The 57,671-nt window shown below is 65.1% G+C and carries 46 protein-coding genes and 1 CRISPR repeat array (1 of these 47 cut by a window edge); of the genes, 25 read left to right on the top strand and 21 right to left on the bottom strand.

The features are described 5' to 3' along the window. A protein-coding gene (locus tag A39O_RS36170) for a S24 family peptidase (RefSeq protein ID WP_020503422.1) crosses the window boundary here: on the bottom strand, positions 1 to 566 show its 5' portion. It extends 184 nt beyond the left edge of the window; only the first 566 of its 750 coding nucleotides appear in the window; its start codon is at positions 564 to 566; the stop codon falls past the left edge of the window. 200 nt (positions 567 to 766) lie between these two features. Here A39O_RS36170 and A39O_RS0104020 point away from each other — a divergent pair, with 200 nt between their 5' ends. Then, positions 767 to 2,308 (top strand): hypothetical protein, encoded by a 1,542-nt coding sequence (locus A39O_RS0104020; protein ID WP_020503421.1) that lies wholly within the window; start codon positions 767 to 769, stop codon positions 2,306 to 2,308. A 425-nt stretch (positions 2,309 to 2,733) separates the two neighbouring features. Here A39O_RS0104020 and A39O_RS31880 read toward each other — a convergent pair whose 3' ends face one another. From A39O_RS31880 to A39O_RS0103995, 5 genes are all read right to left on the bottom strand, one after another. Next, positions 2,734 to 2,934, bottom strand: a complete 201-nt coding sequence (locus A39O_RS31880; RefSeq protein ID WP_020503420.1) for a tRNA(His) guanylyltransferase Thg1 family protein — start codon at positions 2,932 to 2,934, stop codon at positions 2,734 to 2,736. A gap of 16 nt (positions 2,935 to 2,950) precedes the next feature. Continuing rightward, entirely contained in the window at positions 2,951 to 3,397 is a 447-nt protein-coding gene (locus A39O_RS0104010) for an AAA family ATPase (protein WP_040527073.1), read from the bottom strand. A 93-nt stretch (positions 3,398 to 3,490) separates the two neighbouring features. Then, positions 3,491 to 3,796 (bottom strand): hypothetical protein, encoded by a 306-nt coding sequence (locus A39O_RS0104005; RefSeq protein WP_020503418.1) that lies wholly within the window; start codon positions 3,794 to 3,796, stop codon positions 3,491 to 3,493. A gap of 55 nt (positions 3,797 to 3,851) precedes the next feature. Continuing rightward, complete coding sequence (locus A39O_RS0104000; protein WP_020503417.1) at positions 3,852 to 5,048, bottom strand: RtcB family protein; 1,197 nt, start codon at positions 5,046 to 5,048, stop codon at positions 3,852 to 3,854. Positions 5,049 to 5,721: 673 nt separating this feature from the next. Next, positions 5,722 to 7,299 (bottom strand): vWA domain-containing protein, encoded by a 1,578-nt coding sequence (locus A39O_RS0103995; protein WP_020503416.1) that lies wholly within the window; start codon positions 7,297 to 7,299, stop codon positions 5,722 to 5,724. A gap of 592 nt (positions 7,300 to 7,891) precedes the next feature. Here A39O_RS0103995 and A39O_RS0103990 point away from each other — a divergent pair. The 11 genes from A39O_RS0103990 to hisC all read left to right on the top strand — a co-directional run bounded on the left by A39O_RS0103990 (position 7,892) and on the right by hisC (position 19,331). Then, on the top strand, positions 7,892 to 8,350 hold the full coding sequence (locus A39O_RS0103990; protein ID WP_020503415.1) for a MerR family transcriptional regulator: 459 nt from the start codon (positions 7,892 to 7,894) through the stop codon (positions 8,348 to 8,350). A 15-nt stretch (positions 8,351 to 8,365) separates the two neighbouring features. Then, positions 8,366 to 10,831: a VIT domain-containing protein gene (locus A39O_RS31875; RefSeq protein WP_020503414.1), complete on the top strand. Its 2,466-nt coding sequence runs from the start codon at positions 8,366 to 8,368 to the stop codon at positions 10,829 to 10,831. 142 nt (positions 10,832 to 10,973) lie between these two features. Beyond that, positions 10,974 to 11,870 carry an ABC transporter ATP-binding protein gene (locus tag A39O_RS0103980; protein WP_020503413.1) on the top strand — a complete coding sequence of 299 codons (897 nt, stop codon included), beginning with the start codon at positions 10,974 to 10,976 and terminating at the stop codon, positions 11,868 to 11,870. Then, a complete protein-coding gene (mlaE, locus tag A39O_RS0103975; RefSeq protein WP_020503412.1) occupies positions 11,871 to 12,698 on the top strand; it encodes a lipid asymmetry maintenance ABC transporter permease subunit MlaE in 828 nt (275 codons plus the stop codon). An 18-nt stretch (positions 12,699 to 12,716) separates the two neighbouring features. Next, positions 12,717 to 13,187 (top strand): outer membrane lipid asymmetry maintenance protein MlaD, encoded by a 471-nt coding sequence (gene mlaD / locus A39O_RS0103970; RefSeq protein ID WP_020503411.1) that lies wholly within the window; start codon positions 12,717 to 12,719, stop codon positions 13,185 to 13,187. Further along, positions 13,184 to 13,798 (top strand): MlaC/ttg2D family ABC transporter substrate-binding protein, encoded by a 615-nt coding sequence (locus A39O_RS0103965; protein WP_026199148.1) that lies wholly within the window; start codon positions 13,184 to 13,186, stop codon positions 13,796 to 13,798. Before mlaD ends, A39O_RS0103965 begins: the two co-directional genes overlap by 4 nt. Continuing rightward, positions 13,795 to 14,136, top strand: a complete 342-nt coding sequence (locus tag A39O_RS0103960; protein WP_020503409.1) for an STAS domain-containing protein — start codon at positions 13,795 to 13,797, stop codon at positions 14,134 to 14,136. The genes A39O_RS0103965 and A39O_RS0103960 overlap by 4 nt, the downstream gene beginning before the upstream one ends. 87 nt (positions 14,137 to 14,223) lie before the next feature. Continuing rightward, entirely contained in the window at positions 14,224 to 15,492 is a 1,269-nt protein-coding gene (murA, locus tag A39O_RS0103955; protein WP_020503408.1) for a UDP-N-acetylglucosamine 1-carboxyvinyltransferase, read from the top strand. A gap of 14 nt (positions 15,493 to 15,506) precedes the next feature. Continuing rightward, the gene (gene hisG, locus A39O_RS0103950) at positions 15,507 to 16,214 is read left to right on the top strand and encodes an ATP phosphoribosyltransferase (protein ID WP_020503407.1); all 708 of its coding nucleotides are present in this window, start codon (positions 15,507 to 15,509) and stop codon (positions 16,212 to 16,214) included. Between the two features lie 392 nt (positions 16,215 to 16,606). Continuing rightward, positions 16,607 to 17,926, top strand: coding sequence for a histidinol dehydrogenase (gene hisD, locus A39O_RS0103945; RefSeq protein ID WP_020503406.1), 1,320 nt, complete (start codon positions 16,607 to 16,609; stop codon positions 17,924 to 17,926). A 313-nt stretch (positions 17,927 to 18,239) separates the two neighbouring features. Beyond that, on the top strand, positions 18,240 to 19,331 hold the full coding sequence (gene hisC, locus A39O_RS0103940) for a histidinol-phosphate transaminase (RefSeq protein ID WP_020503405.1): 1,092 nt from the start codon (positions 18,240 to 18,242) through the stop codon (positions 19,329 to 19,331). Positions 19,332 to 19,699: 368 nt separating this feature from the next. On the opposite strand, the gene A39O_RS0103935 is transcribed toward hisC, so the two are convergent. The 3 genes from A39O_RS0103935 to epmB form a co-directional block, all read right to left on the bottom strand. After that, positions 19,700 to 20,245, bottom strand: coding sequence for a DUF2934 domain-containing protein (locus A39O_RS0103935; protein ID WP_020503404.1), 546 nt, complete (start codon positions 20,243 to 20,245; stop codon positions 19,700 to 19,702). 227 nt (positions 20,246 to 20,472) lie between these two features. Continuing rightward, positions 20,473 to 22,545, bottom strand: coding sequence for an EAL domain-containing response regulator (locus A39O_RS0103930; RefSeq protein ID WP_020503403.1), 2,073 nt, complete (start codon positions 22,543 to 22,545; stop codon positions 20,473 to 20,475). Between the two features lie 39 nt (positions 22,546 to 22,584). Next, positions 22,585 to 23,661, bottom strand: coding sequence for an EF-P beta-lysylation protein EpmB (gene epmB, locus A39O_RS0103925; RefSeq protein WP_020503402.1), 1,077 nt, complete (start codon positions 23,659 to 23,661; stop codon positions 22,585 to 22,587). A 34-nt stretch (positions 23,662 to 23,695) separates the two neighbouring features. Here epmB and efp point away from each other — a divergent pair, with 34 nt between their 5' ends. The 3 genes from efp (at position 23,696) to A39O_RS0103910 (ending at position 29,068) form a co-directional block, all read left to right on the top strand. Next, positions 23,696 to 24,265 carry an elongation factor P gene (efp, locus tag A39O_RS0103920; protein ID WP_020503401.1) on the top strand — a complete coding sequence of 190 codons (570 nt, stop codon included), beginning with the start codon at positions 23,696 to 23,698 and terminating at the stop codon, positions 24,263 to 24,265. Beyond that, positions 24,262 to 25,239, top strand: a complete 978-nt coding sequence (gene epmA / locus A39O_RS0103915; RefSeq protein WP_020503400.1) for an EF-P lysine aminoacylase EpmA — start codon at positions 24,262 to 24,264, stop codon at positions 25,237 to 25,239. Before efp ends, epmA begins: the two co-directional genes overlap by 4 nt. Before the next feature lie 460 nt (positions 25,240 to 25,699). After that, positions 25,700 to 29,068, top strand: coding sequence for a DUF7948 domain-containing protein (locus A39O_RS0103910; RefSeq protein WP_020503399.1), 3,369 nt, complete (start codon positions 25,700 to 25,702; stop codon positions 29,066 to 29,068). Positions 29,069 to 29,307: 239 nt separating this feature from the next. On the opposite strand, the gene A39O_RS0103905 is transcribed toward A39O_RS0103910, so the two are convergent. Next, complete coding sequence (locus A39O_RS0103905) at positions 29,308 to 29,916, bottom strand: hypothetical protein (RefSeq protein WP_020503398.1); 609 nt, start codon at positions 29,914 to 29,916, stop codon at positions 29,308 to 29,310. Between the two features lie 206 nt (positions 29,917 to 30,122). Between A39O_RS0103905 and A39O_RS0103900 the strand changes: the two genes are divergently transcribed. The 4 genes from A39O_RS0103900 (at position 30,123) to A39O_RS0103885 (ending at position 34,692) form a co-directional block, all read left to right on the top strand. After that, positions 30,123 to 32,192, top strand: coding sequence for an EAL domain-containing protein (locus A39O_RS0103900; protein WP_085954681.1), 2,070 nt, complete (start codon positions 30,123 to 30,125; stop codon positions 32,190 to 32,192). A gap of 76 nt (positions 32,193 to 32,268) precedes the next feature. Continuing rightward, positions 32,269 to 33,015, top strand: coding sequence for a tRNA (adenosine(37)-N6)-threonylcarbamoyltransferase complex dimerization subunit type 1 TsaB (gene tsaB / locus A39O_RS0103895; RefSeq protein WP_020503396.1), 747 nt, complete (start codon positions 32,269 to 32,271; stop codon positions 33,013 to 33,015). A gap of 4 nt (positions 33,016 to 33,019) precedes the next feature. Beyond that, positions 33,020 to 33,883 carry a ferritin-like domain-containing protein gene (locus tag A39O_RS0103890; protein ID WP_020503395.1) on the top strand — a complete coding sequence of 288 codons (864 nt, stop codon included), beginning with the start codon at positions 33,020 to 33,022 and terminating at the stop codon, positions 33,881 to 33,883. 278 nt (positions 33,884 to 34,161) lie between these two features. After that, a complete protein-coding gene (locus A39O_RS0103885; RefSeq protein ID WP_157639601.1) occupies positions 34,162 to 34,692 on the top strand; it encodes a DUF4124 domain-containing protein in 531 nt (176 codons plus the stop codon). A gap of 122 nt (positions 34,693 to 34,814) precedes the next feature. On the opposite strand, the gene A39O_RS0103880 is transcribed toward A39O_RS0103885, so the two are convergent. The 4 genes from A39O_RS0103880 to A39O_RS0103865 all read right to left on the bottom strand — a co-directional run bounded on the left by A39O_RS0103880 (position 34,815) and on the right by A39O_RS0103865 (position 39,024). Further along, positions 34,815 to 35,252, bottom strand: a complete 438-nt coding sequence (locus tag A39O_RS0103880) for a phosphate-starvation-inducible PsiE family protein (RefSeq protein WP_020503393.1) — start codon at positions 35,250 to 35,252, stop codon at positions 34,815 to 34,817. A gap of 74 nt (positions 35,253 to 35,326) precedes the next feature. Continuing rightward, positions 35,327 to 35,845, bottom strand: a complete 519-nt coding sequence (locus A39O_RS31870; protein WP_020503392.1) for an acyl-CoA thioesterase — start codon at positions 35,843 to 35,845, stop codon at positions 35,327 to 35,329. Between the two features lie 168 nt (positions 35,846 to 36,013). Continuing rightward, on the bottom strand, positions 36,014 to 38,194 hold the full coding sequence (gene uvrD, locus A39O_RS0103870; protein ID WP_020503391.1) for a DNA helicase II: 2,181 nt from the start codon (positions 38,192 to 38,194) through the stop codon (positions 36,014 to 36,016). Between the two features lie 275 nt (positions 38,195 to 38,469). Continuing rightward, positions 38,470 to 39,024: a hypothetical protein gene (locus A39O_RS0103865; RefSeq protein WP_020503390.1), complete on the bottom strand. Its 555-nt coding sequence runs from the start codon at positions 39,022 to 39,024 to the stop codon at positions 38,470 to 38,472. Between the two features lie 176 nt (positions 39,025 to 39,200). On the opposite strand from A39O_RS0103865, the gene hemE reads away from it, so the two are divergent. Together hemE and A39O_RS0103855 are read left to right on the top strand one after the other, a co-directional pair. Further along, entirely contained in the window at positions 39,201 to 40,271 is a 1,071-nt protein-coding gene (gene hemE / locus A39O_RS0103860; protein ID WP_020503389.1) for a uroporphyrinogen decarboxylase, read from the top strand. A gap of 53 nt (positions 40,272 to 40,324) precedes the next feature. Further along, positions 40,325 to 42,376, top strand: coding sequence for a GumC family protein (locus A39O_RS0103855; protein ID WP_083924503.1), 2,052 nt, complete (start codon positions 40,325 to 40,327; stop codon positions 42,374 to 42,376). 348 nt (positions 42,377 to 42,724) lie between these two features. Here the strand turns inward: A39O_RS0103855 and queA are convergent, their stop codons facing one another. From queA to A39O_RS0103835, 4 genes are all read right to left on the bottom strand, one after another. Beyond that, complete coding sequence (gene queA / locus A39O_RS0103850; RefSeq protein WP_020503387.1) at positions 42,725 to 43,765, bottom strand: tRNA preQ1(34) S-adenosylmethionine ribosyltransferase-isomerase QueA; 1,041 nt, start codon at positions 43,763 to 43,765, stop codon at positions 42,725 to 42,727. Between the two features lie 17 nt (positions 43,766 to 43,782). After that, positions 43,783 to 45,237 carry a DUF945 family protein gene (locus tag A39O_RS0103845; protein WP_020503386.1) on the bottom strand — a complete coding sequence of 485 codons (1,455 nt, stop codon included), beginning with the start codon at positions 45,235 to 45,237 and terminating at the stop codon, positions 43,783 to 43,785. Positions 45,238 to 45,255: 18 nt separating this feature from the next. After that, entirely contained in the window at positions 45,256 to 47,154 is a 1,899-nt protein-coding gene (gene dxs, locus A39O_RS0103840; protein ID WP_020503385.1) for a 1-deoxy-D-xylulose-5-phosphate synthase, read from the bottom strand. Between the two features lie 330 nt (positions 47,155 to 47,484). Next, a complete protein-coding gene (locus A39O_RS0103835; protein ID WP_020503384.1) occupies positions 47,485 to 48,420 on the bottom strand; it encodes a LysR family transcriptional regulator in 936 nt (311 codons plus the stop codon). 210 nt (positions 48,421 to 48,630) lie between these two features. On the opposite strand from A39O_RS0103835, the gene A39O_RS0103830 reads away from it, so the two are divergent. From A39O_RS0103830 to A39O_RS0103820, 3 genes are all read left to right on the top strand, one after another. Then, positions 48,631 to 50,025, top strand: a complete 1,395-nt coding sequence (locus A39O_RS0103830) for a ribulose-bisphosphate carboxylase (protein WP_020503383.1) — start codon at positions 48,631 to 48,633, stop codon at positions 50,023 to 50,025. Between the two features lie 197 nt (positions 50,026 to 50,222). Next, complete coding sequence (locus A39O_RS0103825) at positions 50,223 to 51,029, top strand: CbbQ/NirQ/NorQ/GpvN family protein (RefSeq protein WP_020503382.1); 807 nt, start codon at positions 50,223 to 50,225, stop codon at positions 51,027 to 51,029. A gap of 521 nt (positions 51,030 to 51,550) precedes the next feature. Next, entirely contained in the window at positions 51,551 to 52,786 is a 1,236-nt protein-coding gene (locus A39O_RS0103820; protein WP_020503381.1) for a nucleoside recognition domain-containing protein, read from the top strand. 278 nt (positions 52,787 to 53,064) lie between these two features. Here the strand turns inward: A39O_RS0103820 and A39O_RS31865 are convergent, their stop codons facing one another. From A39O_RS31865 to A39O_RS0103795, 3 genes are all read right to left on the bottom strand, one after another. Continuing rightward, positions 53,065 to 53,670: a DUF4276 family protein gene (locus tag A39O_RS31865; RefSeq protein ID WP_211211532.1), complete on the bottom strand. Its 606-nt coding sequence runs from the start codon at positions 53,668 to 53,670 to the stop codon at positions 53,065 to 53,067. A gap of 32 nt (positions 53,671 to 53,702) precedes the next feature. Beyond that, positions 53,703 to 54,878, bottom strand: coding sequence for an AAA family ATPase (locus A39O_RS0103800; protein ID WP_026199146.1), 1,176 nt, complete (start codon positions 54,876 to 54,878; stop codon positions 53,703 to 53,705). 544 nt (positions 54,879 to 55,422) lie between these two features. After that, positions 55,423 to 55,653 (bottom strand): ribbon-helix-helix protein, CopG family, encoded by a 231-nt coding sequence (locus A39O_RS0103795; RefSeq protein ID WP_020503377.1) that lies wholly within the window; start codon positions 55,651 to 55,653, stop codon positions 55,423 to 55,425. A gap of 116 nt (positions 55,654 to 55,769) precedes the next feature. Here A39O_RS0103795 and A39O_RS0103790 point away from each other — a divergent pair, with 116 nt between their 5' ends. Continuing rightward, positions 55,770 to 56,699, top strand: coding sequence for an IS1595 family transposase (locus A39O_RS0103790; RefSeq protein ID WP_020503376.1), 930 nt, complete (start codon positions 55,770 to 55,772; stop codon positions 56,697 to 56,699). Positions 56,700 to 56,750: 51 nt separating this feature from the next. Further along, a CRISPR array of direct repeats spans positions 56,751 to 57,658; the repeat unit is 35 nt; unit sequence CTTCAATGAGGCCGCGGCGAATTCGCCGCGGAAAG. Positions 57,659 to 57,671 lie beyond the last annotated feature (13 nt).

Below are 57,671 nucleotides of genomic sequence, written 5' to 3'. Positions count from 1 at the left end.
CCACCATCTTGAATCTTTTGCTCGCCAAGATCGACGAGCAGCACATCGCCCTGACGAATCGACGGCTCCATGCTGTCTTCCTGCATGTAGAGGACCGCGGCATGCTCAGCGCGGAGTCCTGATCGGCGCAGCCACTCGGTGTCAAGCACCAACGGCGGTGTCTCCGCTTCGAGCACAAGCGCTCCGCTCTCCTGCGACAGGCCGATTTTCCGTCTGGGAATCAGCGTGTACCGATCGGTTGGCAGGTCGAACGGGTGCTGGACGCGGGCGGTCGTCGAGGGGGGCGTGGAAGGCGCCGGATAGCCGATCATCGGCTCGGCGATCGCCAATTGACTCATGTTTTTAGGCGCGCTGGGCGGTGTGATCGAGTGCGTATCGTCGTCGGCAAGCAGGTGGTCCAGCGTCCAGCCGAGCGCGTCGGCAACCAGCTTCTGTCGGCTTCTTGGAATGCCTCGTTTCTTCCAGTTGTTGAGGTCCTGGCTGCGGACGCCAATGCGGGCCGCAAACGCGGTCAGCGATTCACCACGCGCGCGGATTTCAGTCTCGACTTTGACCATGGCCGTCATGGCTGTGAAGTCTCAGGGACGACGGCTGTGCCGACAACAAACAAAAAGTTGAAAAAATAAACAAGACGAGCAATTATGGGCTTTCCGAGATGGGTCAGCCATGGTCCGAGCGCCACCGGTCGGGTGGGTGTGGATCGTCGCAACCCAGCTTTCTGAGCGGGAAAGCCGCACATTCCAACCGCACCGCAGGAGATGCCGCAATGGGGGTCTATGTTCACCTGAGTATCTGTCCCGAAGGGATCGAACCGACTGCCTGGAAAGACTTTTATCGCCAGGCACGGGAGTTTTTCACCGGCCATCCGTATGGTTTGTGCGGGTTGCGTCGAGAGCGCATCAAGGGGACGTCGCGGCTGGTCTATTCACGCCAGCTCGAGCACGAGCCCGACGATCCGGCTCAACGTCATCTGCGGATCAGCGGAGACCTGGCATCGATGACGAATGCCGAGAGTTTCTGTTTGTACGAGGATATCGGCCACTACCGTACCTCCTCTCAGCCTGATGACTGCACCGATTTTTTGCACAGTGTGATCGAAGGAGACCACGGGGTTGCCGTATTCTCCGAAAAAACTCAAGGCCGTCCTTATCACTTTGCGGTGCTGGCTGTGGCGATCCTCGCCGAGGGGCTCTTTCCCGGCCGCGCACTGGTCAGTGGTGACATCAACCTGGACCAATGCCGAGAAGCGATGGCGGCGCTTGAGGAGCAATGCGGAATCTGTGTCCCGCTCCCTTTATTGGTCGACGTTGACCGCCTCTATGCGGCACTGGTTGCTCCGGCGCCTTCCCTGGAGGCAATCGTTGGCTATGTTTATGCGGCCGGTGCCAATCCGGAGGATCGCATCAGGGTGCTGCAGCGGCACCTGCCGCGGGAGACACTGTTGGATTGGCTGGCCTCGCAGCTTGGCGAGTACGATGGCGCCGTGACGCTTGGCGTCATCCGCACCTTCAGGGATTGGCTCAACGCGGTTGGTGATCTCGAGGGGCTGATCGATGCGGCCTGCTTCAGGTCAGGAGGCCCCAAGTTGGCACCAGACCAACTGGCTTCGGCTTTGGTGACCACCGGTGTAACGCTGGATCCGCAGCGGCTCGATGGACTCGATCGACTGGACCGGCCGGCAGCAACCCCGGATAGCGTCTACTCACAATTTGGCAACGCCATGCTGGATATGATGGGTGCAAGTGCGCGCAACTGTCGGTATCGACTCGGCGTCGCGGCAGTGGTCGCCTGCCTGCGTGAGCGGTTTCCCGATCAAGGCGATGCCTGCCGCGAGCTGATCGAACGCAAAACGGTAGCGCTTGTGCAGCAGCTTGGAGACCTTGGGGCTTGGGCGACGCGCACCCGTGATCATGCGGACAGCGACGCGGAGACCGGCGATGGCGAATCCTTCGTCCGGCATTTGTCCGGTGATCCGCTCTCGCCGGGTCAGGAACTGGTTCTGGATACCTTTGGCGCCCGACTCGGGCCGGTCTGGGCGGTCTGGCAGAGTGGCCTCGTCGAGCGCGTTGGGAACGCTGTTGAGGCGCGTCACCGATTGCTGCTGCGCGCCGCTGAACACAGGTCGCTGGCTTTGACTGAAAACGGTTGGGCATGGATCGATGTTGAGCGGGATGTCGAGATCCTTGACTTGCTGCTCTTGCTGATTAGCGAGCACGACAACGCGGAGATTTTCGTCAATGTCCGCCGCGGACTTCTTGAGCATCGCGACCTTTGCTATGCCTTAAGAAAGCGGATTGCTTGTGGCTAACCGGCGACGACGACCTGCGCAAAGCGGACGAGGGACTATACTTGTCATTGAGCGAAGGAGATTTCCGGGAATAAACATCCCGACTGCGCATGCCTGTAAGGCCCCGGAAGGCTAGCAGCCTGTCGGACTTTAGGCGATTTCCGAATAAGACGCTATCAAGAATCAAGCTCCGTAGGAGCCCGCTTGCGGGCGACGTGACCTNCCGGAATCGCGTCATTGTGCCCCNCCCGTCGCCCGCAAGCGGGCTCCTACGGGTTGGATTTTTCGCAGAAATCACCTTACGTTAGATTGTGGAGCAACAAAAAGCCTTTATGTTGACTCATACCCTAATTCTAGGGGCTAAGTCCGACAGGCTGCTAGAGGGGCGCCTGTAGGGGCGACTTTAGTCGCCCCGCCAAGTAGGAAGGTCCTTCCCGGAAATCGCCTCAGTTTAAGTGCGCCAGCCGACCCTCAGCAATTCCAAAGCGGCTGGTGGCCGCCATCAGGTCATGAAAGCCCCGGTCGAAGGGCGCCTCGAAGTCGCAGACCTCGTGGGTCAGTCGGGTGAAACTCCGGCCGTCCAGACGGGCCACGATCTGGAAGCCCGGTGGAATCGGGGCATCCAGCGCCGCTTCGAAGCGACGCATTCGAGTCTCCAGGTCGTCACTGCGCACGATCGATCTCCAACAGTTGGAATCCGTCATCCTCGCTCCAGACCTCGATCAGGGCATCGAATCCTTCCGCCCAGTCGGGTGGTTGCCACTGTCTCAATGCGCTGCGGAGCGCATGCTCCGGCACCATGGCTCGCCCGGTGCGGGCCGCATTGCGGGTAATGGCCTCCGCGAGGGCGATGTGGAAACGATAACCCACCACCCGAAACCGGGCGGCCCGCGCCGGGGCAATATAGCGGGCGCGATGCTCCGGGGTCAGGTTGGTATTGTCCACCACGAAGGGCTGCTTGGCCTCCAGACAGGCATTCACCAGCAGCGACTCGCGGTGCCTGGTCCGCAGCATATCCAGGTTGATGCGTAGATGCGTATCCACGAACCGCTCCTTGAACAGCCTGGATTTGCCGGCGGCCGGGATTCCGGAGAACAGGATCATTTCCATCATTGGAGCGTGTGAGCGCCCCGCGGGCCAGCAATCAGATATCCCTGCACCCAGGCCGAGCCGCTGACGTTGTCTCCGGGGGTTGGTCGCCTGTCATCTGGGAACAGGTGCTCCGGAACGAACATGACCACCAATGTCAGCCTGCAGCCAGTCCCACGCATCCGCATCGTAGTTTTCATCGTAGAACCGGGTCCGGTCGAACGCGATGGCCCAGTCCGCGAATTTCCGCCACAGCCCTTCCGATATCGGGTAAGACGGGTCCCAGGAGGCCCCGTCGCACTGCATTAAGCCAACGCCGCCTTGGTCGGGACGATTGACAAGCCACAGGAAGGGCGCCATGCCGTAGTCCGGCATCACGGTGAGAATGGGAACGAAGGGCAGGGGGTCGGTGTTGCTCATGAGAAGATCTATCGCTTTTCCAAACGGTAGTTCCTTAGGGAGTCCGCTAGCCAGATTACCCCTTCACGCAAACGACTTGCTTCAGGGTATGCACCACCTCCACCAGGTCCTCCTGGTTGGCCATGACCTGGTCGATGTCCTTATAGGCGCCGGGGATTTCATCGATCACGCCCTTGTCCTTGCGACAGATGACCCCGGCGGTCTGGGCGGCCAGGTCCGCGACGGTGAACTGGTGCTCGGCCGCGGTACGGCTCATCCGGCGGCCGGCGCCGTGGGCGCAAGAGTGGAAGCTCTCGGGGTTGCCCCGGCCGCGCACGATGTAACTGCGCGCCCCCATGCTGCCGGGGATGATTCCCAGATCCCCCTCGCGCGCCCGGATGGCCCCCTTGCGGGTGACCCAGACGTCTTTTCCGTAGTGATGCTCCCGGTCCACATAGTTGTGGTGGCAGTTGACCGCGGCCATGGTCGCCTGGAAGGGGGGCAGGTGCCGGGCCAGGGCCGCCAGGATCAACTGCATCATCTGGTCGCGATTCTCCCGCGCGTAGGCCTGCGCCCAGGAGACCGCCGCCACATAGTCATCGAAGTGCTCACTGCCTTCCGGGAAATAGGCTAGATCCCGGTCCGGTAACTGGATGAACCAACGCTCCATGTCCTGCCGGGCCAACGCGATGAAATAATGGCCGATGGCGTTGCCGATGCCCCGGCTGCCGGAGTGCAGCATGACCCAGACCTGGTCCGCCTCGTCCAGGCAGACCTCGATGAAGTGGTTGCCCCCGCCCAGGGTGCCCATCTGGTTCACCCAGTTGGAGAAACGCCCGAAGGCCTTGAGCAGTTGCGGGTGCTTCGCGGTCATGGCGGTGAGTTGGGCATCAAAGGGCCGGGCGGCCGCGATCAGCGCCCGATCATCCTTGTGCTGGGCGCGGCCGACCGGTACGTCACGGCTGATCTGGTCGAAGATCTTTTTCAGTGACTTTTCGTCGAGGTCGTTGGCGTTGAGCGAGAGACGCACCGCCGCCATACCGCAGCCGATATCCACCCCCACCGCGGCCGGGATGATCGCCTGATGGGTGGCGATGACCGAGCCGATGGTGGCGCCGATGCCGCCGTGCACGTCCGGCATGGCTGCCACATGGCGGTGGATGAAGGGCAGCTTGGACAAATTCACCAATTGCATCCGGGCGTAAGGCTCCAACTCGTCAGTCCAGACTTTGACGGGCTTCTCGCCCTCGGTGATGACTTGCTTGATGGGCATGGTTGCCTCCTGGGTCCGCTCATGCTGTATGACCGGACCAGCGGAAAAAGGTGGCAGCGACAAGGATGTCGACGTTTGGGCACAAGGCCCCCATTGCTCTACCGTCTGAGCTACACCGCCCGCGCGGTGGCGGGGTTCGAACCCGCGACACATGGCTCCCAAAGTAACGCCGACGGCATTCGCTGCCGAAACCGAACAAAAAAAGGCGACGACAAGGTGGCTGACAGGATCATGGTCATGCCCTCCGTTAGGGCGGACTCCCCGGCCCGACCGGGGCGAAGGACTCGAACCTTCTAATGGTCAATGGACTGCCGAACCGCATTCGTCGCGACATCGTTGCCCCATGGGCGGGACAAGGGATTGTTGAGAGACGGGATGTTTTCAAGACATGTACTCCCAACCGCATTCCCGCCCGTGGGGCGAACCTGTGACAACTTCATCAACTGTTGCCCCAAGGGCGGGACAAGGATGGCCGAGAGGAGTGGTCATGATTAGCAGTCATGTACTCCCGACCGGCATTCCCGCACCCAGGGCGAACCTTTTGCACCTCGGCCTTGATCGTAATCCCGGCCGACGGCGTGCGTAGTCAGGGCTTCCAGCCCTGACCGTGTCAGGCCAGGATGGCCTGACTACGCACCCGGCGAGACCAAGTGGCCGGAAGCTTTATCGAGACCTACACCTCCACCGCCTCGATGGCGGCCACCCAGTGTTCTCCGTTGTGCTCGCCGCGCGCAAAGCGTCCCAAGACCTCGAACACGGCATCGGAGAATCCGCCGATGTTGAGGATGTCCGCACGGCTCACCACCTGGCTGCCGGCATAGGGCTGCAGGTCCAGGCACACCAGTCGCGCGGCCGGGTTGCGGGCGCGGAACGCTTCCCACTGGCGCAGGGTCTCGGTGGCGCCGACGGGGCGGCTGTCCATCCAGGACGCATTATCCGAGCAATAGACCACCAGATCGCCGCGGGCCTGCCGTGCGTTGAGCCAGGCCAGGGGCAGACTGGTGTTGGTCCCGCCACCGCCGGTCCGTGCCAGAAGCTCCGTATTGGTGGTCACGCTGTCCCGCGGGTTGAGCGCCAGCGGCCAAACCTGGTCGTCGAAGGCGATGATCTGCGCCGACGGGTTGCGCCGCAGGATCGCCGAGGCAATCAGCGCCGCGGCATCCCGACAGGTCACCTTGCTGGTCGCGCCCCGGCGCCAACCCGTCACCGGCGCCCCCATGGAGCCGGACACATCCGGGAGGACATAGACCTTGCCCGCCGGCACCGGCACATTCTCCAGTGCGATCTCCATGGCGTCCTGCAGGGCGTCGCGCAGTTCGATCGGTACCCGCTCATCCAGCGCCCGCCAGGTGGCGAGCAACTGGAAGGGGAACACCCGGGCACGGCGGATGGTTTCACCATCCCGCAACCGGGCCGCCAGGTCCAACACCAGGCCGTCGCCTGCCTCCTCCCCAAATACGCCATGCCGGGCAAAGGTATTGAGGTTCATCCGCAGGGTCTGCCAGGACGCCCGGCGGGCGATCTCGCTCCACTGTGCCCGGCCCAGCGGGAGGGCGGTCAGCCACTGGAAGTTCACGGCCGGCAGCGCTGCCTCCTGATCGCCGGCGGCCAAGGCTGCCTTGTATGACTCATAGGCACGCACCTGCTCGGGCAGTTGTTCGGCCACGATGGTCCGTCCCAGGAGCCAACCATAGAAGGCCTCGCGTTCGAGATTCACCGGCCGTGGATGGACCATCTTGATGATGTCCGCCAGGGACGGCGATTGCCCCACCGCGTCATTCATGAGTTGCGCGACGGTCCGCCCGTCCAGCCACCGCTGGACCATCCGTTTGGGCGCGGAGCCCAGGGACTTGCGGCCGAGCACGCCGGAACGCAGGATCTGCACGAAGTTGCGCAGCATCCGGCCGTTGTCGATCACCTGCTCGAAGGCACGGCGGGCCAATTCCGGCGAACTCAGGGTCAGCAGGGCCACCAAGACCGCCGGGGTGTCCTTCATATATCCATGTCGACGGGCGAAAACCGCGGTCTGCGCCACATAGCGCGGGTCCACCTGACGCGCATAGTCCAGGAGGGCGCCAAGCTGCGCCTGTGCGTCCACATAGAAGGCGTTGCCGAGGCTGCCGGTCATGACCAACTGGGCCAAGGCGGCCTTGGGCGGCAGGGCATAGGCCAGGCCCCCGGCCTCATTGACGGTGTCGGCGGCCGGCAGCAGCGGGCCCCGGCTGGATGCGAAAACTTGCTTGTTGGCCATCGTTTCCCCCTTCCCGCGCTGATCGCGCCTGATAACGGACACGGCAAACCGTGCCCGGACGGCGGGGGAGCGATGAACGGAGGCCCTGTGACCGGTTCTCTTGCTACCCCGCCAGATCGACTGACGGGGTTGCCGGTCAGACGATCAGATGGTGTCGGACGTCGTAAAGTCGAGGTTTGGACGACGATAGCGCCCCGGTTTGCTCGGCCGCGGGTCCTGTGGGCGATTGTTCGCCGTGATTGTGTTGCACCGGCCGTGAGACATTGCGTTCATCCAGGCAGCACTGGACCGACCGCCAAGACAGGCGGCTGACAGTGCGACGATGGAATGGACAGGACGTTGAATGCTCACGGGATCCTAAACGATTGACTGAAAAAGCCGGGCGAGATACCCGACGAGGACACGGAATTTACGCCGAACATCCGTCGGGTGCAACTGGCGTCAAGCGCGACGTCACGGTGTTATCGCCTTCGTACTTGATATCCAGACAGGGGCGGGTTTGAAACCCGCCCCTACGCCCGACGGTTGTCGCAGTTTTCGACCACAGGCGATATTAAATCACTTGTTTAACGACAGTGCAAGTGTTTTAATAATGCCCATGACAGACGTTGCCGTCGCTGAACCCAACTACCCGCTCTCCGAGCTCTGCGTCCTCGCCGATCTGCCCGCGCGCACCGTGCGCTATTACATCCAGATCGGCCTGGTGGACCGGCCTGAAGGGGAGACCCGGGCGGCCCGTTATGGTCCCCGCCACCTGGAGCAACTGCTTCAGATCAAGAAATGGACCGCGGCGGGGGTGTCACTGGAGCGTATCCGCGCGCTGCTGCAAGGCGAGCCACCACCGGTGCCGCCACGGCATCAGGCGTTGGGATCGGTGAGCGTCTGTAGTCATCTGGTGGTCGCGGAGGGGGTGGAGGTGGTGATTGACCCAGGGCGGGCGGGGCTGACCCCCGAGCAGGTGCGGACCTTCGTGCAGGGCGTGATGGCGGCCTTCGCCGCGGTGACCGGGCAGCTAGCCGCGGACGTGGCCGCGAAGCAAGAACAACAGTAAGGCAGGGGCGAGACGATGGAACAGGAAGCGCATGCGCGGTTGGAGAGTCGGGATGGTCGGCCGGCGATGCTGGAGGGCCTGGTCGCCACCGGCGATCTGCGGGGTCTGTTGCTGGAAATGTCCGTGGAACAGCGCTTCCGTAATTCCGCCAAGACGAACATGGAGGTGATCTATCGCTTCCCGCTCCCCTGGGGTGCCGTGCTGCTTGGGGTCGACGTCATGCTCAACGGGCAACACCTGACCGGCTCAGTGGTCGAGAAGCGCCAGGCCGAGGCCAACTATGAGACGGCCCTGAGCCAGGGGCAGTCGGCCATCATGCTGGAGCTTAACCACGACGGCAGCTACAGCCTGAACCTGGGCAACCTGCCGGCGGGCGAGGTCTGCCGGATCACCTTGCGCTACGCCCAAGTGCTCCAGTTCGCACAGGATGGCCTGCGTCTGCTGATCCCCACCGTGATCGCCCCGCGTTACGGGGACCCGGTGCGCGATGGCGGGTTGCAGCCCCACCAGGCGGCAGAGTCCGACCTCTTGGCGGCCTATCCGTTCGAGATTCGTCTGCGCCTGCACGGCGGCCTGGCGCGGGCGCGGGTCGCCTCACCCAGTCACCCCATTGCCGTGGGTCGGGAAGAGCGCGCCGGCGCGGAGGTGCTGGGGGTGTCGCTGGCCCGGCAGGGCGCACTCGACCGGGATTTCGTGTTGGTGATCGACCAACTGACCCAGTCGTCCATGGCCGTCCTGGCGCGCGACCCGGTGGCGGCGTCCCTTTCGGAGCAGTCGGGGCAGTCGGATCAGGTCGTGGTGCTGGCGAGCTTCCTGCCGCGGATGCCGGTGCAGACCCAAGGTCAGGCCCTCAAGATCCTGGTGGACTGCTCCGGGTCCATGGCGGGCGACAGCATGGCCGCCGCGCGGCGGGCCCTGCAGGCCGTTCTGCTCCAGTTGGGGTCGGCGGACCGCTTCTCCCTGTCGCGCTTCGGCAGCACCGTCCTGCATCGCTCGCGGGGGCTGTGGTCGCTGACCGAGGCGAGCCGACTGGCGGCGCAGCGTTGGGTCGGCGGGCTGGAGGCGGATCTGGGCGGCACCGAGATGGCGGATGCTCTGGTCTCGACCTGTGCCCTGGCGCACGGCGGCGACAGCGATCTGTTGCTGGTCACCGACGGGGAGATCGAAGCGATCGACCGGCTCATCGAGACCGCCCGGGGCACCGGTCACCGGGTCTTCGTGGTGGGCATCGGCGCCAGCCCGGCGGAGGCGCATGTGCGCCGTCTGGCGGCGGCGACCGGCGGGGCCTGCGACTTCGTCGCCCCGGGCGAGGCGGTGGAACCCGCGGTGCTGCGCATGTTCGCCCGGCTGCGTTCGCCGCGGCTGACCGAACTCAGCCTGGTCTGGCCGGAGGGCCAGATTCCGATTTGGGTGTCGCCACTTGAGACCGCCATCTTCGACGGCGACACGGTGAACTGCTTCGCGGTGTTCAGGCAATGGTCGCCCGGCACGATTCGCCTGCTGGGCGTCGGCCCGAATTCGACCGAGGCCCAGGAGGTCGCTTGTGCGGTTCTCGCTCCCGCTGATGAGCCTCAAGGTACGCTGATCCCGGCGACGGGCGACGCCCTCGCGCGTATGGCCGCCATGGCGCGCATCCAATCCCGGTCGGCAGCGGACGCGGTCGACCTGGCCGTCGCCTATCAGTTGGTCACGGACCGGACCAACTTTCTGTTGGTCCAGGCCCGGGCCGAAGGGGAGATGCCGACGCGGATGCCGGATCTCCACCAGGTTGCCCAGATGGTTCCGGCCGGCTGGGGCGGGCTGGGGTCGGTCGCCAGCCCAGGCGGCCGGTTCTCCCTGGCCCGGGCATCCACGGCCGAAGGTTGCCCCAGCGATGCGTGGCCACCGCCCCCGGCATCGGTGATCGAGGACGACATCGTGCTGTATCGACGTGCGCGGTCTGCCGGGCCGAGCGCCCCGACAGACGATGACCTGGATTCGCTGGACCTGCCCGCCTTCGTGGGACCGGCCGTCGATGACTGCCGGCGGTCGGGAGCAGGTCCAGGGCTGCCGTCTGACGCGCATCCTGGCCGAACGCCGCTGGCCCTCTCGAATTGGTTACGCAAGACACCCCGCAAACGGTGGCCGAGAACCTATCGGGAGCTCGCCGCCATTAGCCTCGGTGCCGAGGTCCTGGACTGGTTGGAACTGGTCGTGGCCGTCAGTGATCCCGGACCCTGGGAGGAGCAAACGGTCGTCACCACCTTCCTCCACTGCCTGTCCAGTGATGAATTCCACACAATACTGGCCCGGCGCGGTCGCATCGCCGACATCGCGCGGGCCATCGTCCAGGGTCTGCACGGGGCGCACGTGGGCCAGCCTGAGGTCCAGACCAGTGATCAGGGTCAGGCAGACCCCGCCCTGGCCGCACACATCCTCACCGCCCTGCGGGGGATCACTGCCGAGCGCTGGCCGGATTCTGTGTTCAGCCTGACCACTTGAGTCACTTGACGCCCCCGCCCAAGGTCTGGACAATGGCGGGTTTATTTGTAGACGCAGCAGCAGGCGGTCCGGTCACCATGGGACGGCGACAAAGTCAGACGATCCCAGTCGTGCGCCCCCCGGCGCACGTCAAGGCCGCGGCATGACCGCGGCGGCGGTTGGTTCCGGACCCGCGCCGGTCTCGGGCGCGCCAACGGATCAGGCGCCGGGAGCCTGCGCCGCGGGTGCGCCCGAGTCCGAGTGCCTGGTGCGCATTCGCGGATTGCGTTTTTCCCATGGTCCGCGGGTGATTTTCGACGATGTGGACCTCGACATCCGGCGGGGGTCCGTCACCGCGGTCATGGGGCCGAGCGGCACCGGCAAGACCACGCTGCTCAAACTGATCAGCGGTCAGTTGCGGCCGGACGCCGGCACCATCGAGGTCGACGGCGAGCCGGTGCATGCACTGCGTCAGTCCGCGCTGTTCGAGTTGCGGCGGCGGATGGGAATGCTGTTTCAGAGCGGTGCACTGCTGACCGATCTGAGTGTGTTCGACAACGTGGCTTACCCGTTGCGCGAACACCTGCGGCTCTGTCCGGCCATGGTGCGCAAGCTGGTGCTCCTTAAGCTGGAGGCCGTTGGTTTGCGCGGTGCGCGCGACCTGAAGCCGAACGAACTGTCGGGCGGGATGGCCCGGCGGGTCGCGCTGGCGCGGGCCATCGCGCTGGACCCGATGATGATCCTCTATGACGAGCCTTTTACCGGCCAGGACCCGATCTCCATGGGGGTGCTGGTGAGTCTGATCCGGCAGCTCAACGACGCGAGCCGCCTCACCAGTATCGTGGTCTCGCACGACGTGCGCGAGACGGCCAGTATCGCGGACTATATCTATGTGATTTCAAATGGGCGGGTGATGGCCGCGGGCACGCCGACGGCGATTGCCGCGGAGCGCTCGGAGTGGGTGCGCCAGTTCATGGACGGGCTGCCGGATGGCCCGGTGCATTTTCATTACCCGGCGCCGGATCTGGCCGCCGACCTGCTGACGTGGGGGGTCGGTTAGATGGCCTTCAAAGCGCTGCGCCGGGGTGCTCGCGCCGTGGTGAACGCGGTGCTGGACCCGGTGGCCGAACTGGGGCGCTCGGGGCTCAAGGCCCTGGCGGGGCTCGGCCGGGCGCATCTGCTGTTCCTGCATATCCTGGCCGGCTCCGCGGAGGTGCTGTGGCGGCCGCGCCTGCTGCTGGCGCAGGTGTTCAACGTCGGTGTCCTGTCCGTGCTGATCGTCGCGGTCTCCGGACTCTTCGTCGGCATGGTGCTGGCGTTACAGGGTTTCTATGTGCTCTCCCAATTCGGCGCGGAAGAGAGCCTGGGGGTCATGGTGGCCGCCTCCCTGGTGCGTGAACTGGGGCCGGTGGTCACGGCGCTGCTGGTGGCCGGGCGGGCGGGTTCGGCCCTGACCGCGGAGATCGGGCTCATGAAGGCCACGGAACAACTCGCCGGGCTGGAGATGATGGCGGTGGACCCGGTGCGCCGTATCCTCACGCCGCGTTTCTATGGCGGTCTGATCTCGATGCCGCTGCTGGTGGCCCTGTTCAGCGCGGTGGGGGTGCTGGGCGGTTATTTCGTCGGCGTCGGGTTGCTTGGGGTCGACGACGGCGCCTTCTGGAGTCAGATGCAGTCGAAAGTGGATTTTCGCGAGGATGTGGTCAATGGAGTGATCAAGGGCCTGGTGTTCGGCGTGGTCGTCACCTGGATCGCCTTGTTCCAGGGCTACGACGCGACCCCGACCTCCGCCGGGGTGAGCCGCGCGACCACCCGCGCGGTGGTCCATGCCGCGCTCGCGGTGCTGGCGTTGGACTTTGTCCTGACCGCCCTGATGTTCGGTAACTGACCTTCGGAAACGGATTCAATGGCCAAGCAACGCAGTATCGAAGTCCTGGTTGGCGCCTTCATGGCCGCCGCCCTGGTCGCCCTGTTCTTCCTGGCCATGAAGGTCAGTAACCTGGGGACCAGCCCCACCGCCGACGGCTACCGCGTGACGGCACGCTTTGCCAACGCCGGGAGTCTCAAGGTGCGCGCCCCGGTAAGTATGGCCGGCGTGCGGGTGGGGCGGGTGGAGGAGATCCGCTTCGACAAAAAGACCTACGAGGCCGTGGTGACCATGCGCATCGAGAATGGCGTCGACACCATTCCGGACGACACCTTCGCCAACATTTTTACGGCCGGTTTGCTCGGCGAGCAGTACGTCGGTCTTGAACCCGGTGGCAGTGAGGATTTCGTGCGCGACGGCGACGAACTCACCCAGACGCAATCGGCCCTGATCCTCGAGCAAATGATTGGTCAATTTCTCTTCAGCAAGGCAGAGGAAGGCGGAAAATGATTACCAGACGGCATTTTCTACTGTTCGTAACACTCATGGTGCTACTCGGGGGGGCGGTCGGCGCCGCCGCGGAGGATGCCAGTGCGTTGGTCAAGCAGACCGCCGAGCGGATGCTCAGCGCGCTGGAGGCGCGCCGGGCCGATGTGAACCGCGACCCGGCGCTGATCTATGGCATGATTGACCAAATCCTGGCGCCGCACTTCGATTTCAAGAAAATCACCCAGGGTGCGCTCGGCCAGCATTGGCGCGCAGCCACACCAACGCAGCAGCAGGCGTTGATGGACGGCTTCAAGCAGGTCCTGGTCCGCACCTATGCCCGCTCCCTGCTCAACTATTCCGGCGAGGAAATCCGTTACCTGCCGGTGAAGCCGACGGGTAAGGACAACACGGTGATCGTCCCCACCGAGGTGCGGGCGCCGGGCTCGACCCCGATCCCGATCGACTATCGGATGTACAACAGTGGCGGCGGCTGGAAGGTGTTCGACGTGATCGTCAACAGCGCGAGCCTGGTCAGCAATTACCGCAGCAGTTTCTCCACCGAGATTCGGCAAAACGGGATCGACGGCCTCATCACCAAGCTGGCCGAGATGAACCGCAAGGGTCAGGGGTGAGCGCCGCGGCCGACCGACGGGCCGCCGGCGCGGGTGCTCGCCTGGTCGCGGCGGGCGAGGGGCGGGCGCGGGTGGAGGGGGCGATGGATTTCGACACTGTCAGTCCGCTGCTGGCCGCGGGCGTTGCCCTGTTGAAGCGCGGCGGCAGCCTGGTGATCGATCTGGGCGGTGTGACCTCAGCCAACAGCGCCGGCTTGGCTTTGCTGCTGGAGTGGCTGGATCTGGCACGCTCGCGCCAGGTCGCGCTCAGTTACCTGAATCTGCCCGACTCTTTGGCGCGTATCGCCGAACTTTCCAATCTCCAGTCACTCTTGCCGATTGCGGTCGATGGACTTTAGCCGCAGGCCTGCGGCCGCGGGCCTCCCGGCAGACCGCCCGCACGACCGACGATTCCAGACTCAACTCAGACCGGACGCGATCTCCTGATGGACAAACTCCTGATTACCGGCGGCACCGCATTGCGGGGCGAGGTCCGTGCCTCCGGCGCCAAGAACGCGGCCCTGCCGATTCTGGCCGCGACCCTGCTGGCCGGCGGACCGGTGACCCTGACCAATGTGCCGCGCCTGCGCGACATCTCCACGACCCTGCAGTTGCTCGGCCGCATGGGTGCCCATCTGACCCAGGAGACCGACGGGGTGGTGCGGGTCGAGCCGCGCACCCTCACCAGTTGTGCCGCCCCCTATGATCTGGTGAAGACCATGCGGGCGTCGATTCTGGTGCTGGGGCCGCTGATGGCGCGCTATGGTCATGCCGATGTGTCCCTGCCCGGCGGCTGCGCCATCGGCGCCCGGCCGGTGAATCTGCACATCGACGGCCTCAAGGCGATGGGCGCCGAGATCACGGTGGAAGGCGGTTACATCCGCGCCCGCTCGGAACGGCTGCGTGGGGCGCGGCTGATGATGGACATGGTCACCGTGACCGGTACCGAGAATCTCATGATGGCCGCGGTGCTGGCGCAGGGCGAGACGCTGATCGAGAACGCCGCCCGCGAGCCTGAGGTCATCGACCTGGCAGGCTTTCTGACCGCCATGGGGGCACGCATCGAAGGCGCGGGGACGGATCACATCCATATCCAGGGTGTGGATCAACTCGACGGGGCGCACTATGCGGTGATGCCCGACCGCATCGAGACCGGGACATTCCTGGTGGGCGCGGCCATGACCGGCGGGCGGGTGCGGGTCTGCAACACCCGCCCCGACTGCCTGGACGCGGTGCTCCAGAAACTGCGCGAGTGCGGTGCTCAGGTCAGCACGGGCGAGGACTGGATCGAAGTCGACATGCAGGGCCGGCGGCCGCGCGCGGTCGACATTCATACCGCTCCCCACCCGGCCTTTCCGACCGACATGCAGGCGCAGTTCTGCGCGCTGAACAGCATCGCCGAGGGGGTCGGCGTGGTCACTGAGACCATTTTCGAGAACCGCTTCATGCATGTGCTGGAACTTCAGCGGATGGGGGCGGATATCCGTATCGACGGCCATCTGGCGATCTGCCGCGGGGTGGAACGGCTGACTGCCGCCCCGGTGATGGCCACCGATCTGCGTGCCTCGGCCGGCCTGGTGCTCGCCGGACTGGTCGCGCAGGGCGAGACGCTGGTGGATCGCATCTATCACCTGGACCGCGGATACGACAACATCGAGGCCAAACTCGCCGGACTCGGCGCCGTGATTCGGCGCACCTCCGCGGCGGTGACCTGAGGGGATCGAGAGCCATGGCTGAAGCGAAGGACCTTGGGACTCAGGGTGCGGATCGGATCGGGGAGGGTAGGCCCCTGGACCTGGACGCCGACCTGACGATTGCGTTGTCGAAGGGGCGCATCTTCGATCAGACCCTGCCGCTGCTCGCGCAGGCGGGTATCCACCCGCTGGAGGACCCGGAAACCAGCCGCAAGCTGATCCTGGACACCAGCAACCCGCGGGTGCGGTTCGTCATCATCCGCGCCAGCGACGTGCCGACCTATTGTGAGTACGGGGCGGCTGACCTGGGGGTGGCGGGCAAGGACGTGCTGTTGGAGCACGGCGGGGAAGGGCTCTACGAACCGCTGGACCTGCGCATTGCCCGCTGTCGGCTGATGGTGGCCGGACCGCCCAGTTACCAGGTTCCGGCGTCGGGACGTCTGCGCATCGCCACCAAGTACGTGCGCAGCGCCGAGCGCTATTTTGCCGCCAAGGGACTGCAAGTGGAGATCATCAAGCTCTACGGCTCCATGGAGCTGGCGCCCCTGGTGGGGCTGGCCGACCTGATCGTCGATCTGGTGGAGAGCGGCAACACCCTCAAGGCCAATGGGTTGGTGCCGCTGGAGCACATCTGCGACATCAGTTCCCGGCTGGTCGTCAACAAGGCCGCCTGGAAGATGAAGCACGCCGCCGTCACCGCGTTGCTCGGCGTGCTGCGGCGGGCGGTCGCGGAGGGTGATTGAGTAGCGAACTATAGCATTCGGACGTGATAACCGGACGTAGGGGCGGGGTTCAAACAGCAATTCCAAATTTGGGCGGCACCGCGCGACCTCTGGTGGATGCGGCGCGCGCGACCGCCGTGCCGAGTCCCTGCCACCGAGCGGCGCGCCTTATCCACCCTACAACGGAGCCGGTTTCGTAGGGTGGATAAGCGCAGCGCATCCACCATCGGCCTCGCTGCCGACACGCTGTTGGCGGCGGCCACCCAAATTCGGAACTGCTGGGGTTTCAAACCCGCCCCTAGATCAAGGGTATGTCTGGACATCAGGTACAAAACCTATACTCTGGATAAGAAGTCAAGAACAAGTGACATACGAACAAATCGTCGTCGTCCGTTCCCGAGGAAGCAAGATCAATGACGCAAATCAGACGCCTTTCCACCGCTGACGCGGGCTTCAGCCAGTCGCTGGCCGCCTTGCTGGCCTGGGATGCGGCCGCCGATGATCAGGTGCAGCAGCGGGTCGCGGCCATCATCGCGGAGGTTCGCGGTCGCGGCGATGCGGCCTTGCTGGAATTGACGGCGCGCTTCGATCATTGGACGCCCACCGGTGCCGCGGACCTCGAGATCCCCCGCAACCGGATGGCGCAGGCTTGGGATGTCATCCCGAGCGATCAGCGTCAGGCCCTGGAGGCCGCCGCCGGCCGGATCCGCGCCTACGCACAACGCCAGCGCCTCGCGTCATGGGACTTCACCGAGGCGGACGGCACCCTGCTGGGACAGCAGGTCGCGCCGCTGGATCGCGCCGGGCTCTATGTCCCCGGCGGCAAGGCGGCGTACCCGTCGTCGGTGTTGATGAACGCCATCCCGGCCAAGGTTGCCGGGGTCGGTGAACTGATCATGGTGGTTCCCACCCCGGGTGGTGAATGGAACGATCTGGTCCTCGCCGCCGCGCACTGTGCCGGGGTGGACCGCGCCTTTGCCATTGGCGGGGCTCAGGCAATTGCGGCCCTGGCTTACGGCACCGCATCCGTCCCGGCGGTCGATAAGATCGTCGGTCCCGGTAATCTCTATGTCGCCACTGCCAAACGGGCCGTTTTCGGGCAGGTCGGCATCGATATGATTGCCGGCCCGTCCGAGATCCTGATCCTGTGTGACGGCGCCACCGATCCGGACTGGATCGCCATGGATTTGTTCTCCCAGGCCGAACATGACGAGGACGCCCAGTCGATCCTGGTGGCCTGGGACGCCGACTTCCTGGAGCGCGTGGCGGCGAGCATCGAGCGGCTGCTGCCGACCATGGAGCGGCGGGCGATCATCGCCGCGGCCCTGCGTGAGCGCGGTGCCCTGATCCTGGCGCGCGACCTGGACGATGCCGTCGCGGTCGCCAATCAGGTCGCCCCGGAGCATCTGGAACTCTCGGTGGCGGACCCGCGAGCGATCGTTGGCCGCATCCGGCATGCCGGGGCCATCTTCATGGGCCGCTACACGGCCGAGGCGCTGGGTGACTACTGTGCCGGACCCAATCATGTGTTGCCGACCTCCCGGACCGCGCGCTTCTCCTCGCCGCTGGGCGTCTACGACTTCCAGAAACGATCGAGCCTGATCATGGCGTCCCGCGCCGGTTCCGCTGAACTTGCGCGCATCGCCGCGGTGCTCGCACGCGGCGAAGGCCTGACGGCCCACGCCCGCTCGGCGGAGTATCGGGCCGGGGCCGAGTACCCTGTTGCGCCTTGAGGAACGGTTCCAGACCGGAGTCCAAGGCTTTACCGTGAAAGTCGCGCGGCGACCCGGTGGGAGCGGCGTCCCGCCGCGATGGGGCCGGGCGTGTCGCTGCACCGTTCAAGGTCACCGCGGCACCGCATCGCGGCGGGACGCCGCTCCCACGGGGGCCATTCATCGTGCCCCAAGGGCGATGTCTTGCGTGGGGAGCCACCGGCTAAAGCCTCGGCCTCCGGTTAAGGGGGCGTGCATCGATCGGTTATTTGTTCTTCTTTGCGTTCATTCGCGGCCATCCCTTGTTCTTCGGGTCGTCCGCTTCGAGGTCTCGATGGAAAACACACCCCTAGCCACTCTGATCGACCAGTTGGTCCGTCCCGAGATCCGCGCACTCGGTGCCTATCATGTCCCGGACGCCCAGGGTCTGATCAAGTTGGACGCCATGGAGAACCCCTATACCTGGCCGGACGCGCTCAAGTCCGAGTGGCTGGAGGTGCTGCGCACCGTCGCTCTGAATCGCTATCCGGACCCCCAGGGCACCGTGGTCCAGGAGCGTCTGCGCGAATCCATGGGCATCCCGGCGGACATGGGGCTCTTGCTCGGCAACGGCTCGGATGAGCTGATCCAACTGCTTGCGATGACGGTGGCGCGACCGGGTCAGAAAGTGCTGGCCCTGGAGCCGGGGTTCGTCATGTACCGCATGATCGCCCTGTTCACCGGCATGGACTATGTGGGCGTGCCGCTGCGGGACGACGATTTTTCGCTCGACTTGCCGCGGGTGCTGGACGCGCTGGAGCGTGAACGTCCGGCTCTGACCTATGTCGCTTATCCCAACAATCCCACGGGCAACCTGTTCGACGCCGATGCGATTTGCCGGATCATTGCCGCCGCGCCCGGTTTGGTGATCGTGGATGAGGCCTATGCCCCATTCACCGACTCAAGCTTCCTGTCGCGTCTGGGTGAGTGGCCGAACCTGCTGGTCCTGCGGACGGTCTCGAAGATGGGTCTGGCGGGTCTGCGCCTGGGCTATCTGGCCGGACCACCGGCCTGGCTCCACGAGTTCGACAAGACCCGTTTGCCCTATAACATCAATGTGTTGACCCAGGCGTCGGCGGCCTTTGCGTTGCGTCATCGTGACGTGCTCGATGCCCAGACCCAATTGATCCGCGCGGAGCGCGACCGTCTGTTCAGCGCCCTGACCGCGCTGCCCAGGGTGCATCCGTATCCAAGCGATGCCAACTTCATCCTGATTCGCCTGGCCGCGGGTTGCGCGGACACCGTTTTTTCAGGCCTCAAGCGGCGCGGCGTACTGGTCAAGAGCCTCAATGGAGCCCACCCCCTGCTGCACGACTGCCTGCGCGTCACGGTCGGATCAGCGCAAGAGAATCAGTCGTTCCTGACGGCCTTGGCCGCGGAGATCTGAGGCGCACCGTAAGGTGATTTCCGCGAAAAATCCAACCCGTAGGAGCCCGCTTGCGGGCGACGGGTGGGGGCACAATGACGCGATTCCGGCAGGTCACGTCGCCCGCAAGCGGGCTCCTACGGAGCTTGATTCTTGATAGCGTCTTATTCGGAAATCGCCGAAAGTCCGACAGGCGGCTAGGGGCGGGTTTAAAACCCGCCCCTACATGCGTGTCTGTCCGGATATCCGGTACGAAGGCTATAGCATCGTTGTCGTTGTCGTAATCGAGGTTATCGCCGTGCGTCGGATTCTCTCGCAAGCCAATTGCCGGCGCTGCTCCGATTACGACAACGACAACGACTGTGTTGAACGTGTTCTTGACGCGTTACTTATCGACTCCCGAAGATCTCTTTGGCCTTCGCCGTTAATTCATCGATCTCGCGTTCCGCATCGGCCCAATCCTGCGCGTCGTAGCCTTCCGCGAAATTGCGTTTCTCAGACCGGTAATACGCGGCTTCACGGATCATGTCGAGCCGTTGTTCCGGCGTGACGTTGGCTAAGTGCTGAAGACTGACCGGCTTATCTTCCAGCGGTGGTTGGGGTTTGCCCGCGGTCGGCTCGGCCCGCTTGGCGGGTTTTTTCGGCGCTGTCTTGGATGACGCGGCGGCCGGCTGCGTTGCGGCTTTCGCGGGTGCCGCGGCGGCCGCTGACTTGGCGGCGGCGGCCGCCGCCGCGGCCTTGGTCAGCGCGGGTGCCGGGGCTGGCGCGGACGGCGTCGCCGCGGTCGCGGCAGTTTTCTTCGCGACCGACTTCTTGGCCACCGGAGTGGCCGCGGGTGTCTGCGTCGTGGGTGCGGCCGGCTTGGCCGCAGTCTTCTTGGTCACGATCTTCTCGTTTGCCATGTCGCTCGCCTCGTAGAAAATGCTTGGCGTCATCGCCGAACAGGGGGTCGATCGCGTACCCGACTGGGTCGGATCGGTAGGGGCCGACTCGCATCGCTCGTTGTCAGGTAGATAGAATACACGTGTTTGCAGCGACTCGGCCAATGTCCTGTCGTTTTAGTCGGGTCAATCCGGTTCTGCATCCGGTCGCGGAACTGGGGCGGTGCGGCAGGCCGGGCGCCCGGTGGCGGTTCGGCGCGCCGATGGAAAACGGCGCTTTCTCAAGTCGCCATCTCCAGATTGGTCGAGGGGCGTTGCAGGAAATTCCCCTGCACATAATCCACCCCCGCGGTCCAGAGGATGGTGAGTGCGCGGGCGTCCTCGACTCCGGTCACCACACTTTTCACGTTGAATTCGCGCGCCAGATTCGCCAAGGCCAGCAGGCGTTGTTGTTTGTCCTTGTCGTCGGCGAGACCCTGGGTGAACTCAGGACGCAACAAAATGAAATCCAGGGAGAGTCCCTGCAGCAGCATCTGCGGGTGGTCGGTACCGCCGAAGCGATTGATCGCGATCCGGCATTTGATTTTCTTAAGGCTTTCGACGAGTCGACTCAGACTTCCCAGGTTGCCGTCCACCAGTTCCTCCTGAATGACGAACGTCAGCCAGTTCCCGCGGACGTCGAATTCCTGCAGGCAATCGCAGATCCAGATGACGGCGCCCGGATCGCGGAACGTGTCTTCCGCCAGATTAATGAAAAAATTGAAATTCCGGCCGGCCTGACGGTGTTCGTGCATGGTCTTGACGGCGTTGCGGATCGCCCATTTGTCGATCCGCTCGATCAATCCGCTGCGAATCGCGGGGACGATGAAGTCCTTGGCCTCGAGCAGGTCCCCGGATTCATCGATCAGGCGCACCAGGACAGTGTAGTTTTCCTGGTTGTCGCCCATCAGACTGACGATCGGCTGATAGACCAGGATGAAGCGATCGTTGTCCAGGGCGGACTCGATCTTGCTGGTCAAGGGATCTTCGCCCTCGATCGTTGGTTGCTTGTCGCGGGCGGCCAGGGATGTGGGTTCCTGCATCCCCGCACGGGTGATCAGCACGGTGCCGCCAAGGCAGGCGCGGTAGGCATCGTCAAGCACCTCCTTGGGGTCGGCGGAGGGTCCGGAGACGACCACATAGCCCACGTCACAATCGGCCTCAATGCGGGTCTTGGCGGTTTGGGCCGCGGGTAGACGCACCTCGGCACGGATGCGTTCAGCCAGGGTGTGCGCGGCGGTTTCGTCAAGCTCCGGGACCAGGAGCCCAAAACCGTCGTCGCTGACCCGGGCCAGCACGCCGAGTTCACCACACACCAGGGCAAGCGGTGCGGCAACGGAGCCGATCACTGCCACTCCCTGGGTCAAGCCGAGGGTGCGGAGCAGGTCGGCGGCACCGCGCAGGCGGATATAGAAGAGTGTGAAGGGTGTCGCGGGCCGACCCTCGTTCCCGAGGGCCGTCGCGATGGCCGCGATCAGGGTGGCGGTTCCCGTGATCTCGTGCAGGTGGTCGGCGCTGTCCGTGGCGGGACCGGTCGAACGGTCGGCGGTGCGGACGATGAGACGCAAACAGGGCTCGCCGTCGCGCTCGGCGGGCGCGGCGAAGAGGGTTCCGCGGAAGTTGCCGGCGTCGGCCCGTACGAAAATGGTCGGGATTTCGGCCAAACCCTGGGCCTCGGGGGTGGTGCGCGTGCGCAGGAAGTCGCGCACCGCCGCGCGCTGGTCGGTCGCGATCAGGTCCAGGAACGCGGCGGACTGGAGGTCGTCGACCGTGGGGAAGCGAAACAAGCTTAGATAGGCGGGGTTGGCATGCACATGCATCCCGTCCTGGATGAAGGCGACTGCTTCGCCGGTGGTTTCGACCAATTCACGGGCGCGCGACTCGCATTGCTGGAGTCGGTGGGTCAGGTGTCGGACCTGGCGGCGGACGTGCAGATCGGTTAATTCGCGACCCACCACGAGTTGCAGGTGTTCAACGTCCTCGCGGTCGGTGACGTCGCGCGCCCCGGCGCGCAAGGCCTTGATCACGGACTCTTGATCGCCACGGTGGTCGGCCACGACGATCAATGGGACATCGGCCGCCAACTCGCGGTGGCGAGTCAACACGGCATCGAGATCCACGCTGGGGTCATAGCTGCAACAGATGATCAGATCGCAAGCCCGGCGCTCGACCAGTTCATCGATCCGGTCCGCGGTGGCGGTGTACATCCCGCGCACGGGCAGTCCGCCGTTGCGCAGGGACGTGATCAGGCGTTCCGCCTCGTTGGGCTGGGAGGTCATGACCAGCAGGATGACGGGTTGGGCTTGCGCGAGCATGCTTCTCTATAAGGTCCGGCGATAGGGTCTGCGTGGCGATTATCGGCGTACGGGGTCGGTTAGGGAACCGCGGAATGCAACCGGGACTTTGCAGGGCGCACCCGCGACCTCGCGGACCAGGCGGGGTACCAGATAACCCGGCAGTCGGGCTCTGAGCCTTTCCATCAGGGCGCCGGCGTCGCCGTCGGTCACCTCAAAATGGGCGGCCCCGTGCACCAAGTCCAATTGGTGCAGATAATAAGGCAAGACAGCGCAGTCGAAGAGTCGTTCGCTTAGCGCGCTGAGCGCGTCCGCGGTGTCGTTGACCCCGCGCAGTAAAACGCTCTGGTTCAACAGCGTGATACCGCCCGCATGCAGTCTGCGCAAGGCCGCCCGGGCGCCGGCGCCGAGTTCGGCGGCATGGTTGACGTGAACGACCAGCACCGGCGTGAGGCGTAGCCCGGTCAGGAGGGCACACAACGCCTCGGTCACCCGCGCGGGCAGCACCGTCGGCAGCCGAGTGTGCAGGCGCAGCCGCCGCAGGTGCGGGATCGCGGCGAGTCGGGCGAGCAGTGCCGCCAGGGCGTCGTCACTCAGCAGCAAGGGATCACCCCCACTCAGAATGACTTCCGACAGGCTGTGGTCGGTTTGGATCTGGTCGATCGCCGCCGCGATCCGGGCACGGTGGGGGCCCAACTCCGCATAGGGAAAGTGGCGACGAAAACAGTATCGGCAATGGACGGCACAAGCGCCGTGGGCGATCAGCAGGGCGCGCCCCGCGTATTTGCGCAGGAGTCCGGGGACGCAGACCGCCGGCCCGTCGCCGACCGGGTCCCGGCTGAAACCGGGGCAGTCGAGGCGTTCGTCGCGCCGCGGCAGCACCTGCCGCAGCAGCGGATCCTGGGGATCGCCCGGCGTCATCAAGGCCGCGAAACCGCGCGGCACCAGCAGCCGGAACGGGCCGGGACCCGGGTCGAGGTCGGCGATCTGATCGGCCCGCAGGTGGAGGAACGCGAGCAGGTCGGGTACCCGCGTGAAGGCCTGGGCGAGCTCAGTCCGCCAGTCCTGGCTATGACATTGCGCGATGCTTCGCGTTACCATTGGCGGTTTGGCGTTCAGCGTCAATTCCAGCTTCATTTAGAGCTTCAAACACATAGGCACCGGGTACGACATGGCGAGCTACAGCACCAGTGAATTCAAGAGCGGACTCAAGATCATGCTGGACGGGGATCCGTACAACATCGTCGAGAACGAGTTCGTCAAACCCGGCAAAGGCCAGGCGTTCAGCCGCGTGCGCGTGCGCAACCTGAAAACCGGGCGCACCGTGGAAAAGACCTTCAAGTCGGGCGACACCGTCGAGGCGGCCGATGTGCATGATACCGACATGCAGTATCTGTACAACGACGGCGAGCAGTGGCACTTCATGGACCCGGCCAGTTTCGAGCAGATGACCGCCGATGCCACCATCGTGGGTGATACGGCCAAGTGGATCAAAGATAACGATATCTGCAATGTGACCCTGTGGAACGGCCTGCCGCTGGCCGTGGAGCCGCCGAACTTTGTGGTGCTCAAGATTATCGAGACCGACCCCGGGCTCAAGGGGGACACGTCCGGCGGCGGCGGCAAGCCCGCCACCCTGGAAACCGGTGCCGTGGTGCGGGTGCCGCTGTTCGTTCAGAGTGGGGAACTGATCCGCGTCGACACCCGCATCGGCGAATACGTCTCGCGCGCCAAGGAGTGAACTCGGACTGGCGACCCAGCGCGTCGCCAAGGGCCCTGCTGGCGCGTGCCGCCATGCTCGCCGCGGTGCGCGACTTTTTCGCCCGCGCCGGCGTCCTGGAAGTCGAGACACCGATCGCCTCCCGGTGTGCCGGGTCCGACCCGGCCTTGGAGAGCCTGGTCACCCGCTGGCACTGGGGCAGCGACGCCGCGGGCCAGCCACTCTATCTGCACACGTCCCCCGAGTTTCCCATGAAGCGGCTGGTGGCCGCGGGCCTGGGACCCATCTATCAGATCTGCAAAGTGTTTCGTGACGGCGAACGGGGCCGGCTCCACCATCCCGAGTTCAGCCTGCTGGAGTGGTACCGGCCGGGCTGGGACTATCGGCGCCTGATGGACGAGGTGACCGCGGTGGTCCGGGTCGTGCTCGGGCGCCCGGATTTCCCGACCGAGCGGGTGACCTATCGTGGGTTGTTTCGCGAGCGGTTGGGGATCGATCCCTGGACGGCCGGATGTGATGACCTGCGTGCCAGGGCCGCGACGCTGGGCATTCCCGATGCCGTATCCCTGGACCTCGACCGGGACGGCTGGCTGGACCTGCTGCTGACTCAGTGTCTGCAAGGGCAGTTGGGCCGCGGTCGTCTGACCTTCCTGTGTGACTATCCGCCCAGCCAGGCGGCGCTGGCCAGGCTGCGGCAGGATGACGTGGAGGTGGCGGAGCGCTTCGAACTCTATCTCGAAGGAGTGGAGTTGGCGAACGGCTTCCAGGAGTTGACCGATGCCGCGGCGCAACGTGCGCGGTTGCAGTCGGACCTTGAAACGCGCCGCCGCCAGGGCCGCGCTGTTCCGCCGCTCGACACGGCCTTCCTCGCCGCCCTGGACGCGGGGATGCCGGAGACCTCCGGAGTCGCCGTGGGCCTCGACCGGCTGTTGATGGCGGTCCTGGAGGTCCGGCACATCGATGCCGTGCTGGCCTTTCCGGTCGAGCGGGCCTGATCCGCGCGCGGATCGGCTGACTGTCATCCTGTCGGGTTCCGGCGGACAACCGGTTGGCTATTTCCGCCGAACGGTCGTTGGCGAGTGACTAACGGAGGTTTTCCTCGCGGCGTTCGGGGCGCTACAGTGCAGTTGCGAAAACTGTGAAGCGCATCACGGTTATCTCTGTAAATGCCCCGCGTCGGCAGCCATCGGTGACACCTTGTAGAGGCGACTGTCGGGGTGACTTCAGTCGCCCCTCCACATCGATAGACCCTTTCCCGGAAATCGCCTAAGGCATACGAAACACCAAGCGCCGTAGGGTCCGCTTTGCGGACCGCCGACCTCGCAGAAACCTGATGTTGCGATGTTCATGACCAAAGCCGCCGGGACAACGCCCGGCAGCCGTTTGTGTCCCTCGTGTCTTCATGCGAGCAATTGCCGGATTCAGGTACACCCATCTCACCCAAGGAGCCTCGGTATGTTCAAGATCCCGCCCCGACTACGCCTGATTCCCGCCCTGCTGGCGCTCGGCAGCGGCCTGCTGGCCGCCGCCGCACCCGATCCCATGCCGCCTGCCGGTGGGGCGGGTGTGACCGGCCTCGCGGTCCCACTGATCCAACCGGCTGCACCGCCGGCCAGTGCGGCGACCGCCCCAGCCGCCCCGGCCCAGGCGCGGATTCAGGCCGACTACGGCAAGTTGCCCTACACCTTCGAAGCCAACGGCGGCCAGGCCGATGCCGCGGTGAAGTTCCTCGCCCGCGGCCCCGGCTACAGCCTGTTCCTGACGCCCGGCGAGGCGGTGCTCTCACTGCACACCAGTCAACCGAACCCGGCGCCGCGGTCCCGGCCCGGTGCCCGGCCGGAGCCGGTGCCCGCGCCGACGCCGGGCGCTGCTCCGGAACCGACCGCCGCGGCGACGCCCCCGGCGGTGCTGCGCCTGAGCCTGGTCGGTGCCAATCCCGAGCCGGCAGTCCACGGCGAGGACGCCCTGCCGGGCAAGGTCAACTATCTGCGCGGCAAAGACCCCGCGGCCTGGCGGACCGGCCTGTCCACCTATGCCAAGGTGCGCTACGAGGGTGTCTATCCCGGCGTCGATCTGGTCTATTACGGCACCCAGGGGCAATTGGAGTATGACCTGGTGCTGGCTCCGGGAGCGGACCCCACGGTCATCCGACTCGCCTTTGCGGGGGCGGATCAGATGCGGCTGGATGACACCGGCAATCTGGTGCTGACGCTGGGTGAGCAGCAGGTGATCCAGCAGACCCCGCGGGTCTATCAGGAGACCAATGGGAAGCGCACGCCGATCCCGACCCGTTATGTGCTGGCGGATAACCGGCAGGTGAGTCTTGCTATTGGCGACTATGACGCTGAAAGGGCGCTGGTGATCGATCCCGTGTTGGTGTATTCCACCTATCTCGGCGGCCGCAGCCTTGATGAAAGCGGAGGTATCGCCGTGGACGGCGCCGGGAATGCCTACCTGACGGGAACGACCTGGTCCACCGACTTCCCCACACACCAGGCATTGCAGCCTGACTTCGGCGGAGACCTTGATGCCTTTGTCGCCAAGCTCAGTGCCGATGGCGCCTCGCTGGTCTACGCCACCTACCTCGGCGGCGGCAGCTTCGATTATGGCTCTGACATCGCCGTCGACGGCGCCGGGAATGCCCATGTGACGGGTTCTACCTGGTCTACCGACTTCCCAACCCGTCAGGCCCTGCAGCCCGACTTCGGTGGTGGACAGTTCGATGCCTTTGTCGCCAAACTGAGTGTCGATGGCGCCTCGCTGGTCTACGCCACCTACCTCGGCGGCGGCGGGGTCGACCGCGGCGGTAACATCGCCGTGGACGGCGCCGGGAATGCCTACCTGACGGGAACTACAGAATCCACCGACTTCCCTACCCGCCAAGCCCCGCAGCCCGACTTTGGTGGCGGACAGTGCGACGCCTATGTCGCCAAGCTCAGTGCCAATGGCGCCACGCTGATCTACTCGACCTATCTCGGCGGTGGCAGTAACGACTATGGTTCTGACATCACCGTAGACGGCGCTGGGAATGCCTACCTGTCGGGTACCGCCGACTCCAGCGACTTCCCGACCCGCCATGCCCTACAGCCCGGCTTCGGCGGACTTGAGGATGCCTTTGTCGCCAAGCTCAGTGCAGATGGTGCCACGCTGGTCTACTCGACCTTCCTCGGCGGCAGCCAGCAGGACCAGGGCGGTAGCATCGCCGTGGACGGCGCTGGGAATCTCTACGTGACCGGGACTACCGACTCCCCCAACTTCCCGACAGGCGATCCCTTGCAGTCTGACTGCGGCAGAAACAACGACGCCTTTGTCACCAAGCTCAGTGCCGATGGGGCGACACGCGTCTCCGCCACCTGCCTCGGCGGTCGCGAAGACGATTATGGCGCCGGCATCGCCGTGGACGGTGCCGGGAATGCCTATGTCTCGGGATCTACCTACTCCCCCGATTTTCCAACACACCAAGCCCTGCAGCCTAACCACGGCCGCGGATGGAACTTCGACGCCTTTATCGCCAAGCTCAGTGGCGATGGCTCCACATTAATCTACGCCACCTACTTTGGCGGGGGTAGCCACGACTATGGATCCGGCATCGCCGTGGACGGCGCTGGGAATGCCTACCTGACTGGAACAACCAGCTCAACCGACTTCCCGATCAGCCATGCCTTTCAGCCTGATTTGAGCGGACCCGAAGATGGCTTTGTCATCAAGATCGCGGACGTGCCGACCGGACCCGTGGTGGCCTTGCCCTGGCTCGCCGCCCTCGGCGATCTGACGGGTGATGGTTCCCAGCACCTCGCGGTCTTGTTCGATGATGCCGTGGCGGGGACGGTGACCGCCCGGATCAAGCAGGTCACAACCGGCACCCTGATCCAGACCTTCGCCTTTGATCAAGGCTATACACCGCTCGACCTCGCCGTGGTCCCCGACCAGAATAGCAACGGCGCTCCGGAGTTGGCGTTGCTGGGCCGCCATGTCGCGAACAACAACGTGCAGGTCGAACTGCGCGACACCCGCACGGGCGAGCGATTGAGCGCGGTCGCCTTCAACCCCGTCTTCGCGCCCCAGCGACTGGCGGTGTTGCCTGATCGTAACGGCAACGGCGCGGCGGAATTGGCGGTGCTCGGCATCAAGGCCGGTAACGGCTCGGTCGCCGCCGAGATCAAAGACGCCGCCACCGGCGCNGGGCTGGGCCAGGTGTTCTTCGCCAAGACCTTCCGCCCCGTCGATTTCGCCGTGGTCGCCGACGCCAACGGCAACGGGGCCGCGGAACTCGCCGTGCTCGGGGTCGATGCCGCCGGTCAGCCGCGAGTCGAACTGCGCGACAGCGGCAGCGCGGCCCTGGTGAAGGTCCTGTGGTCGCCGAAGTGGACGACCCCGCTGAACCTGGCCGAACTGCCGGATGCCAACGGCAACGGGACGCCGGAAGTGGCGGTGCTGGGACGCAGCGGATCGGCCGTCCTGGTCAAGACCGCGGATACGGGCACCGGCGACCAACTCGGGTTCGTTTACTACAACCCGAACTTCACGCCGCGCCAGGTCGCCGCGCTGCCCGACCTCAATGCCAATGGCGTAGCCGAACTGGCGGTGTTGAGCCGCGATGCCGCCGGTCAGCTCAAGACCGAACTGCGTGATGCCGTCACCGGTGCGCTGGTGCGTAACCTCTGGTTCGATCAGCTCGCCCCGCTGGACCTGGCGGTGTTGCCCGACCAGAACGGCAACGGCAGCCCGGAAGTGGCCGTGCTCGGCGTGCCGGCGGCGGGNGGGGCACAGGTTCTGATCAAGGATAGCGCGACCCAGGCGGAAATCAGCCGGTTGGATTTCTAGCCCCTGGTGGCGCCGGCTCCCGGCCGGCGCGAATCCGGACGGTGCGGTGAGCCCGTAGGTTGGGGTGAGGAACGAACCCCAACATCCCGGTCGCCGATCGTTGGGGTTCGTTCCTCACCCCAACCTACCGCGCTGCCCGCGAAGCGGTTGGTCCGCACAGCGGACCCTACAGACTTGCCGTAGGGTCCGCCGTGCGGACCGATCGCGGCTGATGGGGCCGCGCGGCGGGCTCGGCCCGCTCAGCCCCCGAACGCCTTCTGGATCGCGTCGAGATCCAGGGCCTCGATGTACTGCTGTACCGCGGTGCCGTCCGCCATGCCGGTGCCCTTGCCCTGGATCAGGATACGGTTGCCGATCATCAGCGTCACCTCGTGCTCATTGGTTTGCGCATCGTGCTTGATGATGCCGCGTTGGCCCTTGATCGTGTAGGGCTTGGTGTTCGGGTCGGCCTGCATCATGAAGGGTGAGGACAGGAACATGGTCAGCATCGGCAACAGCGGGGAGTCGGCGGTCACGTTCAGGTTGACCTCGGCCCCGTCCTCGCGGAAATAGCGGCGGCCCAGGTTGGTGCCCACGATCATGCTGGCGAGTCCGGCGGTTTCGGATTGCGCGGGGTCGGCCTGCCAGCCGGCCAGCGGCTCCGGCAGCAGCTTCAACAGGCCCGCGGTCATTTGCTCCTTGATCTTGGCCACGGCGAAGTTCAGGGTGTCGGCGGCGCTGTGCAGTTGTCCGGCCTCGTAAGCCTGGCGCGCGGCGTCCAGTTGATCCGTGACCTCATCGGCCTGGGTCGGGGCGGCGAGGGTCAGGCAGGCAGTCAGGGCGACGATCAGCGGGGTGCGGTTCTGCATCGGATGGCTCCGGTTGAGTCCAGTGTCTGAGCGGGCATTATGGCCCTGACCGGGTGGACCGACCAGATTGAATATGGACCGGCGTCAATCGCGTCTTGCGGGGGTATGGCTGGCGTCGGCTCTGATCGCGGCCTATCATTTCAGCTCTGTCTGTCTTCCGCCTGACGGTGACGGCGCGCCGCTGTCGGCAAGTTTTGTGGTCTTGGATGACGATGCCCGATACCAATGCTTTCATCGGTGAGACGGTCTTCTATTTTGGTGTCGACCTGACGGTGTTGCGCACGCTGCGCGATCACCTCGGCGAGCGGTCGATCGCGCTGCGCGCGGTGCGGACGCTGGCCGGTCTGATGCTCGCGGCCGGCAGCCGACCGGTGCCGGTCCTCGTGCTGGAGCCTGGTATCCTGCGGCCGGGGCGGTCGGTGAAAGCGATCCTGGACCGGCTGGAGAAGGGCACGGGGCGGCGTCCACATCTGGTCTGTCTGGTCGGGGCCGCACCGCCGGTGGAACGCGGCATCGACCAGTGTCCGGACGCGGTGATGACCGTCGCCGCGCCATGGGATGGTGCGCGCATTGCCGAGCAGGTGGTCGCGCTGATGACCACGGAGCGGCCAAGGCCGGGACGGGTGTTGGTGGTCGACGCACTGACCCCGGAGCGTCTTGAGATCGTCGCGACCTTGCGGCGCGGCGGTGTGCTGGTGGAACAGGCGTCGGATCTGCATCAGGTGATCCCGGCCCTGGAACGTGCTCCCTGCGATCTGATCCTGCTGGATCTCAATCTGCATCAAGACGATCATCAGGATCTCACGGCCGCGATCCGGGCCCATCCGGCAGTCGATGAACTGCCGATTGTTTTTCTCTCGGCGGAGGCGTCCCCGGAGCACCACGGCGAGGTGCTGCATCTGGGCGAAGACGATTACCTGGCGCGGCCACTCGACTACGATCATTTGCTGGCCACGGTCCGGCGGCGGCTCGAGCAGGTCTTAAGCCAGGCGGCGTCAGCGACCGGGGCCGCTCGGGACCGGTTATTGTTGAGCCGGACGCAACTGATCAAACGGCTCGATCACGCGATTCTCGCCCATCCGGTGACAGGCTCGGGTCAGGCCGTATTCTGCATCCGGGTCGACGGCTCCCCGGTGCTGGGGGCGGCCGGGGAGACGGATGCGGGGCCGCTGCGCCCGCTGGTCACCGACTTGATTCGCTCCACCGCGGGGACGGCACAGCGCGGTGCCTGCCGGAGCGACGGGGAGCTTCTGCTGTGGGTGAGGTGTGCATCCAACAGCGCCGTAGTCACCTTGGCCGAGGCGATCCAGCAGGCTGCCGGTGCCCTGGTGGTGCCTCCGCGAGCCGGCGTCGCGCGGATCTCCCTGAGTATTGGTATCGGCTCGCTCCTCCCATCGGTGGACAATGCACTGACCTTGCTGTCGCGCGCCCAGTCAGCCTGTGAAGCGGCACAGCGGGCTGGCGGCGACCGGGTCCTGGTCCACCGGACGCTGGATGACCCGGCGATGAGCGGCGGCGAGTTCGGTGACGCGCCGCTGTTGCGGTTGCTGCAGCGGGCACTGGCCGGGTCTGGATTCGAGTTGGTCTACCAACCGATACTGTCCCTGCGCAAGGCCCATCAGGAGCGCTATGAGGTGCTGCTGCGGCTGCGGACGCCCCAAGGCGATATTATCCCGCCACTCACCTTTCTCCCGGTCGCGAGGCGTTGCGGACTGCTCCCGGACCTGGATCGCTGGGTGTTGTCGAAGGCCCTGCAAACACTGCGGCAGGAGCGCGACGCCGGTCGGCGCACGCGCTTGATGATTCATCAGTGCGCCGCGAGTCTGGCGGAGCCCGGTTGGCTGCAGGGGGTACGCGATGAGATCCTGCGCCTGGATCTGATCCATCAGCGTCCGGTGCTGGAGTTCAATGCCCGCGATCTGCTCGCCGACGAGGATCAGGCACGGCTCCTGTTTCCGGAACTCGGCCGATTGAGGATCGAGGTCTGTCTGGCGGGTGTCACCGACAGTGAGGATGTGCTCGGACTGATTGCCCGTCGGCCGATCGGTAGTGTCAAGTTGGCCCACACGTTGGCCAGGCGTGAAACGGGTGCCCGTCTGCGGTTATTGGTGCAGGCGCTGCACCAGCGGGGGGCGCGGGTCATCGCCGCGGGAATCGAAGATCCGGAGGTCATCGGGCGGATCTGGTCCAGCGGGGTTGACTACATTCAGGGCAATTTCATCCAGTTCCCGGAGGACACCCTGTGTTTCAATTTTCAGGAAGGCGTGATCGGATAGTGATTTCACTTATTGGTGAAGCGTTCCCGGCCGCCGGCCGGTCGCTGACGATTTCTCCCAGGATGCCCGGATCATCATGAAATTGCTCGCACTCGATACCTCCGGTGATCTCTGCTCGGTCGCGCTGTTCATCGACGGTGTCATCGAACAGCGCCGGGAGCCGGCGCCGCGTCGGCATGGGGAGTTGCTCTTGCCGATGATGGAGTCATTGCTGGAGTCGACCGGGATCGCGCTCAGCGCGCTTGACGCCATCGCCTTTGGTCGTGGCCCCGGCTCCTTTACCGGGGTGCGCATCGCGGTCGCGGTCGCCCAGGGGGCGGCCTTCGGTGCCGGTTGCCCGACGGTCCCGGTCTCGACCCTGGCCGCCATGGCGCTCGGCGAATACCGCCGGACCGGCCGCCGGCGCATCCTGGCGGCGCTGGACGCGCGGATGGGGGAGCTGTACTGGGGCGCCTTCGAAGTCGCTGAGGATGCGTCGGTCGTCGCCGGCGGTGCGGAGCAGGTCGTCCTGCCGGGGTGCGTGCCGGTGCCGGCAGGAGCCGGCTGGTGCGGGGTCGGCTCCGGCTGGGGCGTCTATCGGGCGGTTCTCGAACAGCGGATCGGCACGGGTCTCATGGCCGTGGCGGCCGACGGTGTCTGCGAGGCCGAGGACATCGCCCGCATCGCCGCAGTCGAGGTCCGGGCCGGACGGGTGGTCGCGGCGGAACTGGCGCGGCCGGTCTATCTGCGCGATCGGGTGACGGCGACCCTGGGGCAGGCGCCGCCCGGCGCGGGGCTGCCGCCGGTCCCCGGCGGTCATCCCGTGGCGGACCCTGGTGTCTGAGCCAATGCAGGCCGGCGCGATGCGCTCGACGGCGACGCGGCCGAATCCCGCTCCGGGCCTGTTTGATGCGGCGGCGCGCTGTCTGGCAGAGCCCGATCCCGCACGTAAACAGGACCTGACCGCCCAGATCGCAGTGGCCTGGGCCGCGGGTCAACTCGGTCTCGACGCCGACACCGCCGGTCCGGTGGGTGAGGTTCCGGGGCGGCCCGCGCGGCCGGAGTTGGTTGCTCCGCACCAGTTGACCGGGCGTAAGCTCAGCAGCCCGCGGGGGCGTGCCGCGCTGATCCATGCCGTCGCGCATATCGAGTTCAACGCCATCAACCTGGCCTGGGATGCGGTGCAGCGTTTTCGGGATCTGCCGTCCGCATACTATGACGATTGGGTGCGGGTCGCGGCGCAGGAGGCGCAGCATTTCGGCCTGATGCGCGGGCGCCTGCGCGATCTGGGTCATGACTATGGGGACTTTCCGGCCCATGATGGTCTGTGGGAGATGGCGCGGCGCACGGCCCATGATCCGCTGGCCCGGATGGCGCTGGTCCCGCGGGTACTGGAAGCGCGCGGCCTGGATGTCACCCCGGGCATGATCGCGCGGCTGCGTGCGGTGGGTGATCAGCAGACCGCGGACCATCTCGCGATCATTCTGCGCGAGGAGGTCGGTCATGTCGCGGCGGGCACCCGGTGGTTCCGCTACCTGTGCGAACAGCGCGGACTTGCGCCGCTGCCGGCCTATTTCGACCTCATCGCGACCCACTTGACGGGTCCGGTCCGTGGCCCGTTCAATCTGGCGGATCGGGCGCTCGCCGGGTTCGACCCCGAGGAGTTGACGTACCTCGAGGCGCTCTCCGCGGGGGGCGGCAGGAACGGCTAGCCGCGACACGGCCTTGGTCAACGTTCCGGCCACTGGAGGTCGAGGCTTTACCGTGAAAGTCGCGCAGCGACCCCGTGGGAGCGGCGTCCCGCCGCGATGGGGTCGGGCGCGAAACGCAGCGTTCGGGGTCACCGCAGCACCGCATCGCGGCGGGACGCCGCTCCCACGGGGGACTTTCATCTTCCGGGGTGGCTTGATTTTCCTTCCATGGCCGTTAGCCGGTCCGGCATGGCGGACCTACCGGCAGATTCGAAATCCATTGACCGAGGAGCTGAATCATGCGTTTATCGAGTGATACCCGTTGGTTGCTTAGGGTGTGTCCCGGCGTTCTCGCGGCCTTGCTGGCGGGCCAGCCGGCCGCCGAAGAGGCGGCGGTCCAAGTCTACGAATGCCATCAGGGCGGCAAGGTGACCTTCTCTGATGAGCCCTGTGTCGGCACCGAGCAAACCGTGAAGATCGACTATTCGCGGCCTGATGCCGCGCAAGGCGAAGATGCGGCCTTTGCGGCCCAGGCCGCGGAGGCCCAGGCCGGGGCGGTGGCGCAAGCGGCGGTGCTTGACTCCGAGATCCTGAATCTGGAGCAGCAGATCACCAATCAGCAGACCGAGCGGGATGCACGGGTGGCGGCGCTGCGTCAACAACTCGCCCAAGGAACCGAGGATCCCAACCCGTCCGCCTGGCAGGCGGCGATGAATCAACAGATCGACGCCACATACAACAATTACAACGACACCATCCTTGCCCAGCGGCGCCGGCTGGATCAGTTGCAGGCGCAGCGGCAGTCGCTCGGCAGCCAGGGGCAGCGCTAAACCGCGCGAATTCGTTGCAGCCATGACCTCCCGCACAGGTTCGCAACCGGACGTAGGGGCGGGTTTCAAACCCGCCCCTCCGCTCAAGGCCAGGTCTGGATATCAGGTGCGCAGGTGATCGATCAGCCCAGGCCGTCTTCCTTGGTGTCGGAGTGTTTGCAGTCTTCGAGTGAATCGAGGCTGTAACGCTGGCTATAGCGTACGATGAGGATGGCAATGCTCACCAAGAGGATAGCGCCGCCTTCGAACAGCAGGGTTTCCGGTTCGATATTCTTGCCTTGCAGGACGATGAGTCGGGACAGCGCCGTCACCGCGATGAACATCGGGTAGGTGAAGGGTACCGCATGGCGTATGAAATAGACGTTCGCCATGGCCATGATCTCGATAAAGATGAAGATCAGCAGCACGTCTTCGAGCTTGATCTGGCCGTTGTGCGCGATGGCCATCACGAGTTGCACGATCGCGAGAAACGACAGTCCGCCGACCAGCAGCAGGACGCCCTTCTCGACCCAACGAAACAGTGTGGATAAAAAACGATCGGTGCGTTGCTCCAGTGTCATGCGGGGCTCCTGGGTAATGAGTCACAAATATCGAACAACGAATTCTAATAAACGTGTCTAGCCGATGCGTGGTTCTAGGTGGACTCTTGTTCCGGCTCACCGGCCGCACTGCGGTGCAGTTGCCGGATCTCGTTGTGGCGCCGCTCGATTTCACGCCGGAACGCGCGCCTTGAGACCGCGCTCTCGTAACGCCGCCGCTCATTTGGCGTCTCGATGGCGAGCGGCGGGACAGGCACGGGTTTGCCCTGATCATCGACCGCGACCATGGTGAAGTAGCAGGTCATCGCATGGCGGCTGGTCTTGCGGATGATGTCCTCGGCCATGACCCGGATGCCGACTTCCATCGAGGTATTGCCCGTGTAGTTGATGGAGGCCAGGAAGGTCACCAAGTCGCCGACATGCACCGCCTGGCGAAAGAAAACCTGATCCACGGACAGCGTCACCACATAGTTATTGGAGTAGCGCGCGGCGCAGGCATAGGCGACCTGATCCAGCAGCCGCAGGGTCGCACCGCCGTGGACATGGCCGGAGAAGTTGGCCATATCCGGGGTCATCAGCAGCGTCATCGATAAGGTTTTGTGTTGCTTTTCCATGGTGCTTGTCGTTGTCGTCATCGGAGAAGCGATGCAATTTGGGCATGAGCCGCCCGGCCTTGGTCATGAACCCGGCCACCGCGCGATCTGCACGGTCGTCGGTCCGCACAGCGGACCCTACAGATGAAGGTGTTACCGTAGGGTCCGCTGTGCGGACCGTCCGCCGCTTCACCCGACGGCCTCCAGTCGTGCATAGGCCAACACCAGCCATTTGGCTCCGACTTCCTTGAAGTTGATCTGGATGCGCGCCTGTGCACCCTGGCCTTCGGCGCTCAGCACCACGCCCTCGCCGAACTTGGGGTGCAGCACCCGCTGACCTAAACGAAAGCCGCCGGTCTCCACCGCCTTTGCCGCCGGAGCAGACCCGAAGGGGTTGGCGGCGGCCGCGGCCGGACGGGAGACGCCCCCGCCGCGAACCTCTTCCATCAACTCCGGCGGCACCTCGCGCAGGAAGCGCGAGGCCATGGGATAGCCCTCGCGTCCATAGAGTCGTCGTGTTTCGGCATGGGTGACAAAGAGTTGGTGCATGGCGCGCGTCATGCCGACATAGCACAGCCGCCGTTCCTCTTCCAGCCGCGCCGGATCCTCGGCGGACATGCTATGCGGAAAAAGCCCTTCCTCCAGACCCACCAGGAAGACGATCGGGAACTCCAGACCCTTGGCACTGTGCAGGGTCATGAGCTGGACCCCATCCTCGAACGGGTCGGCCTGGGCCTCGCCGGCCTCCAGCGCGGCATGGGCGAGGAAGGCGCCGAGCGGGTCGGTTTGCGTGTCCTCCAGTTCCAACCGGAAGCGCCCGGCGGTTTCCACCAACTGGTCCAGGTTTTCCACCCGGTCCTGACCCTTGCCATCCTTGGCTTTCAGATAAAAGTCCGCGAGCTCGGCGGCCTTGATGACGCTGGTGGTGGTTTCCGCCAGATCCAGCTCCGCGGTCGCCGCGGTCTGTTGGCGAATCAGGTCGACGAAGCGCGCCAGGGCCGTGGTTGCACGCGGACCCAGGGCGACGGCGGCGATGGTGTCGAGCGCGGCCTGCCAGAGTGAGACCTGGGCGCCGCGCGCCTGCTCGCGCAGCAGTTCCAGGGTGCGTTCGCCGATGCCGCGGGTGGGGGTGTTGATGACCCGCTCGAAGGCGCCGTCGTCGTCCGGGTTGTTCAGGAGGCGCAGATAGGCCAGGGTGTCGCGGATCTCGGCGCGTTCGAAGAACCGCAGGCCGCCGTAAACCCGGTAGGGGATCTGGCGGTTGATCAGCGCCTCCTCGAACAGCCGCGACTGCGCCGTGGTGCGGTAGAGGATGGCGCACTCGGACCGGCGATAGCCCTGTTCGGTGGTGAGGCCGCGGATGCGCTCCACCACGAAACGCGCCTCGTCCACCTCGTTGAAGGCGGCATAGTGACGAATCGGCTCGCCCTCGCCATCCTCGGTCCACAGGTTCTTGCCCAGTCGCGTCGGGTTGTGGGCGATGAGTGCGTTGGCCGCCTTGAGAATAGTCCCGGTGGAACGGTAGTTCTGCTCCAGGCGCACCAGTTGGGCCTGCGGATAGTCGCGCTGGAACAACTGGATGTTCTCCACCCGCGCGCCGCGCCAGCCATAGATGGACTGATCGTCATCTCCCACGGCGAACAGGTTATCGTTGCTGCCGGAGAGCAGCCGCAGCCAGGCGTACTGAATGGCGTTGGTGTCCTGGAACTCGTCCACCAGGATGTGGCTGAAGCGCGTCTGATAGTGGTGCAGGATGTCTTTACGGTCGCGCAGCAGCTCATGGGCGCACAGCAGCAGGTCGGCGAAGTCCAGCAGTCCGCCGCGGGTGCGTGCCTGCTCGTACTCGCGGTACAGCGTTGTCATCTTTTGCAGGTAAAAATCGCCGGCCGTGTCGAGATGATCCGGGCGCAAGCCCTCGTCCTTCTGCTTGTTGATGAAACTCTGGACCTGACGGGGCGGCCAGTTGGACTCATCGAGTTCCAGCGCCTTCAGGATGCGCCGGATCAGCCGGAACTGGTCGTCCCCGTCGAGGATCTGGAAGTGCTGGGGCAAACCCGCGTCCTGCCAGTGGGCACGCAGGAAGCGGTGGGCGAGCCCGTGGAAGGTCCCCACCCACATACCGCCTACCGGGTGGTCCAGCATCTCTTCGATGCGGGTGCGCATCTCACGTGCCGCCTTGTTGGTGAAGGTGACCGCCAGCAGCGACCAGGGCGGCACTTGCTCCACCTTGATCAGCCAGGCGATGCGGTGCACCAGCACCCGGGTCTTGCCGCTGCCGGCGCCGGCCAGCACCAGGCGGGTGCCCGCCGCGGCGGAGACCGCCGCGCGCTGGGCGTCGTTGAGTGGGTCGAGAATATTTGAAACGTCCATGGCCGCATTCTACGGCAAGGCTCGGCATCGTACGTCAAGCCGTTGCGCGTGAATGTCCTCGTGGGAGCGGCGTCCCGCCGCGATGGATGCCGCGGTCACCCCGAACGGTCGGGTTACGCGCCCGGCCCCATCGCGGCGGGACGCCGCTCCCACGGGGTCGCTGCGCGACTTTCAAGGTAAAGCCTCTACCTTGAGTGGCCGGAACGATGACCAAGGCCGGTGCGGCGATAGGCGCCTGGATCAGTGTGACGGCCAGGCCGGGCCAGCCCGTCCGGTCAATGCTCCGGGTGATAAGGGAAGGACGAGTGATGTACGCTGATCAACAGATTGCCATCCGGACCCTTGAAGTACTCGAAGGTGAAGTCGACCTTGACCTCCTTACCGGTGTTGGCGTCCGTGAAGAAATAATCGCCCATGGCCGTCGCGGAGTCGCCGTCGAAGATGATGCCGGAGTTCTCGAAGCGAATTTTCGACCAGGGCTGCAGGGCGAAGCCGTGATCCTCGGGAACACAGCCGCAGACGAAATAGGAAAGGGCGTCCTCTTCGGTCAGCCGGAACTCCTTTTCCGCCGCCTTGGTCGGCTTGAACAGCACCGGACCCTCATCATAGCCGTAGAGGGTATCGACCGCCTGCGCGGCCACTGCTTTGTAATCCTGATGATCGGTATAGGCTTTGCCGATGGCGATGATGGCCTCGCCCCAGCGCGTTTCGGCCTGAACCACATCCGCAACGGTGATGCTCGCCGGGGAGGGTGAGCCCAGGGCCGGCGCCGCGCCCCCGGCGGCGAACAGGAAGGCGGCGATCGTCGGTTGCGCAATGTGCCTTTTCATCTCGGTCTCTCTGGTCACTCTACAGGTAACGGTGAAGCGCGAATTTAACCATGCGCGACCGGGGTTGAACAATCCGTGACGCGCCTTGTCTGGGGTCCGAGGGCCGCCCTGGTGTATCCTGCGCATCCATGCCATTGCGATCGTCGCTCAACCCCCGACCTGGAAGCCCCAGCACCGTGACTCAGCTCAAGAACGATACCTTTCTGCGCGCCCTGCTGCGCGAGCCCGTGGACTACACCCCCGTGTGGATGATGCGCCAGGCCGGACGCTACCTGCCCGAGTACCGCGCGACCCGCGCCAAGGCCGGCAGCTTCATGCAACTATGCATGAATCCGGAACTGGCCTGCGAGGTCACGCTCCAGCCCCTGGAGCGCTTCCCGCTCGATGCCGCCATCCTGTTCTCCGACATCCTCACCATCCCCGATGCGATGGGTCTCGGACTCTCTTTCGGTGAGGGTGAAGGGCCGCGGTTCGAGCGCCCGGTGCGCTCGGCCGCGGACGTGGAGCGGATCGCGGTGCCGGATCCGGAGGATGGGCTGCGCTATGTGATGGACGCGGTGAGCCTGATCCGCCGGGAACTGCACGGCCGGGTGCCGCTGATCGGCTTCTCCGGCAGTCCCTGGACCCTGGCCACCTACATGGTGGAGGGCGGCGGGACCAAGAACTATGCGCACACCAAGGGCATGATGTATGACCGGCCGGAGTTGCTGCACAGTCTGCTGGCCAAGGTCGCCGACGCGGTCGCCGTGTATCTCAACGCCCAGATCGCCCGCGGTGCTCAGGCGGTGATGATTTTCGACACCTGGGGCGGCGCCCTGACCCCGGCCAAGTATCAGGAATTCTCGTTGGCCTATATGCAGCGGGTGGTGGCCGGTCTGACCCGCGAGGCCGAGGGGCGGCGGGTGCCGGTGGTGCTCTTCACCAAGAACGGCGGCCAGTGGCTGGACCGCATGTCGCAGACCGGCTGCGACGCCTTGGGAGTGGATTGGACCACCGACCTGGCCGATGCTCGCCGCGCGGTTGGCGGCCGGGTCGCGCTGCAGGGGAATCTCGATCCCTGCGTGCTCTATGCCTCACCCGAGCGCATTCGTGAGGAGGTGGCGGCGGTACTGGCGAGCTATGGTCACGGCACCGGGCATGTGTTCAATCTGGGTCATGGCATCACCCCGGACGTCAACCCCGAGCACGCCGGGGCCATGGTCGCCGCGGTGCATGAACTCAGCCCGGCCTATCACCAAGGGACCTGATCTGCGGATCGGGCCGACCGCCGACCGCGTCACGCGACCCTGGAGGACCGCCCGTGCAGCCCCGTCGCCGCGACACATCGCTCCAGTCTGAGGTTCGCGGCGGCGCACCGCCGCCCCAGGTGGAAATCCTGTCACGGTCGCCGGGACCCGCGACCGTGCGTCAACCGCTGCGTCAGGCCGCGCGCTTCAGACTGTTCGCGCTGGTGTTGCTCCTGGTTCTGGCGGGCGGGTCGGCATGGAACTTCACCCGACCGGCCCTGTACCGGGCGACGGCAACCGTGCTGATCGAGGTGCCGGAGGGAATCGGCTACAGTGCCGGCGCAGTCGGTGCCGATCCGCAAAATCTGGCGGTTCAGGGCCGCATCCTGCTGGCCCAGGACCTCTTGCAGGAGACCCTGGAGCGGGCCGCGCGCATCGCCCCCGAAACCGGCGCTCTTGATCCCGAGGCGCTGCGTGCACATCTCGCCGTGCAGCCCACGCCCGGCACCAATCTGGTGGCGCTGAGCGCGACCGGCAGCGATCCGCGGCAACTCGCGGTCCTGGTGAACGCCTGGACGCAGGCGTATCTGGAGCGGCGCCAGGCGCAGGTCGAGCGGGACGTGGACGGAACCCTGGCCCGACTACAGGACGAATATGCGCGACTCGATGCCCAAAAGCGCGAGCAGGCCGCGACCCTGGACCGGTATCGCCTGGAGCACGGCATCGACACCATGGAGCGGGACGGCAATCAGGCGCTGGCGCGTCTCAAGGCCCTCACCAAGGATCTCGAAACGGCCCGGGCCGAGCAGCTCAAGGCCGAGTCCCAACGCGCGGCCCTGGAAGAAGCCATCGACCGCGGCGAGCCGGTCGTCCCGCCCGCCGAGCAGGGCACCCTGGAGCAACTGGAGACCGAGGCCGCGAAACTGCGTGCGCAACTCGCGGGCCTGGCGCAGCGGTACACCAAGCTCTATCTGGAGAGTGAGCCGACCCTGAAGGAACTGCCGCTCCAATTGAGCCAGTTGGAGGCGCGGATCAAGGAGCAGCGCGTCAAGGGGCGTGACTTCCTGCGCTCCACCCTGACCCGTGAGGTGGAGCGGGCGCGGCGCCAGAGCCGCGTGCTGGAGCAGGAACTGGCGGTCCAGCGGGCCGCGGCATCACAGTTCACCGCCCGTTTCGCCCGCTACGAAACGCTCAAGAAGGACCTGGAGCAAATCGACGAACTGCATCGCGGCCTGGAACAACGCCTGGTGGAGGTCAAGACCAAGGCGCCGGCCCAATACGCGCAGGTCAAGGTGCTGGAACCCGCCTATGTCCCCAGCCGACCCTTCCAGCCCGACTATTGGCGCGATTTCAGTTACAACCTGGCGGTCGCGGGTCTGACCGCTTTGCTGGCCGTGCTGCTCATGGAGTTTCTGACCCGGCGTGAGCGCACCGCGGATGAGCAACTGCCGGTCACCGGGGTCCGGGTGTTCGCCGGCGACTCCCGGTTGCCGGTCGGTGGAGGCGCCGCCGCGGCGGGTGCCTTGCTGTCTCAAGACCAGGATCAGGACCAGGGGACGATCCCGGCGGATGACGCGCCCTTGAGCCTGCCGGGCGTCGGTCGACGCGAACTCCTGGCGGGCGAGGTTCGCGCCCTGCTCGCACTGGCGGACGCGGCGACGCGCCAGTTGATGGGCCTGGTCCTGTCCGGGATCACGCCCGCGGAATGCGTGATGCTCGAGGCGCGCGCCATCGACCTGGCGGCCGGCACGGTGCAGGCGCCGGGAGACGGGCGGGTCATCCGCCTGAGCCCGGCCCTGGCGGCGCTGTTTGCCGGACACCGGCCGGTGCCGCTCTGGATCGACGACCCCGCGGAGGGCGGGGCGGCCGGACTCCTGGCCCGTATCGGACTCCTGGCCCACGACGCCGGGCTGGCGCATCCCGCCGAGGTGGACGCGGCGGCCTTGCGCCACACCTACATCTGCTATCTGGTCCGGCAGGGCGTCCGCCTCACCGAGATCGAACGGATCATCGGCCGGCTCCCCGCCGCGGAACTCGCCCGGTACGCCGTTTACAGCCCGGCCGGCGCGGCCAAGCCGCTGGCGCAGGTTGCGCTGAGCTATCCCGCCTTCAGCGCGTCTGTTTGATCGGGTTTTTCCGGTCGACCTCGCGCCTGCGTGGCCTTGGCCCGGCTTACGGCCATGGAAGGAACATCAGCCACCCCGGACGATGAATGTCCCCCGTGGGAGCGGCGTCCCGCCGCGCTGCGTTGCCGCGGTGACCTCGGACGCTGCGGTGACACGCCCGGCCCCATCGCGGCGGGACGCCGCTCCCACAGGGTCGTTGCGCGACGTTCTCAAGCCGGGCGGGGTACGCCCCATCAACCGCGGTGGGACGGGGGACGCACCGGCGTCGCGTGGCGCCACCGGCCGCTGGAGCGGCGGGACGGCATTCCCACGCTGGAGCGTGGGAACGAGAAGTTGCCGGGAATCGCTTTAGTCCCGCCGCGTCAGAAACATCGCATCGCCATAGCTGAAAAAGCGGTAGCCCTCGGTCACCGCATGGCGGTAGGCGGCGAGCATGGGTTCATGGCCGCAGAAGGCGCACACCAGCATCAACAGGGTGGACTCGGGCAGGTGGAAATTGGTGATCATGGCATCCACCACGCGGAAGCGGTAGCCGGGGCGGATGAAGAGTCGGCTGTCGCCGCGGAAGGGGCGCAGGGTGTCCGCATCGCCGCCGACGGCAGCAGCGCTCTCCAAACTGCGCACGCTGGTGGTGCCCACCGCGATGATGCGCCCGCCCGCCGCCCGGGTGGCGGCGACCTGTTCGCAAACCCTCTCGTTCACCTCCAGCCACTCCGCGTGCATCGGATGCTGATCCAGGTCATCCACCCGGACGGGCTGGAAGGTGCCGGCCCCGACATGCAGCGTGACCTCGGCGCGCGCCACGCCCAGCGCCGCCAGACGCTCCAGCATCGCCTGATCGAAATGCAGACCCGCGGTGGGGGCGGCCACGGCCCCTTCGCATGTCCCGAAAACGGTCTGGTAGCGCTCCGCATCGGCCGTGTCGTCCGGGCGCGCGATGTAAGGGGGCAGGGGGATATGGCCCTGGGTTTCCATCAGGTCCTTGAAGGGCGCGTCCAGGGTGCGCAGCCGGAACAGCGCCCCGTCGCGCGCCACCACCTCCAGACGCCCGCCGCCCGCCAGCAGGATCAGCCGGCCGGGCTTGGGTGATTTGGCGGCGCGGGCATGGGCCAGGGCCAGATCCGGCGCGAGCAGCCGTTCCACCAACACCTCGACCGCGCCGCCGGTGTCCTTGCGGCCGAACAGCCGGGCGCGCATCACTCGGGTATTGTTGAACACCAGGAGGTCACCAGGGCGCAGCAGGCCCGGCAGGTCGGCGAACTGCCGATCCCGCGGCCTAGCGCTCTCGTCCAGGACCAGTAGCCGAGACGCGCCGCGTTCCGGCGGCGGGCGCTGGGCAATCAGTTCGGGCGGCAGGTCGAAACGAAAGTCCGCGCGCTGCAATCGCATACCGTGCTGGGCGCGGTTTAGCGGAACCCGCCGGTCGGTCCCAGCATCGGCAGCATCCGACCATTGACGGTGAGCACCCCGTCGGCCAGGTGCACCGTGGAACTGACCTGTCCGTCGCGGGCCGAGACCCAGCCTTCATCCAGCCAGCGGTCCAGCCGTGGTCCGGGCTCCAGCCAGTCGCGGGCGACCGACTCGGGCAGCGTGACGGCGCCTTCTGCGGTGATGGCGGTCAGCCAGGTCACGGCGTTCGATCCGCGGGTGACGCTGCCGTCGCCCGCCGCGGGGGCCGCGACCCGTAGCTGCAGGTTGACCGGCCCATCAGGGGTGTCGAGCCGCACCGGGTCGAGGTCGAAGCGCGGGCCGGCCGCCAGGAACCGGGGCAGCAGACGGGTGACCAGGGTGAGCCCGACGAGACCGCGCAGTGCCGGGGTCCGGGTGGTGGATGACAGTGTCTGAAGGGCTTCGATGAGGTCGGTGAGTGATTCGCCATCGAGCGACCGGGCGCTGATTCCGACCTTGGCCGTGCGGTAATCCTGTCCGCGGAGCTGCAAGTCGTCGGCCTGCGCCTGCAGTTGGATGTCCAGATTGCGGTCATTCGGTACCTGGGTCAGGTCGATCGTGAGCCCGTTCAGGGCCGCCGCGCCGGCGGGGGCGGCCGGGGGCGTATCCGGCAACCCGGTGGGCAGCAGCTGTCGGTGGGGTTCGGTTGCGGTCGAAGACGCATTGGCCGGCTCAGCGCCGGTGCCGCCGAACCGGGCGGCACCGATCGTGAGGCGGGTGGTCCCGGTGTAAAGCCCGCCGGTCCAGCCGCGCAGATCGGATCGGAGCCGGGCGTCGGTCAACTGGGCCAGGGGTCCGGTCGGGGTGACCAACGCGACCGCGGGCAGGTCGATCTCGATCAGCACGGTCGGCACCGCGGGGCTGAAGTGCACCGTGCCGGTCAGGTCCGTGGTGCGCAGCCATGGGAGGTCGTCGCGGCGCGGCTGAGCGGTCGCCGGCACCAGGAGCCGGCCGACCGCGCTGCCGTCGGTGCTGATGTGGGTGGTCACCAGCAGCGGCGGCAATTCAACGGCCGTGCCGATCCATTCCGCCCTGGTCTGGACACGGGCGAGCACGGGAAAACTCTCGCGGCTGAACCAGGTGAAGGGGCCTTGTTCGATCCGGCTGTCGAGCCGCAGACGCTGCGTGCCGGATGCCGCCAAGGCCCACTCGGTGTTGGCGGTCGAACTGAACCAACCGCGGTCGTACCGGGAGAAGACGACCGTGGCGCCCGGCAGGGCATCACCGACCGCGCCGAGCAAATCCTGGTAGGCGCGTTGCGCCTGGGTACCGAGCACCAGCGGGAGGCTGATCCCGATCAGGATCAACACCAGCCCCGCCGCCAGCGCGCCCAGGGCGGGGCGCCGGACCCGGCCGGCCGAGCCGCGGTGGGGTCGCCCGGGGGCGCGGGTGAAGGATCCGGTCGGGAGCATGTGGCCGGGGATCTGTCCTCAGACCGCGATGGCGGTGGGCCGCCGGGCCAGTTCCGGAGCGAGGTTGCGCAGTTCCTCCTCAATGCGGGCGGTGATTCCCTCGGCGTCCAGCCCACAGTCGGCGAGCTGGGCGGACTGTTCGGCGTGTTCGACATACCGATCGGGCAGCCCTAGGTGGATACAGCGCACCAGCACACCGCGTTCGGCGAGGAGTTCAGCCACCGCGCTGCCGGCTCCGCCGGCCACGGCGTTGTCCTCGATCGTGACCAGCAAATCGTGACCCTGCGCCAGATCCAGGATCAGATCCTCATCCAAAGGCTTGACGAAGCGCATGTCGGCGACCGAGGCGTCGAGTCCGTCCGCGACCACTTCGGCCTGCGCCAGCAGGGTGCCGAAGACCAACAGGGCGATGTGTTGACCCTGACGCAGCAGCCGGCCGCGGCCGATGGGCAGGGCCGGCGCGTGCGGGTCGATGACCACGCCGCGTCCGTTGCCGCGCGGATAACGGACCAGAGCCGGGCCGGGATACTCATAGGCGGTGCGCAGCATCTGCCGGCACTCGCCTTCATCGGACGGGCTCAGGATGATCAGATTGGGGATCGGTCGGCCGAAGCTGATGTCGAAACTGCCGGCGTGCGTCGCGCCGTCCGCGCCCACGGGTCCGGCCCGATCCACGGCGAAAGTCACGTCCAGGTTCTGCAGGCACACGTCATGAATCAGCTGGTCGTACGCGCGCTGCAGGAAGGTGGAGTAAATGGCGACGACCGGCTTGAGCCCTTCGCAGGCCATGCCGGCGGCCAGGGTGACGGCATGCTGCTCGGCGATCCCGACATCGAAGAAGCGCTCGGGGAAGCGCTTGGCAAAGGCGGTCAGCCCCGAACCCTCGCACATCGCCGGGGTGATGCCGACCAGTCGCGGGTCTTCCTCCGCGGTATCGTGCAGCCAACTGCCGAACACCTGGGTATAGCTGGGCGCTCCGGGTAGTCCCTTGTGCAGTCGACCGGTCTGGCGGTCGAAGGGGGTCACGCCGTGATAGGTCACCGGCTGGCCCTCGGCGGGTTCATAGCCGCGGCCCTTCTGCGTCACGATGTGCAGCACCCGCGGGCCGGGGATGTCGCGCATGTTGCGCAGCGTGCGGATCAGCGCGTGGACATCGTGGCCGTCGATGGGGCCGATGTAATTGAAGCCGAGCTCCTCGAACAGGGTGCCGCCCATCACCATGCCCTTCATGTGCTCTTCCCAGCGGCCCATGAACTCGCGCAGTTGGGGCATGGCCTTGAGCGCGCTCTTACTGCCCTCGCGCACGGTGGTGTAGAGCTTGCCGGACAGCAGGCGGGAGAGATGGTTGCTGATCGCCCCCACCGGCGGGGAGATGGACATCTTGTTGTCGTTCAGGACCACCATCAGGTCCACGTCCAGTGCCCCGGCGTGATTCATGGCCTCGAAGGCCATGCCGCCGCTCAGGGCGCCGTCGCCGATCACCGCGACCACCTGGCGGCGTTCACCGCGGGCGCGCGCCGCCAGCGCCATCCCGGCGGCAGCGCTGATCGAGGTGCTGGAATGACCGACCCCGAAGGTGTCGAACTCGCTTTCGCAGCGCTTGGGGAAGCCGGACAAGCCGCCTTCCTGGCGCAGCGAGCACATGCGGTCGCGCCGGCCCGTGAGGATTTTGTGCGGGTAGGCCTGGTGGCCGACATCCCAGACCAGGCGGTCCCAGGGCGTGTCGAAGCAATAGTGCAGTGCGATGGTCAACTCGACGACGCCGAGCCCGGCCGCCAGGTGGCCGCCGGTTTGGGCAACACAGTCGATCAGAAAACTGCGCAGTTCGCCCGCGAGTTGCGGTAACTGCGCCTCGGCGAGGTTGCGCAGATCCGATGGATGATCAATAGAGTAAAGCAGCGGGTGCCGGTGAGGCATGATTTTTCGCTTTCGTCTTGCTGGCCGCGCCGGGGGCGCCCGATCCCCGCGGGGCGGTGCGCCGCTTGCGGGGGGAGTCTCACCTCGCCGCGACCGTCGCCTCAGGGGCGGGTGCCGGTCGCGGAGAACGATAGATCGCGCGCTAGTTTAGTCGAGAGGCACGGGTTCCGCGCAATTCAATCAACATTGCATTCCTTGTGGACTTGGTGCAGCGGGCACGATCTGGTCGGCGCAGCTCATATATGGCGTTCGCATCTGACATCCAGGCAGACCTTCTGTGCAGGGGCGGGTTTGAAACCCGCCCCTACGACCGGCTATCGCGTTCGTCGGCTATAAGAGCGTCGTGTCGACGGTCGGCAGGGGTCCTGGGCCGGCGATCTGTGCCGCCTCCTGCACCACGAAGTCCCGAAAGGCGCGGGCGGCGGGGGAGAGCCGCTTGGCGCGCCGGTAAACCAGGTGCCACTGGCGCCGCAGCGGGAAGCCGGCGATGTCCAGGACCTTGAGCCGCCCGGTTTCCAGTTCCAGCTCGATCGTGTGCAGCGACACCACGCTCAGCCCCAGTCCCGAGCGCACGGCCTGTTTCACCGCCTCGTTGCGGGTCATCTGCATCCCGTGGCGGATCGGCATCCCCTGTTCCTTGAAGAACCGCTCCATGGCCTGACGGGTGCCGGAGCCGGCCTCACGCATGACGAAGGTCTCCTGCGCCAGCCGGGTCAGCGGAATCTCCGACTCACCCACCAGCGGGTGCGTCGGCGGGGCGATCACCACCAGCGGGTTCTCCATGAAAGCCTCGGACTCGACTTCCACCTCGGTCGGCGGCAGTCCCATCAAGGCGAGATCGACGCTGTTGTTCTCCAGCAGCCGGATCAGGGCCTCGCGGTTGGTCACGTCCAGCCGCGGGGCGATGCCGGGATAGCGCTGGTGGAAGACCGCCAGCAGGCGCGGGGCGAAGTAGTTGACGGTGCTGGCCACGGCCAGATGCAGGCAGCCGCTGCTGACCCCCTTCAGCGACTGCATCACCTCTTCCAGCTCCAGGAGCGAGCGGTTGATGCTGCGGCTATAGTTGAACAGCTCGCGCCCGGCCTCGGTCAGTTCGGTTTTCTTGCCGAGCTTCTCGAACAGCGGGATGCCGACATCGTCCTCCAGTTGGCGGACCTGCATGGACACGGCTGGTTGACTGAGGTGCAGTTCCTGGCTCGCCTTGGTGTAGCTCAGGTGGCGCGCGACGGCTTCGAAGACGCGGAGTTGGCGCAGTGTGATGTGCATCGACTGACTTGAGTTATAACCTCTGGGTTATCGAATCCATAACATACTTAGAATGTACTTATATCGCAAATACTCGTAAATTATAGGCGTATGGACTGCACGGAAATCGGCCGGACTCCGGACCCGCGAGGGCTCCGTGAGCAGACACGGCCCGTGCAGCGCACGCACCAACCCGGCTTCGGCCACACTCACTCCTTACAGGGGAATTCCATGGCGCTTGACCAGTCCGCCCGCTACTCCGACCTCAGCCTGACCGAAGCCGACCTGATCGCGGGCGGCAAGCACATCCTCGTCGCCTACCGTATGAAGCCCAAGGCCGGCTACGGCTACCTGGAGGCCGCCGCGCACTTCGCCGCCGAATCGTCCACCGGCACCAACGTCGAGGTCTGCACCACCGACGACTTCACCAAGGGTGTCGACGCGCTGGTGTATTACATCGACGAGGCGCAGGAAGACATGCGCATCGCCTACCCGCTGGAGCTGTTCGACCGGAACATGACCGACGGGCGCATGATGATCGTGTCCTTCCTGACGCTGGTCATCGGCAACAACCAGGGCATGGGCGACATCGAATACGGCCAGATTCAGGATTTCTATGTCCCCGAGCGTGCCATCCAGTTGTTCGATGGTCCCGCCAAGGACATTTCCGACATGTGGCGCATCCTCGGCCGCCCGATCAAGGACGGCGGCTACATCGCCGGCACCATCATCAAGCCCAAGCTCGGCCTGCGCCCCGAGCCCTTCGCCGCGGCCGCCTACCAGTTCTGGCTCGGCGGCGATTTCATCAAGAACGACGAGCCCCAGGGCAACCAGGTGTTCTGCCCGGCCAAGAAGGTCTACCCGCTGGTCTATGATTCGCTCAAGCGCGCTCAGGACGAGACCGGTCAGGCCAAGCTCTTCTCCGCCAACATCACCGCCGACGATCATTACGAGATGTGCGCCCGGGCGGACTTCATCCTGGAAACCTTCGGGCCCGATGCCGACAAGGTCGCCTTCCTGGTCGACGGCTTCGTCGGCGGCCCCGGCATGATCACCACCGCGCGGCGTCAGTACCCCAACCAGTACCTGCACTACCACCGCGCCGGCCACGGCATGATCACCTCGCCGTCCTCCCGGCGCGGCTACACCGCCTTCGTGCTGGCCAAGATCTCCCGCCTGCAGGGTGCCTCCGGCATCCACGTCGGCACCATGGGCTACGGCAAGATGGAAGGCGGGGCGGACGACAAGATCATCGCCTATATGATCGAGCGCGACGAGTGCCAGGGTCCGGTCTACTACCAGAAGTGGTACGGCATGAAGCCCACCACCCCGATCATCTCCGGCGGCATGAACGCGCTGCGTCTGCCCGGTTTCTTCGAGAACCTGGGCCACGGCAACGTCATCAACACCGCCGGCGGCGGCGCCTACGGCCACATCGACTCCCCGGCGGCCGGCGCCATCTCGCTGCGCCAGTCCTACGAGTGCTGGAAGGCCGGTGCCGATCCGATCGAATTCGCCAAGGAGCACAAGGAATTCGCCCGGGCCTTCGCCTCCTTCCCCGGCGATGCCGACAAGCTCTTCCCCGGCTGGCGCGACAAGCTGGGCGCCGCGGTCGCGCACAAGTAAGCGGTTCGGATCGCTGACCAGGATCGGAGCAAAAGCCCCCGCGGTGCGGGGGCTTTTTTCGTTCAGGCGATTCATCTAGCCGGCGGACGTGATAATCGAACGTAGGGGCGGGTTTCAAACCCGCCCCTACACCAAGGGTTTGTCCGGATATCAGGTCAGAAGGCTATCACTTCACCCGCAACCTTACGCGAGCCGCCATGCGCATCGACATCGAGCAGTACAAAATCAGCCAGGAGCCGTTCTATCAGCCCCTGGGCAACGAAATCGCACTCTACGAGGCGGCCTACAAGCGCCGTCTTCCGGTCATGGTCAAGGGACCGACCGGGTGCGGCAAGTCCCGCTTCATCGAGTACATGGCCTGGCGCCTCGGCAAACCGCTGATCACCGTCGCCTGCAACGAGGACATGACCGCGTCCGACCTGGTCGGCCGCTATCTGCTGGACGCCACCGGCACCCGCTGGCTCGACGGCCCGCTCACCGTCGCCGCGCGCATCGGCGCCATTTGCTATCTCGACGAGATCGTCGAGGCCCGCCAGGACACCACCGTCGTCATCCACCCGCTGACCGACCACCGGCGCGCCATGCCGCTGGACAAAAAGGGCGAGGTCGTCACCGCCCATGCGGACTTCCAACTCGTCATCTCCTACAATCCCGGCTATCAATCGCTGATGAAGGACCTGAAGCAGTCCACCAAACAGCGTTTCTCAGCCCTGGTCTTCGACTACCCGCCGGCGGACCTCGAGACCCGGATCGTCGCCACCGAGACCGGCACCAGCCTGGAACTGGCCGCCGCCCTGGTCAAGATCGCCGCCGCGGCGCGCAACCTCAAAGGGCACGGACTGGATGAAGGCATCTCCACCCGCCTCTTGGTCTATGCCGCCAACCTGATGGACGAGGGCATCCCGCCGCGCGAAGCGAGCCGCATGGCGCTGGTCGATCCCATTACCGATGATGAGGATATCCGGGCAACGCTGCACCATGCCATCGATGCCGTTTTCGTCTAGCTTATGCTTTTTTTCTCGTTCCCACGCTCCGCGTGGGAATGCCGTCTTGGCCGCTCCAGCGGCCAGTGCGAGGACGCGACGCTGGAGCGTGGGAGCCAAAAGACGTCGGTGAAAATCGTCATTTCCCGCGGCTTTTCCAATGGCTCAAGGAGTGCGAAGAGGAGACAGATTGGGGAGAAAATAAGGGCATACACATCCTCAATGCGGCTTTCGCAGGCAGGGTTGCTAGAAATCCGACCAATCCCAGCAAGCTACTAGTTAGGATCAACCGCGCTTCCCTCTGAATCACGGCTGGATCCGGATGTGGCCGCGAGGATCCGGACGTTAGGATCAGGAGCGGACACCAAAATCCTAAGGACGCCTTATCTGAAAACCGAGTCTCTCGTTCTCACGCCATGACATTGTAAAAGTATTTGCAAACGCGGCGGCGAAGCCGCGACCGGGACCGCTGGCCGGCCCGCCGCCAGCCGGCATTCGGACCCGATGATTCGTGAATGCGTTTTTGATCGAATTCACCCACGATGCTCAATCTGATCTGGATCGGCTTCTTCCTCACCGCCTTCATCTGCGCCTTGTTCCAGTTCTTTATCGGCGGCCAGCCCGATATCTTCGCCAAACTGATGAAGGCCGGGTTCGATAATGCCAAACTCGCCTTCGAGATCGCCCTCGGACTCACTGGTGTCATGTCCCTGTGGCTGGGAATACTCAAGATCGGCGAGCGCGTCGGCTTTCTCGATGCCCTGGCGCGCCTGCTGGCACCGCTCTTTGCCCGGCTCTTTCCGGAGGTGCCGCCGGGTCACCCGGCCTTGGGGTCGATCACCATGAATATGGCGGCTAATCTGCTCGGCCTCGACAATGCGGCCACCCCGATCGGCATCCGCGCGATGACGCAGTTGCAAACGCTCAACCCGGACCAGAACACGGCGAGCAATGCACAGATCCTATTTCTCGTCATCAATGCCTCCAGCATCACCCTGCTGCCAGTCACCATCTTTACGTACCGGGCACAACTCGGCGCGGCCGATCCGACCGACGTCTTCATTCCAATCCTGATCGCGACCTATTGCTCGACACTCGCCGGCTTTGCCTTTGTCGCCGCGCGACAGCGCATTCGGCTCGATCCGGTGATATGGGCTTGGATCGCCGGCCTGACCCTGTCGATCGGCGGCTTGGCCCTGTACTTCGCCGGGCTGCCGCCTGCCGAGATGGCCGCGACATCGTCTTTGCTCAGTAACTTCCTGCTGTTAGCGATCATCATCGCTTTCCTGGTTGCTGCCCTGTGGCGGAAGGTCAACGCATATGAGGCCTTCATCGAGGGTGCGAAAGAGGGCTTTCAGACCGCCGTCACCATCATTCCCTACCTCGTCGCCATGCTGGTTGCCATCGGCTTATTGCGCGCCAGCGGTGCACTCGCCATGGCCATGGAGGCGGCCGCCCATCTGGTCACCGCCGCCGGATTCGACGCCCGTTGGGTCGACGGACTGCCGACGATGCTAATGAAGCCCCTATCCGGTTCCGGCGCCCGTGCCATGATGATCGAAACCATGCAAAGCAGCGGTGCCGACTCATTCGCCGGTCGTCTTGCATGTATTATTCAAGGCAGTACCGAGACCACGTTCTATGTTCTCGCCGTCTATTTCGGCGCCGTCGGCATCAAGCGGGTCCGCTACGCGGTCGCCGGGGGGCTGATCGCCGACCTGGCCGGATTCACCGCGGCGGTTGTTGGCGCCTATATCTTCTTTGGTAGTGCACACTAAACTGCCATATGACCGCCCTGGCGTCCGCACTCCAGTTGTAAATATGCCGAATCCGACATGCCTTTCCAGCCGATGAGCGACCGCGACAAACCGCTGGTGTGGCTGCACGGCGAGGCCTTGATCATGGTTCCGGCCGGCTGAAGCCTTGGACTCCATGTGAGCAGTGCTGGCTGGAACGATGATCAAGGCCGTCGTGCAGTCGGAGCCGGGGCAGCACACCGAGTTCAGGGTGTTCCTGGATCGGGCGCGATAAGACGGCGCTTCCGTCAATACAGGGTTCATGGCGCATCTCTGATGGGATGTTGTCGGGGTACGCCGCCCTCATCCGGCTCGCGGGAGGAAGCAGGGGAGCAAGTCGGAACTGCCGAAAGCGCGGCGGCAAGCGTGTCGAGACCCTGAATAAATGCATGAAAGCTCGTTGATCGGTTGCGTTCGCGCGTCAAATAGCGGGCCAATCGGCGTGCGCCTGAGACTTTCTGAAACGACGGGATCAACTGCTCGATCTCCGCGGAAGGCCTGCGAACCGCGTCCGGGTCACGGAATTTCGCGCGCCCGCTCAGACCGCGTAATTGCTCCATACCGAAGGCATCCGCTAGGGCGTCCGGCTCTCCCAGGTACCAGGCCTCCAATTCCTGGCAGGCAATGCGCACCAGCACGTCATCCCGACCGCCTGACTTGCAGCGTGCCCCCAAAGCCGCCTTCAGCGTGCGGCAGTCGCCGCCATCGTTGTCGCGAATGACCACGAACCGGGCGCCGGGTTCCCGCCAAGCGCGCAGTTTGCGCGGGATACTCAGCTCCAAATCGCGCTTCCCCTCATGGGGTACGCACAGGAACGGCAGCCCCGGGAAAAGCCGCGGCAGGAGTCCGTCCAGTAAGATCCGCATGGATGGCTCTTCCAGTAAGAAAATGACCCGGTTCATCGCAGCCCGACGCCGTCGAACAAGCCTTGTTTCCACAAGGCGCCAGGCAGATCGCCTTCGGCACAAAGGTCGCGAAGCAACTCGCTGTCCGACGCTCGCTGTACGGTCGTGAATCCCTGGGCCTTCACCAGCCAATAGATCTCATCCAGTCTCGCGCCATTGAGAAAATCCGGCGAATGAGTGGAAACGAACACCTGGCCGCCGCGCCGCGCGTAGTCGCGAAACTCCTCCACGAGTTCCACGAGCAGCTCCGGGTAGAGCTGATTCTCGGGCTCCTCCACGGCCAGCAGCGGATGGGGCTTCGGGTCGTAGAGGAGGATCAAGTAGGCAAACATCTTGATCGTGCCATCGGAGACATAACGGGCGATGAACGGGTCCTTGAAGCTCCCGTCCTGAAAACGAAGCACCAGCCTGCCGTCTTCAGTCGGCTTCGCTTCGACGCGATTGACCCCCGGCACACGCTCGCTCATCACCTCCAGCACCCGATCGAAGCGATCCCGATGGTTCTGGTAGAGATAGTGCGCGACCTGTGCCACGTTATCGCCATAGGTCGAGAGGTGCTCGGCGTAACCGGCTTCGGCGCTCGATCGGGCATCCGCGATATGAAAGTCCGAGATGTGCCAGTTCTCGATCAGACTGCGGAATTCAGCGACGACGCGAAACTCTTTAAACTGACCGAGACCTTTGATCGCAAGCACACTCGGGTCATCGAGGACATGTTCCTTGCGTTGCGCCTCGACCCCGGCCTGGCCGTAGGCCGCCTCGTTGGTGATGACGTTGCCCTGGCCACGGGAGAAGTCGACAAAGTGCCACGGCTGGCCGAACTGCCCGCGGCGAAACTTGAGTACCTCACGATGCACCACGGGCCGGCCCCCGTCTTCGGCCACCGCCAACTGATAGGTCGCGAGTCGGCCCCCGCTCTCGCGAAACTTCACGACGATCTCGATCGGACCTGTTTCGCCCCGGCTCACCAGCTCCCGATAGCCACCGCGTCGCGCAACCGCAGAGGCTACGTTCTGCGTTAGCGATTCCTTTAGGAAACTGAACACGTCGAACAGCGTCGATTTTCCCGAGCCATTGGCACCGACAACGACGGACATGCGTGGCAGGTCGCTGAGAACGGCATGACGGAACAGCCGGTAATTGTTGATCTCGATACTTTCGATTTGCATGGCTTCGTTTTCCTGATCGTCGAAGAGCCCGCCTTGCACGGACGTTGTTGGGCTCGCGGCCGCCTGGGCTAGTCGGGTGATCTCGGGCCAGCTATGAACCAGACCATTGTCGGCCTGTTTCGTGGTGAGTTCGGCCGTATCGGGAATGCGGGCGGTCGGGTTCTGCGAAGCGGTAACGCGAGCGGCCCATGACGAGGCTCCCGGAGTTGGCTGGGAGTGCCTGCCATTATGTATGCGTGGGGCATCTCAGTACCAGGGGTCGGGGCGCGGAGTGCCAGGAGAGCGTGACACCGCGGAGCGGTGTCACGAGTTCCAACCTCTACAATTTTCTCCCGTACAGGTCGATCCTCGCGTGTGCGGGGGAGTCACCGTATCGGCGGTTATTTGCAGGACACGATCAACTGCGTCGGACACATGTACCAACTTGAAAACAAGCCCATCACCGGCGTTAAAGAGGCCGTCGACCTGCTGTCCGAGGTGGTCGAGCCGATCCTCGCCCGACCGGACCTGGGTGGCCATCCAGACCTTGCCGGGCGGCGATGTCTCAATGGGTTGCAGCGCGATCTTCAGCGTCCGACCGGTCGAGGATGGCCAGCGCCTGTTGCACACTCCCGGTTGCCGCCAAGGCCCGAAAGTGGTTTTCCGTGTCCCATGCGGACAGGGCTTGGGCGCTCAACTCCTCCACCAGTTTGTTCATACTCAGTCTCCGGCTGCGAGCCAGTGCCTTGAGGCGCTCGGCGGTGTCGTCGGGCAATCGAATGGTCAGCGTGCTCATAAATAGTCCTCGGCTCAATATGGGTTCCGGACTGCTGAGTCTAACTCGCTCTCAGGGTGGTCCAAGCGTACACTACGCGTTAGAACTCAAACAAGCTAACGGACAGTTTCCCGCCGATGATCAACCTTCAAAACCTGCTGGACGACGCCAAGTGCTACGACGAACTCCGTCAGTTGCGTTGGCCAGAGGGTGTTCTTTGCCCCCACTGCGAGGCGTCGCTGATCACGAAGCAGGGACATGATACGACCCAGCCAGCGCGGCAGAAATACCGCTGTGGGGCCGGCCTGCGCTATTTTGACGATCTGACCGGGACCGTGTTGGCTGGCCATCATCAGCCGTTAAAGACATGGATTCTATGTTTATATTTCATGGGCTTGAATCTATCCAACGCACAGATTGCCGAGGAACTCGGTCTCAATCCGAACGATGCCCAGCGGATGACCGAGCAACTGCGCACGGGGATCGTTGAGCGCCAGCCTGAACCCGTGTTGTCTGGGGAGGTGGAGTGCGATGAGGTCTACGCCATCGCGGGTCACAAAGGACATCCGGGCCCGGTCCAAAGAAAAAGACGCCGGGGGCGGCGGCGGCGACTCAAGGGAGCACGTGGACGGGGTACCCTCGCGACGGAAAAACCGCCGATTCTCGGAATGATTCAGCGCGGTGGAGCGGTGGTCATCCGCATGCTGGAGAATGTCCAGCAGAAAACGATCCGGCCCCTGATCGAGACCTTTATCGCCCCTGGAACCCGTGTGCATACAGATGAGTACGTCATTTACTGTCGGCTGACAGAGTGGGGTTATGAACACAAAACCGTCTGCCACAGCCGCGGGGAGTCTGCGCGTGACGAGGACGGTGACGGCTTTCATGAGATCCAAGTCAACACCATGGAAGGCTTCTGGTCGTTGCTGCGTTCCTGGCTGCGACCCCATCGCGGGATCTCGCAAGAGAAATTACCGCTCTACTTGGGCTTCTTTCAGTTTGTTCACAATACACGCAGCCGTGGAAAAGGGCTGCTGACTCCGCTGTTGGCACTGCTCGTGTCATAACAACTCGTGGACAGTCCGGAATCCATATTGAGCCTTCTCGGGCTTTCTCTGCTTCAATCAGGCCGCGGCGAATTCTCCGCGGAAAGGTGGGCGCAAGGCTAGATTTCCATTCTGGGAAGCCAAGCTTCAATGAGGCCGCGGGGAATTCGCCGCGGAAAGCTGGTCAACCGGGCCGTGGCGGTCGGCGTTGCCGGCGCTTCAATGAGGCCGCGGCGAATTCGCCGCGGAAAGCGGCAGCAATTGGACGAGTTTAAGGCCGTGCAGGACGCTTCAATGAGGCCGCGGCGAATTCGCCGCGGAAAGCTGCGCGGCCCTGGCGATCCTCACCGAGCAATACCGCGCTTCAATGAGGCCGCGGCGAATTCGCCGCGGAAAGGGGGGCGTCGAACCCGCGGGGCGCTGGCCGAATTTCGCTTCAATGAGGCCGCGGCGAATTCGCCGCGGAAAGACGGCTCCGGGGTCATCACCACCACCGCCGACGCCCTCACTTCAATGAGGCCGCGGCGAATTCGCCGCGGAAAGTACATATATCCGGTTCGGGCCAAACTCAGCTAGTAATGGCTTCAATGAGGCCGCGGCGAATTCGCCGCGGAAAGCCGGGTCAACTGGGGCAATCCGTGCTTCCGCAAGATGCTTCAATGAGGCCGCGGCGAATTCGCCGCGGAAAGTGCGGATCACCACGATGGATGACACGGCCGGCACGCTGCTTCAATGAGGCCGCGGCGAATTCGCCGCGGAAAGGCCCCTACCGCTCAGGCGTTCTCCGGCGCCTTCAACCGGCTTCAATGAGGCCGCGGCGAATTCGCCGCGGAAAGCTTGTGGAATCCAGCTTGTTATAGTGAGTAATTAGTGCTTCAATGAGGCCGCGGCGAATTTGCCGCGGAAAGGTCAGTCCCGCGTCCTCGCGTTCCTTCCTAATTAGTGCTTCAATGAGGCCGCGGCGAATTTGCCGCGGAAAGGTCAGTCCCGCGT

This window comes from Lamprocystis purpurea DSM 4197 (genome assembly GCF_000379525.1).
Lineage (GTDB): Bacteria > Pseudomonadota > Gammaproteobacteria > Chromatiales > Chromatiaceae > Thiodictyon > Thiodictyon purpureum.
Note: the sequence above shows the minus strand (reverse complement) of the source record. Positions and strands in the feature narration are given on the sequence as shown.

Coding starts and splice junctions, on each gene's coding strand:
- A39O_RS0104020 (WP_020503421.1), top strand. CDS start 767: ATGGGGGTCTATGTTCACCTGAGTATCTGTCCCGAAGGGATCGAACCG.
- A39O_RS31880 (WP_020503420.1), bottom strand. CDS start 2,934: ATGCGTCGCTTCGAAGCGGCGCTGGATGCCCCGATTCCACCGGGCTTC.
- A39O_RS0104010 (WP_040527073.1), bottom strand. CDS start 3,397: ATGGAAATGATCCTGTTCTCCGGAATCCCGGCCGCCGGCAAATCCAGG.
- A39O_RS0104005 (WP_020503418.1), bottom strand. CDS start 3,796: ATGAGCAACACCGACCCCCTGCCCTTCGTTCCCATTCTCACCGTGATG.
- A39O_RS0104000 (WP_020503417.1), bottom strand. CDS start 5,048: ATGCCCATCAAGCAAGTCATCACCGAGGGCGAGAAGCCCGTCAAAGTC.
- A39O_RS0103995 (WP_020503416.1), bottom strand. CDS start 7,299: ATGGCCAACAAGCAAGTTTTCGCATCCAGCCGGGGCCCGCTGCTGCCG.
- A39O_RS0103990 (WP_020503415.1), top strand. CDS start 7,892: ATGCCCATGACAGACGTTGCCGTCGCTGAACCCAACTACCCGCTCTCC.
- A39O_RS31875 (WP_020503414.1), top strand. CDS start 8,366: ATGGAACAGGAAGCGCATGCGCGGTTGGAGAGTCGGGATGGTCGGCCG.
- A39O_RS0103980 (WP_020503413.1), top strand. CDS start 10,974: ATGACCGCGGCGGCGGTTGGTTCCGGACCCGCGCCGGTCTCGGGCGCG.
- mlaE (WP_020503412.1), top strand. CDS start 11,871: ATGGCCTTCAAAGCGCTGCGCCGGGGTGCTCGCGCCGTGGTGAACGCG.
- mlaD (WP_020503411.1), top strand. CDS start 12,717: ATGGCCAAGCAACGCAGTATCGAAGTCCTGGTTGGCGCCTTCATGGCC.
- A39O_RS0103965 (WP_026199148.1), top strand. CDS start 13,184: ATGATTACCAGACGGCATTTTCTACTGTTCGTAACACTCATGGTGCTA.
- murA (WP_020503408.1), top strand. CDS start 14,224: ATGGACAAACTCCTGATTACCGGCGGCACCGCATTGCGGGGCGAGGTC.
- hisG (WP_020503407.1), top strand. CDS start 15,507: ATGGCTGAAGCGAAGGACCTTGGGACTCAGGGTGCGGATCGGATCGGG.
- hisD (WP_020503406.1), top strand. CDS start 16,607: ATGACGCAAATCAGACGCCTTTCCACCGCTGACGCGGGCTTCAGCCAG.
- hisC (WP_020503405.1), top strand. CDS start 18,240: ATGGAAAACACACCCCTAGCCACTCTGATCGACCAGTTGGTCCGTCCC.
- A39O_RS0103935 (WP_020503404.1), bottom strand. CDS start 20,245: ATGACGCCAAGCATTTTCTACGAGGCGAGCGACATGGCAAACGAGAAG.
- A39O_RS0103930 (WP_020503403.1), bottom strand. CDS start 22,545: ATGCTCGCGCAAGCCCAACCCGTCATCCTGCTGGTCATGACCTCCCAG.
- epmB (WP_020503402.1), bottom strand. CDS start 23,661: ATGAAGCTGGAATTGACGCTGAACGCCAAACCGCCAATGGTAACGCGA.
- efp (WP_020503401.1), top strand. CDS start 23,696: ATGGCGAGCTACAGCACCAGTGAATTCAAGAGCGGACTCAAGATCATG.
- A39O_RS0103905 (WP_020503398.1), bottom strand. CDS start 29,916: ATGCAGAACCGCACCCCGCTGATCGTCGCCCTGACTGCCTGCCTGACC.
- A39O_RS0103900 (WP_085954681.1), top strand. CDS start 30,123: ATGACGATGCCCGATACCAATGCTTTCATCGGTGAGACGGTCTTCTAT.
- tsaB (WP_020503396.1), top strand. CDS start 32,269: ATGAAATTGCTCGCACTCGATACCTCCGGTGATCTCTGCTCGGTCGCG.
- A39O_RS0103890 (WP_020503395.1), top strand. CDS start 33,020: ATGCAGGCCGGCGCGATGCGCTCGACGGCGACGCGGCCGAATCCCGCT.
- A39O_RS0103885 (WP_157639601.1), top strand. CDS start 34,162: ATGCGTTTATCGAGTGATACCCGTTGGTTGCTTAGGGTGTGTCCCGGC.
- A39O_RS0103880 (WP_020503393.1), bottom strand. CDS start 35,252: ATGACACTGGAGCAACGCACCGATCGTTTTTTATCCACACTGTTTCGT.
- A39O_RS31870 (WP_020503392.1), bottom strand. CDS start 35,845: ATGGAAAAGCAACACAAAACCTTATCGATGACGCTGCTGATGACCCCG.
- uvrD (WP_020503391.1), bottom strand. CDS start 38,194: ATGGACGTTTCAAATATTCTCGACCCACTCAACGACGCCCAGCGCGCG.
- A39O_RS0103865 (WP_020503390.1), bottom strand. CDS start 39,024: ATGAAAAGGCACATTGCGCAACCGACGATCGCCGCCTTCCTGTTCGCC.
- queA (WP_020503387.1), bottom strand. CDS start 43,765: ATGCGATTGCAGCGCGCGGACTTTCGTTTCGACCTGCCGCCCGAACTG.
- A39O_RS0103845 (WP_020503386.1), bottom strand. CDS start 45,237: ATGCTCCCGACCGGATCCTTCACCCGCGCCCCCGGGCGACCCCACCGC.
- dxs (WP_020503385.1), bottom strand. CDS start 47,154: ATGCCTCACCGGCACCCGCTGCTTTACTCTATTGATCATCCATCGGAT.
- A39O_RS0103835 (WP_020503384.1), bottom strand. CDS start 48,420: ATGCACATCACACTGCGCCAACTCCGCGTCTTCGAAGCCGTCGCGCGC.
- A39O_RS0103830 (WP_020503383.1), top strand. CDS start 48,631: ATGGCGCTTGACCAGTCCGCCCGCTACTCCGACCTCAGCCTGACCGAA.
- A39O_RS0103825 (WP_020503382.1), top strand. CDS start 50,223: ATGCGCATCGACATCGAGCAGTACAAAATCAGCCAGGAGCCGTTCTAT.
- A39O_RS0103820 (WP_020503381.1), top strand. CDS start 51,551: ATGCTCAATCTGATCTGGATCGGCTTCTTCCTCACCGCCTTCATCTGC.
- A39O_RS31865 (WP_211211532.1), bottom strand. CDS start 53,670: ATGCGGATCTTACTGGACGGACTCCTGCCGCGGCTTTTCCCGGGGCTG.
- A39O_RS0103800 (WP_026199146.1), bottom strand. CDS start 54,878: ATGCAAATCGAAAGTATCGAGATCAACAATTACCGGCTGTTCCGTCAT.
- A39O_RS0103795 (WP_020503377.1), bottom strand. CDS start 55,653: ATGAGCACGCTGACCATTCGATTGCCCGACGACACCGCCGAGCGCCTC.
- A39O_RS0103790 (WP_020503376.1), top strand. CDS start 55,770: ATGATCAACCTTCAAAACCTGCTGGACGACGCCAAGTGCTACGACGAA.